The organism is Micromonospora sp. NPDC047557 (genome assembly GCF_043205095.1).
GTDB lineage: Bacteria > Actinomycetota > Actinomycetes > Mycobacteriales > Micromonosporaceae > Micromonospora.
In genome coordinates, this window is record NZ_JBIDDK010000009.1 from 1 (window position 1) to 55635 (window position 55635).

A 55635-nucleotide genomic window follows, 5' to 3' on the forward strand; every position below is an offset into this window, starting at 1 on the left:
CAGTCACCGGTCATCAGGTACGCGACCCGACGCCAACGGTCCATCGTGGTGCGGACGTACGCGGTGTATTCCTCGTCGGCCGCTGCCTTGTCGCTCTTTCGGAACAGCACCCGCAGGTCATCCCTTCAGTCGGTACGCGTTGACGATCGTCTGACGGACCGTATTGCCGGCCGAATCCACGGCGAACGCCCGAAGCGAGGCGAACCCGTGACCGGCCGGGTGGTCCACGGTCGCGGTCCAGGTGTTGCCGCTGCGGACCAGACGGGCCGGCTGCCACGTGTGACCACCGTCGTAGGAAACGTCGAGGGTCAGGCCCACCGTGGTTGCCCGCGGTGCCCCGGTTTGCCGCTGCACCGTCACCGGGAAGCGGAACTGCTGGCCGGCCGGAGCCGCGTTCTGCCCGTCCAGCGCCGCCGTGGACCGCACCGCCATGACCGGCACGGTCCGCTCGCCGGAAAGCGCACCCGTCGGCGGGCGGTCGCCCGACCGGTCGCCGCCCGGCTGGGGGGTGGCAGCGGCTGGTACGGCACCGCCCATCGCCAGGGACAGGGCCAGGACGGGAACCGATCCGCGCCGTACCGTCCGTCTCCATTTCGTCACTCGTCGCTCCCTATTTATCGAACGATGTTGTCCGAGAGGGAGTCGATGGCGGGACCGGGTCTCGTTGTCCGGTGCGCCGATGATTTTTCGACCGGACCGGTTCACCTGGTGGACGGCGGCCTCACCGGTCGGGACCTGACCGCCCACGTGCGGGTCCTGGTCGCGGGCACAACTCCCGCCGGCTCGGTGACCCGGGCACCGCAGGACGTCGATCACGCGACGGCTTCGACTCTGCCGCTGAACGGGCTGACCGCCCTGCTCGCTCTCGACCAGCTCGCTCTGGAGCCAGGCGCGGTCCTGGCCGTGACCGGGGCAGCCGGTGCCGTCGGCGGATATGTGGTGCAGATGGCCGCGGCGGCCGGCCTCGTCGTGATCGCCGACGCTGCCCCTGCCGACGAGGCCATGGTGCGCAAGTCGGGCGCAGCCAAGATCGTCGCCCGCGGCGATGACGTCGCCCGGCGGATCCGTGCCACCCAACCCGCCGGTGTGGACGCGCTCGTTGACGCCGCGCTGGTCGGCCCTCAGGTGGTGGACGCCGTCCGTGACGGCGGCAGCCTTGCCCTGCTGCGCGGCAATGGCGAACCCGGCGCGTACGCCGCCGGCGCCGGACGTGGCATCACAGTGCGGACCCCGTTCGTGCCCGGCTACGCCGGCCGCAAGGAGGCTGGCGACGAGCTGGCCTCGCGCCTGCCCCACGCGATCTTCGTGCCCACCGACGTCACGGTGGAGGCCGAGGTGGCCGCCGTCGTGCGGCGGGCGGTCGAGCGTTACGGCCGTCTCGACGGCGTTTTCAACAACGTCGGCGCAGCGACCGCCATGGGGCTGGTCACCGACCTCAGCGGTGAGGCATGGGACGGCGAGTTGGCCCTCAACCTCAGCAGCGTGTTCTACAGCCTCAAGCACGAGATTCCCTCGCTGGAGGCTTCTGGTGGAGGCGCCATCGTGAACAACGCGTCGGTCTCCGGCGTGGTGGGGCAGGCCGGCATGGCCGCCTACACGACCGCCAAGCACGGCGTCGTTGGCTTGACCCCGCTCGGTCGCGCTCGACACCGCCGCCCGCGGTATCCGGGTGAACGCCCTGGTCACCGGCGGGGTCGACACGCCACTGCTGCGCCGCAACATGGGCGACTCGGCCGAGGAGGCAATCGAGGCAGCCATGGCCATGCACCCGATCGGCCGGATCGGCGAGCCAGAGGAGATCGCCGCCTTCGCCGCGTTCCTGCTCAGTGACGACGCCTCGTTCATCACCGGGGCCGCCCTCGCAGTCGACGGCGGGTTCACCGCCGCCTGACAAATGGCTGCTTGAAAAGGTCCGTAAAGGTGCTTCGCGCTGTCCGTGACTGGCGGCACTACGCGAACAACCCGTCGAGGCTGAGACCGTCGATCGGACGGGCTCGGCGTTGCGATATTGTCATGGTGCCCACTCCGGCGTCGACTAATCCGCGTCCGTCGGCTGTCGATGGTCCGCAGGACGGTCCACCAACGCAGGGAGAACCCGATGCCGGAGTCTGAGCCCGTCCAGGACGACCACGCGGCGGATGCCGAATCCTCAACCACCGCCGAGGCCGACCAGCCTGCCGTTCACGAAAATCGGGCTGCCCGGCGCGCGAAGGGCAAGGTCGCCTCGCCTCAACCTTATGGAAAGGGTCAGCACCTCGGCGGCCGAGGCTCGGTCCAGAGCCCGCGCCAGTGGGGCAACCGTCGAAGCGGCTGATCCGTTGGCGGGGCCGTTGTCAGAACCCATCACTGGTCAACACAGCCGCAGAGCAACAACAGCACTGACCATGCGGTTGAGGTGCAACTCGCCCCACCGACCCGTACCCCCATGCCTGCGGTACACGGGTCGCGATGGAGGGGGCACGCCGTTCTCTTGGTGGCGGGAGGCGCCGATGTAGGGCGACGGGCGCGGTTGCACCCTGGCGACGTCCGGTCCGTCTGCCCCGTTACCCCCCCGAAACCGCCACCTGTCGTTGACAACCAGTGACAAGAAGCGGCCGCTGCTTGATCGTGTCTGTGCCGCCTACGCCAATTCTCGGCAATCAATGACAAGGCCGGGATGACTACGGTTGGTAACAAAGGGTCGTCGGTTCGAATCCGGCTGTCCCGACACAGGTCACGGGACTGGTCCGAGAATCGGGTCGGTCCGGCCGGCATCGGCCGGGCCGGCCAGCCACACCGCGGGGACACAAAGACCCTGAAGACCTCCGGTCTCCGCCCCGAACCCCGACCCTCCCCAGAGATACCACCGCGGGTCACCTCGCCGGCACCACAAGGGCTACCAGCCTCCCCGGACGGGCCCAAGGTCGTTCGTCCGGTACGGCGCTCCACCTTGTCCCCCGTCGGGGAGGCTGGGCGGTCTACGACTGGTCGACGACGAGATCCGTCTGAGTCCGCAGGGACTTGAGCCGCAGGCAATGGAGCCATGCTGCAGCTAACCGAAAGGAGCCCTTCTCGGCCCGTACGAGCATAATGCTGAGTTCGCTAGCCTTCGCACGTGATCTCCTACCGCGTTACCGGCCCCGCAGACCCCGACCGCGTGACCTCGTGGATCGTGACCGAGCCCGTTGGGTGGATCCCCGCCGACCGTTACCGGGCCGACCTGGCCGAGGGCATGTACCGACCGGATTGGACATGGATCGCCGAGCATGACGGCCGGGTCGTGGGACGGGCATTGTGGTGGGGGCCGAAGGGCAGCCCGCATCCGGTCGCGCTCGATTGCCTCGACGTGGATCCTGCCGTGGGCGACCGTGCCGCGGTCGCCGCCGAGCTGATCAGGGCCGCGCTGGCCGGGTTCCCGGAGCCGGTGCAGTACAGGATCAAGGTCACCGGTGGCTGGCGCGAGGATCCGGCCACCTTGGCGGCCGTGGAGTGGCGGCGGGCGGCGGCGCATGCGGCGGGCCTCACCCGGGAGGTGGAGCGGTTGCAGTTCGAGTGGGTTCCCGCCGACGGGGTGCCGCCCGCGGCTGGCAGGCTGCGGTTCACCGAGGCCTCCGACGAGGAGTTCCTCGCGGTGTTCAGGAGAATCGCCGAGGGCAGCCTGGATGCCCAGACCCGTGCGAACCTGGCCGCCAAGGGCGTGGACGCGACCGCGCGCGAGGAGATGGACTTTTATCTCAGGGCGCCGGGCAAGCGGGAGTGGTGGCGGATCGCCTACACGCGCGAGGGTGAGGTGGCGGGCATGGCGATTCCCTCCGCGACCTCGTACAACGTGAACGTCGGCTATCTCGGGGTGGTGCCGGAGTTCCGCGGGCGCGGCTACGTGGACGAGGTGCTCGCCGAGATCACCCGCCTTCACGCAGCCAATGGGGAGTCGCGCATCACCGCCACCACCGACATGGGCAACGCGCCTATGGCGGCCGCTTTCGGTCGCGCCGGATACCGCAACACGGGGATCCGGATCAACCTTTCCAACGACATCCAGCCCTAGACCAGGAAGGGCCGGCGCCGACATTGCAACACACGAGCTCGGACTGCCTGGCCGAAGCTCCGGATCGGAGGGCAGGCCGGGGCTATCCACGGGCCCGCAAGGTGGTGTCGGCACCCGAGGCGCTGAGCAGAGCGGCCACGTGGTTTCCGAGCGCCGCCGGGGTGAAGAGCGAGACCCGACCCAGACGCCGGCACCAGCACCACGACATCACCGCCATGGCGATGGGATTGGCTGGTCAGGAGGCAGCAGCGCGCGAAACGACGTTCTTACGCCTTCGTTACGGAAGACGAATCGGGCGCGCGTAAGCCATTGACGAGCGCGATGCTGAAGGCCATCCACCCATCGAGGGAGAGGGCGATCATGGGATCACTGGCACGGCGCGGGCTGTCGGCGGCGACGCTCGCCACAGTGGCAGCAGGCGCATCGCTCCTGCCGGCGATGGCGGTCGTGGCCGCCACCCCTTCGGCGTGGAGGGCGACGGTGCCTTCGCTGATCCTGGACAGCCGGTTGACCGACGTGGTCGCCACCGGCCCGGGCAATGCCTGGTCGGTCGGCTATCAGGCGTCGACCTACACGGGATTCTCGATCGACGAGCCATACGCGCTGCTGCAGTGGAACGGGCAGGCGTGGACGGAACGGCGACTTCCGCACGAGGCGTTCCTGCTGTACAAGGTGGATGCGTCGAGTGCCGGCGACGTCTGGACGGTGGGCATCGGGAAGCTCGGCCAGCCGTATGCCGGGCACTTCAACGGCCAGACCTGGACGGGACACACACCGTTGGGCACCTCGGCAGGGCCGTCGGCGCTGCTGGACGTGGCGGCCACCGGCGGCGGGCGGGCGGTGCTTGTCGGCCACGACGGCTCCGGGCCGCTCGTCGTCGAAGGCGACACCGGTCAGTTCAACCGGGTGGCGGTGCCGGGGACGGAGCAGTACAACGGCGTCCTGCGAACGGTCTCGAGCACTCAGGACGGCAGCGTGTTCGCCGCCGGAGACAGGTACGTCGCCGACGCCCCCTACCCTGAGCCGGCAATCGTGCAGCGGGTCGGTGGCGCGTGGCGGGTGGCGGCGTTGCCATCGATTCCCAGCACTCAGCTGACCGGTGTTTGGGCTCGCTCGTCGACCGACGCCTGGGCCGTCGGCACCCAGGACTACGACTCCGCTCCCAAGCCGGTCATCCTGCACTGGAATGGCAGGACGTGGCAGCGGTTGGCCGGACCGGCAGCCGATGGCCGGGCGTACGCCGTTGCCGGTGATGCGAACGGCAATGTGTGGATCAGCGGCACGAATCCGATCCCGCCGTACATCGAGTACCCGGGCACGCTGTTGCTGCGCTACACCGGCGGCCGGTGGAGTGTCGCGTACGGGCCGAAGGTCGACGGCAGTGACCCGAGCCTTGACGCCCTGGCCAACGTCCCGGGCGCCTCGTCCTTCTGGGGTAGCGGCGCAGTGTCGACCAACGGTCTCGGCACGGCCGGCGTCATCGAGCGAACCAGGTGAGGTTAGGGGCGTGCGCCGCGACCCGTTCGGACTGCTCGACCGGCCGGACGTGCGTGCCGGCGAGCACGCCGCCGGTTGCTGGCGCGACCCTGAGAGTTCACGGTGGTGGCGTTTCTGGTTGCGGAGGCCGGTAAGCGATGGCCGGAGGCTGCTTCACTGCATGGCGGTGGCCGGGGGATGATCGAATGATTCGGGGCAGCGGAAGGTGTACAGCGAGTAGCCGCGCCCGATCTGCACGCCGACGACGTCCGGGGACGCGGTCGGGTTCTCCTCGAGCGGGCGCCAGCTGCAGTGCATGCCGTTCCAGTCGCCCGTGTCCACGGCAAAAGTCAAGGTCATCGCGGTGCCGCAGGCAGCACAGTCCATCGGGTACGGATCGGTCAGCGACCAGTTCGCGTAGCCGCCGACCTTCCAGCCCGGCGCCAGCGACAAGTCGCTCTGATAGTGGGGACGGCTGTCGTCCTCGTCGTCATCCCACTCGTCGAGCCGCTCGCGTAGGTCATCGGGGAGCAGATCGGCGTACTGGTACTCGCGGACCTGCTCGGGGTGCACCACGCACGGAATCGGCAGGTACATGTCGCTGATCACCGGCGGTTCGGGAGGCGCTTCGAGCAGCGGGCCGACGGTGGAACTGTCGCGCCAGTAGAGGAAGACGCGAGGGCCGTAGTGCCGATCCGAATGGTCCACCGGGCACCACAGCACCTGGAGCAGGTCGGTGCCGTCCGGACCGACGTAGTCCGGGACATCTCGCTGGTACAGCTGCGCGACCGGGACCAACGGGATCGGATTCTCAATCAGGTCGTCCAGGTCCAGAGCGTCGGCCGCATCGAGCTCGGCCCGCTCCTCCGCGGTCAAGAAGTCCCCGCCCGCCAATCGCTCCCGGGCCTCTGCGGTCGCGAAGATCTCCCGCCTGCGGCGCAGAGCGGCAGGGGTGGTCAGGTTGTACGGCTCGTGCGCCCCGGCGTCGTCGCAGACCGGCCATTCCTCGTTGGCCGGCCACAGCAGCGGTCCGCCGACCGAGCTGTCCCTGACGGTCGGAGCGCCGGGCCGGGGATGCAGGCGGGTAGCGGTGCGGGAATGGTCCCGCAGTTCGGGGAAGAGGGCGGTGATGTCCAGGGGACGCGGAGGCGTGGTGCGGACCATAGCAGCGGATCTTAGGCCCGCGTACTGGTCGTGAGTTCCGTGCAGAGCCGGGCAGCTGAGGTCCCGGCTCAGCCGGATCCGTCAGGATTCCGCTGCATCCGCCACGCGCGAAATCGTGCACGTCGCGTGGAGCCGTTCCCGAACGGGCTCGGCTGGACGCCCGCGGTACGCCTCCGCGGGTGCCGCCGGACGTCGCCCGGTGGCGCCGGCGGAGGCGCCGATCAGCGGGACGCGGCGACGTCGATCAGGATCCTCGCCAGCTCGTCCGGGGCGTCGCGCATGAGGTTGTGGCCGGCGGCCAGCGCGTGCGTGGTCCAGCGGGGGTCCTCGCTCAGCCTGCGGTAGGTCGGGGTGAACGGCGACTGGTCGGCCCACCCGGCGGCGTACACGTAGTCCCGGCGGCGGATGTGCGCCAGGGCGCCGGCGAGCCGTAGCGGTTGGAGCACGGAGGCGATCGGGTGTGCCGTCGCCCGGGCGTCGAAGAACGGCAGCGGCCGGGACGCACATCCGGTCTCGTCCACGTCTGCATACCAGCTCCGTTCCTGGTCCGAGACGAGTGACCAGCAGGAGTCACCGTCGCCGGGCACCACCGCGTCCAGGTAGACCAGGGAGTCGACCCGGTGCGGCGCCCGGTCGGCGGCTCCGGTGATCACCATTCCGCCGTAGCTGTGCCCGACCAGTACCGTCTCCCGCAGGTTTTCGCCCTCAAGGACGGCGATGACGTCCTGGATGTGCGTGTCGAGGTTCACCGTGCCCTGCAGCAGGTGCCGGCGTTCACTCACGCCGGTCAGGGTCAGCGGGTGGACGGTGTGCCCGACGTCGCGCAATCGCCGGGTGAGGTGCTCGAAGCACCATCCACCGTGGCACATCCCGGGGACGAGGACGAAGTTCGTCATGATCCTGCTCTTTCGGTCGATTGTGAATGGTGGTCCGTCGCGGCGGATCCGCCGGCTCGTCGCTGCCCGCCGCGGGAGGACAGCCCTCCGACGAGGGTGATCGCTGCGGCGGCGGCGCACAGGACCGCGGTCCACTCGAGGGTGGCCGCGGAGGAGGTGTGGTCGGCGACCAAGCCGGCCAGCCACGGTCCGGCGGTCTGGCCGGCGGCGAATACCGTGGTGAAGACGGCGAGCGTGGCGGGCCAGTCGACGGCCGGGGTGTGGGCTCTGATGAGGGCGGTGATGGCGGCCGGCACGCCCATGAACGTCGCCCCGTACGCGAGCGCGGAGGCCAGGGCGACCGGGGTCGCGGACGACGTCAGCGCCAGTGCCGACCCGCCGGCCAGGACGGCGAGCAGGGTGGCCAGGGCCCGGGTGCCGGGCCATTCGGCGATCGGTCGGCTCCACACCGCGGGAGCCGCCGCCACGGCGGCGCCGAGCACCGTCCAGGTGAGCACGACATGCGCGATGGAGGCGTGCCGGTCGGCCAGGTAGGTGGACAGGAAGGTGATGTAGCTGATGTAGCCGGCGGCGAACAGCAGGTAGGCCAGGGCTGGTGTCAGGAGCGGTCGGAGTCGGGCCCGGCCGGCAGCGGCGCGCCGGTCGTCGTCGGTGCCGGCCGCTGTCCAGCTCCCGAGGGTTGCCAGCGCGGCGGCGGCGCCCAGGCCTACCCAGGCCATCCGCCAGTGCGCGCCGAGCAGCGGCACGGTCACGCCGCTGACCATGATGCCCAGCCCGGTTCCGGCGAAGTACACCGTGATGGGCATGGTCGAGGCGGCGGCGGTTGCGGCCCGGGACGCGAGCACCCCGCCGGCGATGAACACCACTGCTCCGGTCGCCCCCGACAGCGTCCGGACTGCCAAAAGCGCCAGGTAGTCGCCGCTGACGGCCGTCATGACCAGCGAAGCGGCGGTGAGGGCCATGCCAACCCGGAACGCGACGGCCACGCCGAGACGGCGTACCAGCGTGGTGGTCAGCAGCGCGCCGAGCAGATACCCGAGGCCGTTGGCGGCGCCTACCGCGCCGGCTTGGGCAAGGGTCCAGTTCAGGTCGTCGCGCATCGCCGGCAGCAGCAGCCCGTAGGCGAAGCGTGCGAAGCCGAGCGCGGAGGCGGTGCCCAGGGCCAGACGTACGGCCTGCCACAGTCCCGCGGGAGGCGCGGTGGATGCCATCAGCGTCTCCGTAGATAGAACTGATCGGTACGAACTCAGGGGGATGTTAGCAGTAGAACGAACCGACCGGTACCATCATTGTCATGCCAGTTCCCAAGGGTTCGACGATCGACCCGGAACGCACCCGTGCCGGGATCGTCGAGGCGGCCACCCCGCTGCTCTACGAGCGGGGCCTGGACGGCATCGGCGTCGCCGAGTTGTGCGCCCTCGTCGGCGCTTCCAAGGAAACCCTCTACCGCTACTTCGGCTCGAAGGAGGGCCTGATCCAGGCGGTGCTGGAGGCCCGCAGCGAGCGGGTGACCACGTGGATCGCCGGGGCCGTGGCCGCCGCCGGGGACGATCCGCGCGACCAACTCGCTGCCGTCTTCGACGAACTCCAGCGCTGGTACGACGAGCCGGGCTTCCGGGGCTGCGCGATGCAGAACGCCGCAGCCCAACACCATGCCGAGGCGGTACGGGCGATCACCTCCCGCCACCTGGACCGCCGCCTCGACCTCCTGACCGCGATCGCCCGACGGGCCGGCGCAGTCGACGCGGAGGCCCTCGGGCGACAGCTGCTCGTGCTGGTTGAGGGTGCCACTCTCCTCGCCGCGCACCACGACCGGACGAACGTCGGCAACCACGCCAAGCAGGCCGCCCTCGCCCTGCTGTCCACTGTCTGAACCGGCACCGGGGCGGTGCGCCCGCCCCACACCACGGGAACGGAACGCCGGCGAGGTTCCGACCCAGTAGTGGCTGCCGAACCCGCCTTTCGTGACAATGACGCACGCTTTCGCTGTCACGGTCATCGCGAGCTCGGCAACGGCGCCGGGCTGGCGCAGCATGATGGGCATCTGCCAGGTGCCCATGCGCAGGTGGCTCAGATCCGTCGAGCTGAACGCATCCTGGGCGTCCACCGGACCGACCGCCGGGCAGCCAGTTCGGCTATCTCAGTCACCTCCTCGCGCCCGAGGTCGGGCTTCTGTGGCACATGCCGTTTGCCTCGGGAGGGCGATTGGGGGGAAGGGTCGGTGGCGGGCGGCCCAGTTGACGACGAGGGTGGTGACAAGCCCGGTGGCGAGGAAAGTGAGCCCGAGCACCAGCCACCCGGGCCCGGACCAGACCATCACCACAGCGGTCAGAGCGGCCGGCCCCACGGCGCGGGCGAACGGTATGCCGCTCTGGTACACGCCCTGCCACTGCCCGGGTCGGGCGGGATCGGCCAGGGTGAATCCGACACTCCACGACCCGGCGGCCAGTCGCAACTCACCGGTCACCTGCAGGGCTACCGCGGCGAGGACGAGGCCGGCGGCGACAGCCGAGTCGGTGGTGGCGGCCACTGTCCACAAGAGTAGGCAGGCGGCGCAGAGCGCGAGGCCAGCGAAGCGGATTGCCCGGGTCGCCTCGCCCAGGGTCGTCACCCGCCGAGCCGTCCGGCGCTGCCAGCCCAGGACCCCAATGGTGTTGAGGAGGAAGGCTCCCGCCACGATCCACCGGGGCGCGGCTGTGCGACTGCTCAGGTACAGGGGCAGCAGCACGCTCAGCGTGGGCATGTACAGATACATCACCGCGTTGAGCGCGGCCACTGCGACGTAGCGGATGTCCCGTGGCGCATCCCCCCAGCCAGTCCTCATCCGGGTGCCCGAACCCGAGGGCAAGCCGATCAGCACCACCGCGCTGCCGATGAAGAGCATCGCGTTCCCGACCAGCGCGGCGCGGTAGACGGTGTGCGTACCGGCCAGGAGCGCCATGCCGCCGGCCGCAGCGCCGATGCCGATGCCGGCATTGACGGCGGTCTGGATGCCTGCCCGCACGGTGACCAGTTCGGTGGACGGTACGAGGGAAACCAGCAGGGCCTGCCGGGTGGCGCCAGCGCCACTCTGCGCAATCGCGTACAGCACGCAGCCGGAGCAGACGAACAAGAAGCCCGGTGCGCTTGCCAGCACCAGGAGGGCAACCGCTGTGGCCATGGACAGCAGGATCGTCACCCGCCGCAGTCCGATGCGGTCGCCCACTGCGCCGATGGGATGAGTAGCGAGAAAGCCGGCGCCCCACGCGAGGGACAGCAAGACGCCGACCTGCGCCGTCCTCAGGTGGCTGACCTGGGTCAGATACACGACGAAGGTCACGTAGAAGCAGCCCTCGCCCACGGCGGCGACGAACTGCGCGCGCATGAGGACAGCAGCCGGCCGCCGATGGGAAACCTGTCTGCGGGTAGCCCGGACGGGACTACGCGAAGCTGAGGCCATGGGCCCGGGCGCGTTTGAGCTCGGAGAAGGCCCCGCAGGCAGCGAGCAGGCGGGCACCTTCGAAGACGCGCACGGCCTCGTCACCCCGGGGGATCGAGGTCAGCACGGGGCCGAAGAAGGCCACGTCGTCGACCACCACCGTCGGAGTGCCGAGATCCTCGCCGACGAGTTGTTGAGCGCGGGAGGTGCTGGCGCGCATCTGCGGGTCGAGGTCGCTGCGGTGGGCGGCTTCGGCCAGGTCGGCGGGAAGGCCCGCCTCGGCCAGGGCCGCCGGGACCACGCGGTCGAAGTCCTTGTCGCCCTCGTCGTGGATCCGGCGCCCCAGCGCCGGGTACAGACGCTCCAGGGCCGCGGGGCCGTGGTGAGCGGCTGCCGCCACGCACACCCGCGCCGGCCCCCACGCCCGGTCGTTGAACTCGCGGTACCAGGGTTCCAGGTCGCGATGCTCGTTGATCACCGCGAGGCTCATCACCTCGAACCGCAACGTGATCGGACGCATCCGTGCCACCTCCATGAGCCACCGCGAGGTGATCCAGGCGAACGGGCAGGACGGGTCCACATAGGCAGTGACGGGGACTGCTGCGGCCAGGTCAGAGTATTTATCTTCCACGGAAGCAATATATCTTCCCTAGAAGGTAACCTGCAAGGATGGATGAAGACCGCAACGGGTGATTTCGACGTGCTCGCAGCGCTGCGCCGGGAGGGCGAGCCGTACACGCTCACGGCGGGCCAGTTGAGCGAGCGGATGCTCGTCACCACCGGCACTACAGGCAGCTGTACCTGACGTCCGGGGGCACGGGGTATCGGCCCAGACCGCCGCGGAACCTAGCGTCGGATGGCATGAGATCAACGAAGGGCCCGTCGGGACGGCGCGTCGCGCAGGCCGGGGCCACCTGGAGCGGTTCGCCGGACACGCCGGCAATACCGACCGTCCGGACATCGCCGTACGCGGTGCGCCTGGATTCGGTGACGAAGGAGTACGGGTCGGGGACGAACGCGGTACGCGCACTCGACGCGGTGACGGCCGGGTTCCCGCGCGCTACCTTCACCGCCGTCATGGGCCCCTCCGGTTCCGGCAAGAGCACGTTTCTGAACTGCGCGGCCGGTCTGGACCGGCCGACGTCGGGCCGGGTCGTGCTGGGTGATACGGACCTGTCCGAGCAGTCGGAGACCGAGTTGACCGAGCTGCGGCGGGTTCGGATCGGATTCGTCTTCCAGGCGTACAACCTGCTGGGCGCGCTGACCGTGCAGGAGAACGTCACGCTGCCACTGCGGCTGGCGGACGCGAAGGCCGACAAGACGTGGCTGAGCCAGGTGCTGACCGCGGTCGGCATCAGCGAGTACGGCGGGCGGCGCCCCAGCGAACTCTCCGGCGGTCAGCAGCAGCGGGTCGCGGTCGCCCGCGCGCTGATCACCCGTCCGGACGTGGTGGTCGCGGACGAGCCAACCGGCGCGCTGGACACCCGGTCCAGCAAACGGGTTCTGGAGTTGCTGCGACACGTCGTGGACGAGATGGGGCAGACGGTGCTGATGGTCACCCATGACCCGGTCGCCGCCTCCTACGCCGACTCGGTGATGTTTCTGGCCGACGGCAGGCTCGCGGGCGAGCTGACCCGACCCACTCCGGAGCAGATTGCGTCGCGCATGACGCACCTGGGCGAGTGGTGACCCGCAGCTTTCGGCGGCTGGTCCGTCTCGTGGTGCCGTTACCCGGGGACCTGTCGCTGGCCTGGAGCACGATCAAGGGGCGTACGGGCGGTTTCGTCGGCTCCTTCATCGCGGTCGCCGCTGGCTCGGCAGTGATCACCGCCTGCGGGATGCTGCTGGTGTCCGGGCTCGGCACCGGCGTGACCCCCGAGCGGTACGCGGGCGCGGCGGTGGTCCTCGGCGGTGAGCAGTCGTTCTGGCTGGACGAGTCCGCCGAGGTCCGCTACAGCGAGCGTGTCACGCTGCCCGCCGAGAAGGTCGCCGCCGTCGCCGCGGTGCCCGGTGTGCAGGCGGCTATCGGAGACGTCAACGTCGAGGTCAGCGTGCTGGCCCCGGACGGCGACGTGGTGGCCGGTCCGGACGGCTTCCCGGTGCTCGGGCACGGCTGGTCCGCTGCGGCGCTCGGGCCGTTCCGGGTGCGCGACGGCCGAGTGCCCTCCGCGCCCGACGAGGTTGTGCTCGACGCCGACCTCGCCGCGCGCGGCGACGTGTCGCTCGGCGCGAGGGTGCAGCTCGTGGTCGGCTCGCTCCCGTCGTCCTACCGGGTGGTGGGCATCGCCACCGCGCCGGGGGACGGGTTGGACCGGCAGTCCGCGGTGTTCGTCACCGACGACCAGGCGACCACGCTGTCCGGGCGTCCGGGCCGGGTGGACGCCATCGGCGTGCTCGCCGCGCCCGGCGTTGCCCCGGAGCAGCTGGCCGAGCGCATCACGGCCGCCGTGCCGGGCGTGGTGGCGCACACCGGCGCGGGACGCGGCGACGTGGAGTTCCTGGACGTGGGTGACGCCCGCAGCCTGGTGGTCGAGACGGCGGCGTCGTTCGGCGGCACCATGGTCCTGATCGTGGTGTTCGTGGTGGCGAGCACCCTCGCGCTGTCGGTGCGGCAGCGCAGGCGAGAACTGGCCCTGCTGCGAGCCATCGGCGCAACGCCCAGGCAGATCCACTGGATGATCGGCGCCGAGATGACAGTGGTCTCGTCGGTGGGCGCCGTGGTCGGCGCGATTCCCGGCGTGCTGCTCGCGTACGTGATGCGCGCTGTGTTCGTCCTCGCGGGCGTGATGCCCCCAGACTTCCAGATGCGGGTGGGGTTGTTGCCCGTCCTGGCTTCGCTGATCCTGTGCGTGCTCAGTGCCCGGCTCGCTGGTTGGCTTGTCGCACGCCGGCTGGCCAACGTCAGCCCGGTCGAGGCGCTCGGCGACGCCGCGGTCGAGCCCCGGAGGTTCGGCCGGATGCGGGTGGCCATCGGCGTCCTGCTCATCCCGCTCGGGCTGCTGTTGACCTGGGGCAATGTCGCGGCGCCGGGCGACTCGGCCGCCGACACCGCGGCAAGCGCGGTCCTGTTGTTCGTCGTGGCCCTCGGGTGTCTTGGACCCCTGCTGCTTCGGGGCGCCATCGTGCTGTTCGGCTCGCGCCTGAACCGGCAGTCCACTGCCAGCGGCTTCCTCGCTCAGGCCAACGCGCGGGCCAACTGGCGGCGGCTCAGTTCGGCCACCACACCGCTGGCCATGGGCGTGACCCTGGCGGCCGTGCAGGTGTTCGGCGCCTCCACGACGATCGCGGCGGCCCAGCACCAGATCGAGGACGGCCTGCGGGCCGACCACGTGTTGACCGCGCCGTCGGGTGCCGGGATATCCCCGGAGGTCGTGGACGCCGTACGCGGCGTGGCCGGTGTCTCCGTGGCCACGCCGGTGGCCCGGATGCGGGTGCTGTTGACCTTCCCATCCGAGGACAGCACCGCGACCAAGGTCTTCGCCGCCCAGGGGGTGGCGCCCGAACGGCTCTCCGAAACCATGGATCTCGCGGTGAACGAGGGCGACATCGCAGAACTGCGGGGCGATGCCGTGGCGCTGAGCCGGATCGTCGCGGAGACCGTCCGGGCGAACGTCGGCGCAACGATTGAGCTGCGGCTCGGCGACGGCACGGTGGTCGAGCCGCGGGTGGTGGCGATCTACGAGAACGGCCTCGGCTTCGGGGATGTCACCCTGCCCAACGACCTTGTCGTCGCCCACACCACCACGCGGGTGGCCACCGCCGTGCTGATCAGGTCGGTGGACGGGACCGACCCGGTAGCACTCGCCGGCACGCTGCGCGGCGCCCTTGAGCGCTACCCGACGGTCCAGGTCGGCGACCGAGAGGCGTTCCTGGCCACGTCGGGGTCCGGTGGCTCCGGTGACTGGGCGCTGAACCTGCTGTTCCAGACGGTGCTGCTGGGCTACATCGCGATCGCCGTGGTGAACACCCTGGTGATGGCGACCGCGGCGCGGGTTCGCGAGTTCGCGAGCCTGCGACTCATCGGCGCCAGCCGGAACCAGCTCCGCGCGATGATGAACGGCGAGGCCAGAATCGTGGTTCTCTCGGCACTGCTGTTCGGCTTGCTGGCGACGATCCCGCCGCTGATCGGCATCAGCCTGGGCCTGACGAAGTCGCCCGTTCCCAGCATCTCCCTCACCGGGCTCATCGCGATCGTGGCGGTCACCATCGCGCTCTCCTGGGGCGCGATCAGGATGGCCACCCGGTACGCGATGCGACCCGCGTTGATCGACGCGATCGGCGGGCGGGAGTGACGAGGCCGGGCCAGATCAGCCCACAGCGTTGAGGTAGGCGAGAACGGCGAGGACGCGGCGGTGGCCGCTGTCGGCCACGGCGAGGCCAAGCTTGGCGAAGATGTTGCCGATGTGCTTGTGGACGGCGTTGTCGCTGACGACAAGCCGTTCAGCGATGGCGGTGTTGTCGTGCCCCTGCGCCATCAACGCGAGTACCTCGCGCTCGCGGGGGGTGAGGGCAGCGACCGGGTCACCGGCGCGTTGGACGAGTTGCGCGATGACCTCGGGGTCCATCGCCGTACCACCGGCGGCGACGCGGCGCAGCGCGTCGACGAACTCGTCCACGCGGCTGACCCGATCCTTGAGCAGGTAGCCGACGCCACCGCCGGTGCTGGACAGCAATTCGGCGGCGTACTGCTGTTCGACGTATTGCGACAGCACCAGGACCGGAAGGCCGGGATGCTCCCGGCGGGCCTGCAGGGCGGCGCGGATTCCCTCGTCGCGGAAGGATGGCGGCAGCCGGACATCGACGACCGTAACGTCGGGCCGGTGCTCCCGCACGGCCGTCAGGAAACCCGCCGCATCGTCGGCGATGGCGGCGATCTGGAAGCCCGCGCGACCCAGCAGCAGCTCCAGTCCGGTGGACAGCAGCACGCTGTCTTCGGCGATCACCACCCGCACGGCAACTCCACGGTGAGGGTCGTCGGCCCGCCCGCCGGGCTGTCGACATCGACAGTGCCGTCGAGCGCGAGCACCCGGCGACGGATCCCGGCAATGCCGGTGCCCCGCCGATCGTCGGCGCCGCCGGTGCCGTTGTCAGTGATCGCCACCAACAAGCTGTCCGCCGCGCGGCTGACCCGTACGCCGGCCGTGGTCGCTTGGCTGTGTCTGGTGACATTGGTCAGCGCCTCGGCCACGGCGAAGTAGACGACGGCCTCCACAGCTGGCGGGACCCGTTCGAGGTCGCCGATGTCCAGCCGGGTCGGCACGGCGCAGCGGGTGGTCACGGCCGTCAGGGCACCGTCGAGCCCTCGGTCGGCGAGAATCGGCGGATAGACGGTGCGGATCACGTCGCGCAGTTCGGTCATCGCCTCTTCGGTTCCTTCGTGTGCGTCCCGCAGAAGATCTTCCAGGAACTGCTCGTCGCGCGGATTGTCGGAGAGAGCCTGTCGGGCCACGGCCAGCCGCATCGCGATGGCCACCAGCCGGGCCTGGGTGCCGTCGTGCAGGTCGCGTTCGATGCGGCGCAGCTCCGCGCCGTGTGCGTCGAGCACGTCCGCGCGGGTGCGGGTCAACACGGCTACCCGCTCGGCGAGCTGTTCGTTCGTCGAGTGCGACAGCACCACCAGGCAGATCCGGGCGTGCGCGCGAGCCATCGGCGGGAAGCCCACGTAGGCCAGCGCGGTGAGCAGGAGGATCTGAAGTGGGCCAAGCGTGAGGGCGGTCGTCCAGCCGGTGACCGGGACGTCGATGAACAGCCGTGGCCTGTCCTCCGGCGCGAACGCCCACCACAGGGGTGTGGCGATGGCGGCAACCACGATGTTGCCCACGCACAGGAGCGTGGGCAGCCCGAACGCCACACCGGTGATGACGTTCACCGGCAGCCAGAGCAGGGCGTGGGACGTGCCGCCCGCGGCCGCTCCGCGTCGCGCCGCGCCCTGTGCCGGACGCGAGGCCAATGGCCTACCGAGAAGCCGGCCGGCGCGGTCACGGTGCCAGTCCGCCCAGAGCCGGGCGAGCCGCGGCACGCACAGCAGTGGCAGTGCGAGCACTGTGGCGACCCCCAGGAGCAGCGAGCCAAGGAGGTATACGCCGCCGCGCCGCACCTGCACCCACCGTTCGCCCGGCATAACAGGATGTCCTTCCTCCGTACGCCGGGAAGCTCGCGTCGCCGGCACGGCGTCGTGGCGTGCCCTGATTGTCGCCGCCCACGCCACTGCAGCCGCTCCACCTGATGCCCGATGGTACGGGGCGGCGGTCCACCAGTGCCGGACGCGCGGGCGGTGGCACGGCGACGCCAGGAGGCTCGACACGGCCTGATGCGCGGGATCGACCGTGGCGGTGCCGCGATCGAATTCGCTGGCGGCGGTCGCGGCGGGCGTGCGAACCTCAAGACGCCGCACCGCTGCACCCCGGTGGAGCACGTCGGCCACAACGACCATCACGAGGAGTGACAATGCGAGCAGCTTCCACGTTCCGGACCCTTGACCGTCCTACCGTGGAGTTCTGCCTTGGCCTTGTTGAACCTTGGAATCGTCGCTCATGTTGACGCCGGAAAGACCAGCCTGACCGAGCGCCTGCTCTACGAGGCAGGCGCCGTGTCCCAGTTGGGCAGCGTCGACGCCGGCACGACACGGACCGACTCGATGGAGCTGGAGCGCCGGCGCGGCATCACCATCCGGGCGGCCGTCACGTCGATCACCATCGGTGATCTGAGCATCAACCTGCTGGACACCCCCGGCCATCCGGATTTCATCGCGGAGGTCGAGCGGTCGCTGGCAGTCCTCGACGCCGCCGTGCTCGTGGTGTCGAGCGTCGAGGGGGTCCAGCCGCAGACCGTCGCCATCTGGCGGGCGCTGCGCCGCATCGGCGTACCGACGGTCGTCTTCCTGAACAAGGTGGACCGCCGCGGCGCCGACGTCGACCGGGTGCTGACCCAGGTACGCCAGCGGCTCGGGGCGCGTCCGGTCCTGCTCACCACGGTCACCGGCCAGAGCGGGCGCGACGTCCGGGTGCGGGCCGTCGGCTTCGACGCCGAACCGGTGCTGGAGGCGGCGGCGGAGGTCGACGACGCGGTGGCGGCGCGGTGGCTGACAGACGAGCCGGTACGCATCCGCGACGTCCGCCGTGCGATCCGGAACGCGGTGCGCCGTGCCGAACTCACCCCGGTGGCGTGCGGTTCGGCGATCACCGGAGCAGGGGTACGGCAGCTGTGCCACCTCCTCGCCGACCTGTTGCCGCGTGGCGAGCAGCGGGACGGTCCGCTGGCGGGCACGGTCTTCGCCGTCGATCGGGACGGCCACGGCCGGCGGGCCTGGCTGCGATTGTGGTCCGGCCGTCTGCGCGTGCGAGATCGGGTGCAGCTGGCCGGAGCCCGCCCACAGACGGTGACCCAGATCGCCGTCATCGAGCCCGAAGGCGTCCTGGTGCGCCCCTCGGTGTCCGCCGGTCAGATCGCCGCGGTGCGTGGCGTCTCGGCCCGGATCGGCCAGCACATCGGGGACCCGCCTCGGCGGCACGGCTATCGGTTTCCGCCGCCCACCCGGCAGGCGGTCGTCGAGCCGGTGAATCCGGAGCAGCGCCTGGCGATGTTCGCCGGCCTGGCCGAGCTGGCCGACGAGGACCCACTGGTGGACCTGCGGCTCGACGAGCAGCAGGCGGAGGCGGTGATCCGTCTGCACGGGGAGGTCCAGAAGGAGGTGCTCGCCGCCCTCCTGGAGGACCGGTACGGCGTCCGGGTGCGCTTCTCCGGCACCCTGACGGCCTGCATCGAGCGGGTCGTCGGCACCGGAGTCTTCGAGGAGCGGGTGCGCGAGCGCGGTAACCCGTACCTGGCCGGGCTCGGATTACGGATCGAGGCTGCCCCGGTCGGGCACGGCATCGACTTCCGTCCTGGTGTCGAACCCGGCCGGTTGCCACCGGCATTCGTCGCCGCCACGGAGGAGGGCGTGCGGGCCGCGCTGCGGCAGGGTCCGCACGGCTGGCCGGTCACCGACTGTGTGGTCACCATGACGGCTTCCCGGTATCTCCCGCGACAGAGCAGGCCGCATCAGAAGTTCGACAAGTCCATCTCGACCGTGGCGGCGGACTTCCGCAACCTCGCCCCGGTGGTGGTCGCCGCGGCGTTGCGCCAAGCCGGTACCCGGGTGTGCCAGCCGATCGAGCGGTTCGACGTCAACCTTCCCCAGCACACGGTGGAGACGGTGCTGGCGCTGCTCGGCAGGCGGGGCGGCGTGGTCCACGAGACCGCCGTCGCCGGCGGTTACCTCGAGGTGAGCGGCACGCTGCCGTCCTCCCGGGTGCCGCAGGTCGTTGCCGCTCTTCCCGACCTCACCGGCGGGGAGGCTGTCCTGACCACCACCTTCGACCACTACGCGCCGGTCACCGCCGAGGACCCGCCGACCTTGCCCCGGCGCGGACCGGACCCGAGCGACCGGGAGGCGTGGTTCCGTGCCGTACCGCGGTAGGCCGGCCGTCCCGCCAGCGAGCGGGTTTCCACAGGCCAGAGCCTGTGGAAACCCTCCGCCGAACCAGTCGTCAGCGCTCCGCCTGGGATGCAAGCGCCGGCGATCGGACGGGGCGGTCGTTCACTGTCCGACAGGGCGGTAGCGGAGGTGCACGACGCCGTTTCGGAATCGGCGCTCATCGATCAGCTCAAGGTCGGTGCGTGTGCCGGTCGGCAGCCCTGGCTTGCCCCCGCCGACGACAACGGGCCAGATGAACAGCTGACACTCGTCGACCAGCCCGGCCGTGAAAGCCTGCGCCGCGAGGTTGGCACCTCCTACGGTGAGATCGCTGCTGGCCGTGGCCTTCAGCTCGTGTACCGCGGCGGGGTCGAAACGGCGTTCGAGTCGGGTGTCGGCAGTCGACACCGCGGCGAGGGTCGTCGAGTAGACAACTTTGGTCGCCGCCTTCCAGACGCTCGCGAAGTCGGCCGTGAGGTCAGACTGCGCGGCCAGAGCGGGGTTGGTCTCCCAGTGGGCCATCGATTCGTACAGGCGTCGGCCGTAGAGGAACGTGCCCACGGACCGCAGGAGGTCGGTGTAGAGCACGAATAGCTCATCGTCCATCGGCAACCAGTTGAACGCCCCGCGTTCGTCCTCGATGTAGCCGTCAAGCGATACGTTATTCACGTAGATCAGCTTCGCCATGCCTCTACCCCTCAATGGTCAGCTGCAAGGACCTGGAGATTCGCCAACGCGGCGTCCAGCTTGGTGAACGCCTGGCGCCACCCCTCCTCGCTGGGCTGTGTCAGGTGCTCGGGCAGCCACTGGCGGATCTCCAGTCGCGTCCGCCCGTCGGATTCGTCGTGGAACTCGATCCGCAACCTCGTCTCGAACGGCTCGATGCCCTCCTGCAGCCGACCACTGACGCGCATGACGCCTTCGAGCAGTTCGCCGTCGGCGACGTCGGTGAGATCGACGTGGACGTGCACGCGAAGGTCGGGTTTGGCCGCATTGACCTCCGTCCACCGTTGAAAGCCGCCGGGGCGTACGTCGAACTCGATCTCGTCGCGCGGTAGTGAGTTGCCGATCGGGCCCCACCACGCCGCCAGGTGGTCCGGGTCGATGAAGGCTCGGTAGACGAGCTCCCGTGGCGCGTCGAACACGCGAGAGATGACGAGCTGCGGAGTGTCGGCGTTCATTCGAGCTCCCGGGTGTCGTCGGCCATCTGATCCGTTGCCCGTCCGGCGGCCTGCACCGCGGCAAGGTGGGCATCGAGGCGGCTGAGGGACGAGTCCCAGAACCGCCGGTAGTGCTCGATCCAGTCGGCCGCCTCGCGCAGCGGGGCAGCCTCGAGGCGGCTCTCGCGCCACTTGCCCGACCGCGATCGCGAGATGAGCGCGGCGCGTTCGAGCACCTTCAGGTGTCGGGACACCGCTGGCATCGAGATGGAGAAAGAAGCGGTGAGATCGGTGACCGTGGCGTCGCGTTCGGCCAGCTCGGCGAGGATTGCCCGTCGAGTCGGGTCGGCGAGCGCCGAGAACACCGCGCTGAGCTGATCGGTGCCAGCCATCCGAAACCCCCTCCCTTCACTTAACGAACCTGTTAAGCGTATTGACGTGCCGATGATGGTGTCAACGGATTCGTTCGCCTGGGCCGGCTCGGCTCCGGCCCCACCGCTGACGTACGCCGGACGCGGACAGCCCCTGCAGTAGAGGTGGCGACTACTGCGTGAGGATCAGCTGTCCGAGTTCCTGGGTGCATCGGGTGAGCGCGACGTAGAGGCCGTTCCAACCGCGCGGCTCAGCGGCGATGCCTTGCGGGTCGATGAGGAGCGTCGCGTCCCATTCCAATCCCTTGGACTGGGTCGCGGTGAGCACTGGCACACCACTCAGCACGGTCAGGAGTTCGACGATGCGGTCGGCGGGGGCGATGACGCCGACAGTGCCGCCGTGCCACCGCTGCTGCAGCTGCCGCACTGCTTCGGCGGCAGCACCAGCGAGATCAGCGGGTGCGATCGTGAGCTGCCAGGGGGCGATGCCGGAGGAGCGAACCGCCCGTGGCGGCGTGTTGTGGCTGCCAGCCTTCTTCAAGACCGGTTCGGTGAGCTCCATGACCTCGCGCGGGGTCCGGTAGCAGATGGTGAGTTCCGCGGCGGTCCAGCGGTCTCCGAAAACGGACCGCACCGCTTGTGCCCAACTGGTGTGCCGGTGGGCTGCCTCCGCCTGGTCGATGTCACCGACGGCGGTGATGGAGCGACTGGGACAGCGCCGCAGAACCATCTGCCACTGCATCTCGGACAGCTCCTGCGCCTCGTCGATGACGACGTGGCCGTACACCCAGCCACGCTGCCGGCGAGCGCGGTCGGCGACGAATTCGCCCTGTGGTTGCGGGGCGTCGACCTCGCCGAGCAGGTCGGCAATGGTGTCGAGCAGGGGAATGTCGCTTGATGCCCATCCGGCGGGCTCGGCCGCGACGGCGGTGATCTCCTCGGGGGACAGCTGCGGGGCGAACCGGGCCAGCAGGGTGCGGTCGGTCAGGAGATCACCCAGCAGGGTTTCGGGGTCGAGGGTGGGCCACCATGCCTCGATGAACCGGGCGATGGTGGCGTTCTCGGCAATACGACATCGCAACTGTTCGATCTCCTCCTCGGAGAGCGTCCCGTCGATGTCGCTGCCGGTGGACGTCCGGGCGGGGTGGTCGTCATGCCCCATGTCCCTGTCGACGCGGGCGAGGATGTCCTCGAAGCCCTCCTCCATCTCGTCCATCAGCGCCTCGCGCTGCTCGGCGACGACGTCGGCGAGGAGGTGGTGCACCTGCTCGGCGAACGCCGCGCGGGCGCGGTGGTAGGGGCGTCCCTGCACCGCCGAGGCGAGCGCGTGCGCCACAGTTGTGGCGGCGATGACGTAGAACTCGCCCTCCCAGCGCAGCTTCAGCTCGCGGGGCCGGGGAAGTAGCGACGTGACGTAGTTTTCGAGCGCGGGCCGCCAGAGGGCGCGGCCCTTGATCTCGGCGAGAGGCCGGCTCTCGTCGCGGCCCACCTGAACGTCGGTCAGTAGGGTGTCGCAGGTCGCCGAGACGACGGCGGTCTCACCGAGCGCGGGTAGCACCTGGGCGATGTACTGGAGGAACCTCGGCGAGGGGCCCAGAACCAGGACCGCCTGGTCGGCCATCTTGCGGTGGGTGAACAGCAGGTACGCGACGCGGTGCAGGGCAACAACGGTCTTGCCGGTGCCGGGACCGCCCTGAACGATCAGTGGGCCGGTCGCCTCCGCCCGGATGATGTCGTCCTGTTCGCGTTGCAGCGTGGAGATCGCCGTCGACATGCGACCGGTGCGCCGCTGGTCGAGGGCGGCCAGGAGAGCGCCTTCGCCGACGAGTTCCGCCGTTGTGGTCCCGTCCAGAGGCTCGTCGTCCACGCCGACGACGGCCGATCCCGTGGTACGGATGTGTCGGCGCCGTGCCTGACCCTGTGGGTCGACAGCCGTCGCGGTGTAGAACGGCCGAGCTGCGGGAGCGCGCCAGTCCACCAGCAATGGCTCACTGCCCTCGCCGTCGTCGCGGAGGCCGACACGGCCGACGTGGCGTACGGTGCCATCAAGACCGTCGAGGCGGCCGAAGACCAGCCCTTCCTCTGCTCGCTGGAACTCGTCGTACTGCTGGCGGAGCATGCGCTGCCGGGCCAGCGCCAATGCGTCCAGCGCCTCCGACGAAAGCTCGACCTGTAGCTGGTCGACAAGCTTGTCGCGCCGGGCCGTGGCCACGTCGAGAAACGCCTGTTCCTCGGCGATCGCGGATCGGCGCGCGACGCCCTCCGCGGTAGAGGTCGGTGATTCGCTGACGCCAGCAGTGCCGTTGTGCAGAGCAGACTTCCGGCGCATTCGCAAGTCCTTGTATGGGTGTGCCTCGGCCCCGAATGAGCCGCAGTGCGGTCGGCGGCAAGCATAGGTTTGTGTTTCCCTCATCGGCCAGGAAATCCGCCGGCAGAGAGGGGAATCTCAATACCTTGCAGTTCCGGTTCGCGTGTGGCGGCAATCAATCTCGATCCGTTCATTGACAGTCCGAGGGTCGTCTGATCTCGCAGGAGTTTTACGGCACCTACGCCTTCGGCCGCAGCCTGGGCTGCCTCAGCCAGCGGCCTGCGTAGCCACCGCGACCCACTCGGTACCGGCCCGGCGGGTAGCCTGACACCGCAGCGCCCCTGTCTCTCGAAACGGGCCAAGCGCGTCGGCCGATCGTGGAAAGAACACTGGAGGTTCCGTGGCCAAGGGCTACTGGGTCAGTGCCTACCGCACCATTTCAGACCCTGAGAAGCTGGCTGCCTACAACAAGCTGGCCGCTGCAGCCGTCCAGGCCGGGGGCGGGCGGACCCTCGCCCGCGGCGGCCGAGTCGTCGCACACGACGCCGGAATCGCCGAGCGCACTGTCCTGGTCGAGTTCGACAGCTTCGAACAGGCCGTCGCGGCACACGAGAGCGAGGCCTACCAGGAGGCGCTGGTCGCCCTCTCCGACGGCGTCGAGCGAGATTTTCGCATCATCGAAGGCATCGACTGACCGGGGCGACCCCGCCAACGCCAGCGATTTCACCTTTCCGAACGACTCCTGCGCGCGCCAGGCATCGTTGCGGCGCGATGAGGGCGGACGCAACTCCTCTGGCGACCGGCTCGTTGGTGACACGGGGCGGACGGAGGCGGACGATGGCGGCGGGTCGGGGTGCCGAGCTGCTGCGCCCTCCCACCAGTTCGGGCCGTGCCACCTTCCTGGAGCTGTTCTTCGATCTGGCCTTCGTCGTGGCCCTCACCAGGGTCTCGCAACGATTCGCCAGCTTGAGCGATGACACTGGCTGGGCGCTCGTCACCGGGTTCGGACGTACCCTCCTGCTCTTTCTGGCGCTCTGGCTGATCTGGTCGCACACCGCCTGGATCACCAGTCGCTACGAGCCAGAGCAACCGATCATTCAAGCCGTCGTGGTCGGCACCATGTTCGCCGGCCTGATCATGGCGGTGACGTTGCCACGCGCCATGGAGGAGCGAGCGCTGCCGTTCACGGCCGCGTACCTGATGGTGATGGTGGTGCGGCCACTGGTGATCGCCGCCGCGCTGCGTGGCCACCCGCGACGACTGGTGCCGATCCGACTTGCCGTGTGGGCCTCGGCAAGCGCGCCGCTGTGGCTGGTCGGCGCGCTGGGCCCGGACCGACTCCGCCTGCCGCTGTGGGCTGTCGCACTCGCCGTCGACTACCTCGCCTGGGCCCTGGGCTGGCCGCTGCCGTGGCTCGGCGCATCGAGGGTGGGCCGCTGGCGGATCGCGGGTACGCATCTTGCCGACCGTTACCAGCAGATGTTTCTCATCGCACTCGGTGAGTCGATTCTGGTCATCGGCGTCGTCTTTGACGGGACGGACTATTCCACCGGGCGGGCAGCCGCCTTCGCGGTCGCGTTCGCCACCAGCGCGCTGCTCTGGCGGATCTACTTCCACTGCGCCGGTCTGCTGCTGACCGATGCGCTGGACCGGGCGGCCATGCCCGGCCGGCTGGGCGCGGTGTCGGAACGGACGCATCTGCTGATCGTGCTCAGCGTGCTCGTCACGGGGGTCGGCTACGAGCTGGTGATTGATCATCCGTTCGGGCAGCCGCGGCCCAGTTGGCTGCTGTTCGTGGTGGGCGGTCCGATGCTCTTCCTCGTCGCCCGTATGCGGCTGGAGTACGAGATCTTCGGCCGGGTTTCCCGACCCCCCATGATCGGATTGGTGGCCCTGCTGCTGTTCACGCCGGCGTTGGCCCGTTGGACGCCGATGGCCGGGCTGAGCGTGGTGGCGGGAGTGCTGGCCCTGGTCGCGCTACTCGACGCGCTGCGGAGCCGGGGGCAGCCGCTGGAGGTTCCCACCTCGCCGATCGGACGGGAGACGTCCGGAGATCGCGACTCCGAGGCGTGACGCGGCGGTCCTGCGCACCTGCTGCGCGGGCGGAACCACGTGGCGAGGACGGCGGCTGACGCGATCTCCGTGTCCAACACCGCCACGGCCGAAGCGGAGGCAAGGCGGTCGATCGCCGCGATGACCCGTGTCGCCGGGTAATCGCCCGGCGAGGCACGCACCGGGCGCGGATGTCGCACCGGCGCTGCTGTGACGGGTAGTGGCGAGCCCCGCTCGATCAATGTGCCCAGATAGAACGGTCGGTCTTGACGGCAGAAGTGTCGGTCGGTACGGTTCTCAGGGACAGAACGTTCGTTCCACCCGGCGCAGTCGGGTGCGCGGCTGTCCTGAAGGAGAGCGCCATGCCTACCAAGATCACCCTCGTTATCGGTAATCCCGCCGACCCTGCCGAGTTCGAGAAGGTCTACGCCGACGTGCGCCGGGCCGCGGAGACATTCCCGAAGGTTCAGCGGGTCGAGTCGGCCAAGGTGTGGCCGAAGGAAGACGGCACGCCTACTCCCGCGTACCGGACGCTCGACCTGTACTTCGCCAGCTACGAGGACGCCTCCGCCGCGGTCGCGACGCCCGCTGCCGGCGCCGTCTTCGGTGGGCTCCAGGGCGCTCAGGTGGAGATCACGGGGCTGTTCTCCAACATCGAGTAGCACCGCCGTCCCGTCCCGGCGGTGGCCCGCACCCGCTGGGCGTCCCTCCGCTCCGGAATCACCGAGAGGATGACCATGACCACCCTTGCCGATCCCGGCATCTCGACGACGGCCGCTGCCTTGCGGCGGTTGTATTTCGGTCGCTTCGCCTTCGCAATCGTCTGGGCTGCCGTGACGTTTCCACTCGCCCAGCACCTCAACCCCCTCACCGTCGCGCTGCTCGTGCTCTACCCGCTGTTCGACGTGGCCGCCGCCATCGTCGATGTCCGCGCATCGCGGGCCACCGGATCGCCCACCCTGCTGTACGTGAACGTCGCGATCAGCCTGCTCGCCGCGGTGGGCCTGGGCATCGCCGGCGCGTCCGGCATCCCGGCGGTCCTGCGCGTCTGGGGCGCCTGGGCGGTCGTGGCCGGGCTGGTTCAGCTGATCGTGGGCGTCACCCGCCGCAAGATGGGTGGCCAGTGGCCGATGATCATTAGCGGTGGCATCTCCGTCATTGCCGGTGGATCGTTCTTCGCGGCTGCCTCCGCGGACAACCCGGCGCTGACCAACGCGATCGGCTACGCCATCCCCGGCGCTATCTTCTTCCTCATCGCAGCCATCCGCCTCGGCCGCGCCGCGAAGGGGAGCTGACGTGCAGAACGCCACGTACGACGTCATTGTCATCGGCGCGGGGCCGGTGGGGGAGAACGTCGCCGACCGCGTCGTGCGGGGCGGCCTGACCGCCGCGATCGTCGAGCGGGAACTGGTGGGTGGTGAGTGCTCGTACTGGGCCTGCATGCCGACCAAGGCGTTGCTGCGCAGCCAGACGGCGCTCCGGGCGGCTCGTCAGCTGCCCGGAGCGCGCGAGGCGGTGACCGGCGATCTGGACGCGGCGGCCGTGCTGCGCCGCCGGGACTCCTTCGCCTCGCACTGGAAGGACGACGGCCAGGTGTCCTGGCTGAACTCGGCGGGGATCGCGCTGTATCGGGGCCAGGGGCGGATCAGCTCCGACCGGAGCGTCGAGGTGACCAGCGCGGACGGCGCCCCGACCTCGCTCACCGCCCGACACGCGGTCGTCATCGCGACCGGAAGTAGCGCGCTGGTGCCGGACATCGCCGGTCTGCATGAGGCGGCGCCGTGGACCAGCCGTGAGGCCGCCGCCGCGAGCGAGGTTCCCGGCCGGCTGGCCATCATCGGTGGTGGCGTGGTGGCCGCGGAGATGGCGACGGCGTACGCCGGCCTCGGATCGTCGGTGACGGTCCTCGCGCGGGACGGAGTGCTCACGCTGGCGGAGCCGTTCGTCGGCGAGCGGGTCACGCAGTCCCTGCGAGAAGCCGGCGTGTCCGTCCAACTCGGTGCCGAGGCCACCTCGGTGAGCCGCGACGCCGACGGCACGGTGCACATCACCCTCACCGACGGCGACCAGGTCGAGGCCGACGAAATCCTCGTTGCGATCGGCCGTACGCCGAACACGCACGACGTCGGCCTCGACCGGATCGGCCTGAAGCCGGGCGCCTGGCTCACGGTCGACGACACCCTGCGAGTGGTCGACGGTGCCGGCGCGTTGATCGGCGACGGATGGCTGTACGCGGCCGGGGACGTCAACCGGCGGGTGCTCCTGACCCACCAGGGCAAGTACCAGGCTCGAGCGGTGGGCGACGTGATCGTGGCGCGGGCCAGGGGCGAAGCGCCAGACGAACGCCCGTGGGGTCGGCACGTCGCCACCGCCGACGCGCGCGCCGTGCCGCAGGTCGTCTTTACCGACCCGGAGGTCGCGTCGGTGGGGCTGACCGCAGCCGCCGCCGAGGCCGCCGGGCTGCGGACCCGGGTCGTCGACTACGACCTGGCCGCCGTCGCCGGGTCCGCGCTGCATGCCGACGGCTACCAGGGGCATGCCCGGATGGTCGTGGACGAGGACCGGCGGGTCATCGTCGGCTTCACCCTCGTCGGCCCGGACGTCGCGGAACTGCTTCATGCCGCGACGATCGCCGTCGTCGGTGAGGTCCCCCTGGAGCGGCTGTGGCACGCCGTTCCCGCGTACCCGACCGTCAGCGAGGTCTGGCTACGTCTGCTCGAGGCGTACGGCCGCTGACCCGAGCCGTTCGGCCGTGCTCGCCAAGCTGGGTCATCCCCTCACCCGGGGGTGGCCCAGCTCGACGTCGTGCGGCAACGGTCGCGCGAGGACTAACGGGCCGACTCTGCCGACTGACGCTCCGAGTTGATCCTGAGGAGTCCTTCGACACCGCGCAGGAAGGTCTCGGACACCAACGTGGGGTCGGAAAGGCATCCGGCTGCCATGGCGCCGTCCCGGAGCATGACGAAGTGGCGTGCCGCGGGATCCGCCGTTTCTTCGTGGACCTGTGCCATGAGCATGGTGATGGTGTCCAGGAACCATTGCCGGTGGGCCGTGAGTTCTTGGTGCACGGGATGGTTCGTGTCGGGGTACTCCGCTGCGGCGTTCAGGAACGCGCACCCGCGGAACCCGGGGGACTGGATGTTCTGAGCGATGGAACCCGCGATGGCCAGGAGTGGATCGACCGGCGATCGGTTGGCGGCGACGGCCTCGTCGACCATGCCGCGCTCCAGCTGATGCACCTCACGTAGGTAGGCCAGGATGAGGTCGTCCTTGCTGGGGAAGTGCCGGTAGAACGTGGCCCTGGTCACCTTCGCCTCGGCGATGATCCGGTCGACGCCGACGGAGTGAATGCCTTCCGCGTAGAAGATTCTGATCGCCGTGCGGAGGAGCCTGAGTCGTGCCTCAGAGGGCCGGGCATCGGGTTCGTCGCGCGTCATCCCACCATCTTAGCGATAGAACGTTCGGTCTGATCTGTGCCTGCGATATTGGACGAGGCGCTCCGTTCGTCGATCCCACTGACGGCGGCCTTGTCGATGCGGGATTCTGGGTGCGGCAAGCCGGAGCCGGGATCGCGGGCTGATGCGTATTGCCGGGGAAATGCTCCGTTGACCGTCCTTGTCGACCCGGTCTGCGTATCGCAGGCGGTGGGCGGTGAGGCCTCTCGAAGGACTCCAGATGAGCGATGCTTCTGACAGGTCGGCCCAGGAAACAGAAATGCCGACAGTGGTGCTGGTCCACGGGGCATTCGCCGGCTGTTCGAGTTGGAATGGAGTGATCGCCAATCTCAAACGTCGGGGTTACCCGGTCATCGCCGTCGCCAACCCGCTGCGCGGTGTGCAGAAGGACGCCGCTTACGTACGGGCTCTGCTGGACAGCCTGCCCGGACCTGTCGTGATGGCCGCGCATTCCTACGGCGGGCTGGTCATGACCGAGGCCGCGGCCGGCGCCCCCAACGTCAAGGCCCTGGTGTACGTCGCCAGCGTGAGCCCGGACGTGGGCGAGAGTGTGATTGGTCTGCTCAGCAAATTCCCCGGAAGTCAGCTCGCCACCAGCATCAACATGGTGCCGATCCCCTCCGACGACGGCGGCATGACCATGGATCAGTACATCGTGCAGGAAAAGTTCCCCGAGGTGTTCGCCGCCGACGTTGACCTCAGCGTCGCCGAGATCATGGCGGCAGCGCAGCGGCCCCCCTCGGCGGGCGCGCAGGAGGAGGGCGTGACCAAGGCCGCCTGGAAGTCGATCCCCTCCTGGGCGCTGATCACCACTCAGGACCGGGGCATTCCGGCAGACCTGCAACGCTTCCTGGCCGACCGAGCGGGGTCCACGACGGTGGAGATCGCCGCGTCCCACGCGGTGGCCGTCTCGCAACCCGACGCGGTCGCAGACCTCATCGACACCGCGGCCCGCGCCACCGCACGCTCGATGCAGTTGTCCAAGAGTCGTCAACGTTGATGAGGGCTTGCGGAAGCGGCGGCCCGGAACGAGACGGTGCCGAACCTGAGCGTCCGCGGCTGCGATGATGTTTCGGTGAATCAGGCAGCAGGATGGGACCGCATGGTCGAGGGCGCTCGTGTTCGTTTCCTGGCCGGCCAGGACGACGAGCCTGAGACTGTCGACAATATCGATGCGCAGCTCCAGCTTGCTGACGGCACCCTTCGTTACGCCACATTCATGACGACTGATGAGATCGGCCGTACCCTGCAACGGTGGGCTAGGACCGGCGAGGTTGGTGGCGGCCGTTACTTCTGGTGCTCCGACGTGGTCATCGTGCCAAGGCCCGGTGTCGAGGCGATGGTGGCGGCCCTGGAAGAGATGCTCCGATCTGGTGACCTCGATGTGATGCTCAACAAGATGGACGACGGCGTGACCTAGCTGAGTGACCAACAGCTACCGAGGCTGCGGGCCGATAGACGGCGCGAGATCCGCGGCGACGAAGATCGCGCCCAGCAGAAACCAGCCGGGTGTGCCCCAGGTGACGATCAGAGTGGTGCGGAGGAGTGGGCCCAGCACGCGTGCAACCGCAGTGCCGGCACCGAAGAAGCCCTGGTACTGGCCCTGACGCCCGGCGGGTGCCAGTCCAAAGCTGATCTCCCAGGAGCCCGATGCCTGCATCATCTCGCCGACGACCTGCAGACCGGCGGCCAGGAGCAGGACAGCGGCGGCCTGCCAGGGCGCCGTGTCGACGCCGGAGAGGGCGAACACGGCGCACGAGGCGAACATCGTCAGGGCCAATGACTGCTCAGGGTCCCGTCGCCCGGTCATTCGACGGACGCCGGAAGTCGGACGGCAAGGGCGCTGGGGCATGCGGATGTCAAGGCCCCTCCGCTGCTCAATCGGTGTCAGATTTTGGTCGACTGTCAGGAAATGAACGACCTTGCCAGCCTTTGCGGCATCACCGTAATGTCACTGACAGGCATCGATTTATTCACCGCCGGTGGTCGATCCGCCAGAAAGTCCCGGCACCGCCCCGGCCGGTCTCCGCGTCGGAAGGACAAGCATGGCAACGACACGTCCGCGTGCCCGTCGTACGACAATCGGAGTGGCGCTGGCGGCGGGCCTGTCAGCCCTGCTGACCGCCCTCACGGCGAGTCCGGCCGCGGCCGCCTTCGTCTTCGCCGACGGTTTTGAGAATCCGGAGATCGCTGGCGACTTCACGGAGTATGCCGCCGGCCAGCAGTTCGGCCCGTGGACCGTCACCACCGGCACCGTCGGTCTGACCCGCGACTGGCAGGCCGCGGAAGGTGACCAGTCACTCGACCTCAACGGGTTCAGCCCGGGCGCGGTCGCTCATACGCTGCCCACGAAGCTGCTCACCACCTATCGAGTGAGCTACGCCCTCGCCGGCAACCCCGACAACGGTCCCCTCATCGCGACGGGCAAGGTCACGGCCAACGGCCAGGTCATCGACAGTTTCTCCTTCGACACCACCGGCCACACGCCATCGGCCATGGGGTACGTGCGCAGAACTGTCTATTTCACCAACGTCCTGTCCGCCACCACGGTCCTGCAGTTCGCCAGCACCACGCCGGATGCCTTCGGCCCGGTCATCGACGACGTACGGGTCGAGAGCTGCCTGCTTGTCATCTGCCCCGCCGGCGCGGCCACGGCCGTCCGAGTCGCCTAGCTTGAGGTTGGGGTCGGCCACTGCACGCTCGAACGCGCAGGCCGGACAGGTGGCTGGCGGTCTGGCACTCTGTGCGGATGCGACGGGTCACCGTGCTGGGCTCCTCTGGCGCCTTCCCCGAGCCGGGCCGTGCCTGTAGCGGTTTCGCGGTGGACTGGGACGGCTACCGCCTGGTGCTCGACCTGGGCTACGCCACGCTGCCGCGGCTGCTCGGGCACTGGCCAGACGGTGCGGTCGACGCTGTCGTCATCACCCATGAGCATCCCGATCACTGCGTCGACCTGCACGGGCTGTTTCGGATGCGGTTCTACGGATCCTCTGCTGAACCACGGCTGGCGTTGTACTGCCCGCCGGGTGTGCTCGACCGAATCAGTGCCCTGGAGCCGGACGTCGACCTGCACGCGGTCTTCGACCTGCATCCGCTGCCCGGCACCTACCGGGTGGGACCCTTCGACCTGACCGGACTGTCCCTCCCGCACCACGTGCCCAACACGGGCATTCGGATCGAGGCCGACGGGACAGCGGTGGCCTACTCCGGGGATACCGGCCCGACCCCCGTGCTGGCCGAGCTCGGCCGCGACGCCGATCTGTTCATCGTCGAGGCCACCGACCGCGACGGCGAGACCGACCGACCCACCCGCCATCTGATGACCTCCACCGAGGCCGGTCAGTGGGCTCGCCGGGCGGGGGCCCGCCGACTGCTGCTCACCCACTTCTGGCCGGGCAACGACCGGGCAGCCGCAGTGGCCGCCGCACAGCTGGAGTTCGACGGGCCTGTGCTGGCGGCCGAGGAAGGCCTCACCGTCATGCTCGGCACACCAGATCGGACGACGACGGGAAGCAGGGAGCCGGGATGAGTGCTCGTACGGCGGGATTCATCGGGCTCGGCATCATGGGCGTGCCCATGGCGACGAACCTCGTCAACGCGGGCGTCGACGTGGTCGTCTGGGCACGTACGCCCGGGCCCGTCGCGGAACTCGTCGCCGCCGGAGCGCGCGCGGCCGACGACCTCCCGGGAGTGTTCGACGCGGCTGAGACGGTCATCCTGATGCTGCGCGACGAGGCGGCCGTCGACGCCGTGCTCGGGCGGGGGACTGACGAGTTCATCCGCCGCGTACGCGGACACACGGTCGTCCAGATGGGCACCTTCACGACCGCGTACTCAGAGGCGCTCGCCGTGGAGGTCAGCGAATCCGGCGGACGGTACGTCGAGGCTCCGGTGTCGGGGTCTCGCGGACCCGCCACGGAGGGAACGCTCGTGGCCATGCTCGCCGGCAACGACGAAGCGATCGAGCATGTCGAGCCGCTCATCGACGCGATGTGCGCGCAGCGCTTCCGTTGTGGCGCGGTGCCGGCGGCACTGTCGATGAAGCTCGCCGTCAACACGTTCCTGATCACCATGGTGACGGGCCTGGCCGAGACGTTCCATTTCGCGGCGCAGACCGGCGCGGACACGGGGGTGCTGCGGGCCGTACTCGAATCCGGGCCGATGTCCTCCGTCGTCTCCCGGGGTAAGGCTCTGAAGCTCACCGAAGGTGATCTCGCCCCCCAGGCGGCGATCGCCGACGTCCTCAAGAACGCCCGCCTCATCGAAGACGCCGCGGTCGCCACGGGCACGGCGCATCCCCTCATCCGGGCGAGCCGGGAGCTGTATCAGGAGGCGGTCGACAACGGCCAGGGCGCGATCGACATGATCGGCGTTATCACCGCTCTCGAGGCACGAACGAAGTCGACGCGCGACGGCGCGTAGGTCGTCGCACCGTGAAAGGTGTCCGGCGCGCTGCGGGCTCGCCGAATAGGCTTCGGCCATGAGTGGCGTGCTGAACCCTCCGCGCGACGCGGTGAATCCCCTTTGTCAGCTCACGATCGACCAGCTCCGGCAACGGACGAGCCTCAAGTGGCGGGAGTACCCCGACGACGTGCTGCCGCTCTGGGTGGCCGAGATGGACGTGCCGCTGGCCGAGCCGGTGGCCACCGCGATCACCGACGCCGTCGCGCGCGGCGACACCGGTTACACCGCCGGCACGGCGTACCCGCAGGCGCTGGCGGAGTTTGTCCGGCGGCGGTGGGGTTGGGACGGGCTGGCGGTGGAACGCACGGCGCTGGTGCCCGACGTGATGCACGGCGTCGTCGAGGCGTTGCGGCTGGTCACCGAGCCGGGGGACGCGGTGGTCGTCAACTGCCCGGTCTACCCACCGTTCTACGAGTTCGTGGCGCACGCCGGCCGCCGGATCGTGGAGGCGCCGCTCGGCGGGGACCTGCGGATCGATCTCGGCACGCTTGAGGACGCGTTCCGGCAGGCGCGTTCCGGTGGGCGGCCGGCGGCGTACCTGCTGTGCAGCCCGCACAACCCGACGGGTGTCCTGCACACCGCGGACGAGTTGGCCGCCGTCGCCCAGCTGGCCCAGCGGCACGGGGTGCGGGTGATCGCCGACGAGATCCACGCTCCGGTGGTGCTCGGTGGAGCGCGCTTCGTGCCGTACCTCTCGGTGCCGGGCGCCGAGACCGGCCTGTCGCTGATGTCCGCCTCCAAGGGGTGGAACCTGGCCGGCCTGCGCGCTGCGCTGCTGATCGCCGGCCCGGCCGCGGCGGGAGACCTCGCCCGCGTGCCGTTCGAGGCCAGCGTCAGCACCAGCCACCTCGGCGTGATCGCCCACACCGCCGCCTTCCGCGACGGCGGCGAGTGGCTCGACGCCCTGCTGACCGGCCTGGACGACAACCGGCGGCTCCTCGCGGCGCTGCTCGCCGAGCATCTGCCCGCCATCCGCTACGACCCCGGTCAGGCCACCTATCTCGCCTGGCTCGACTGCCGCGCCCTGGGCCTCGGTGACGACCCCGCGGCCGTGTTCCTCGACCGCGGCCGGGTGGCGCTCAACTCCGGTACGGCCTTCGGCACCGGGGGCGGCGGTCACGTCCGGCTGAATCTGGCCACCGCGCCGGAGCTGATAACCGAGGCGGTACGCCGAATGGCCCTCGCCGTCGGGGGGTAGGCCACGCCCGACGCGGCCGACCGGAGGGTGCCCGTGCTACCGGCGGTTGCGGGCCTCGGCCTCGGTGTCGAGCAGGTCGTTGAGTGTCAGCGCGGAGTTGATCAGCGACAGGTGGCTGAACGCCTGGGGATAGTTGCCGATCTGCTCCCCGGTCACGGCGATCTCCTCGGCGTAGAGGCCGAGGTGGTTGCTGAAGGTGAACATCTTCTCGAACGTGAGTCGGGCGTCGTCGAGGCGACCGGACCGGGCCAGCGCCTCGACGTACCAGAAGGTGCACATGTTGAAGGTGCCCTCATGGCCGGGGAGACCGTCGGGGGAGTGGACCGGGTCGTACCGGTGGACCAGGCTGTCGGAGACCAGGTCGCGTTCGATCGCCTCCAGGGTGGACTGCCACATTGGGTCGCTCGGCGTGACGAAACCGACCGACGGCATGGCGAGCAGCGCCGCGTCCAGCACGCTCTCGTCGTACGCCTGCACGAAGGTGCCGTGCTCCCGGTTGTATCCGCGGGCCATGACCTGGTCGTAGATCCGGTTGCGCTGCTCGGTCCAGCAGGTCATGTCCCCGGGCCGGCCGGTGCGGGTGGCCAGCCGGATGGCCCGGTCCAGCGCCACCCAGGACATCACCCGCCCGAAGGTGTAGTTGCGGGGGTGGTGGCGGCTCTCCCAGATGCCGGCGTCGCGCTGGTCCCAGTTGTGGCAGAGCCAGTCGACGAGCCGGACGGTGCTCTTCCACACCTGGTGCGAGACGCGGATGCCCTGTTCGTCGGCGAGGTGCATGGCGTAGAGCGCCTCGCCGTGGATGTCGAGCTGAAGCTGGTCGGCGGCGCCGTTGCCGATCCGCACCGGCCGCGAGCCGCGGTAGCCCTCCAGGTGATCGAGAACCTCCTCGTGCAGGTCGGAGGAGCCGTCCACCCGGTACATGATCTTCAGCGGATCCTGGTGGTCGCCGGCTTCACGGATCCGTTCGTCCAGCCAGGTCATGTACCGGCTGACCTCCTCGGTGAAGCCGAGCCCGAGCAGCGCGTGCACCGAGAACGACGTGTCGCGCACCCAGGTGTAGCGGTAGTCCCAGTTGCGGGTTCCGCCGACCAGCTCGGGCAGCGCCGCCGTGGGCGCGGCGATCATCGCGCCGGTCGGGGCGTACGTCATGAGTTTCAACGTGATGGCGGAGCGCTCGACCATCTCCCGCCACCGGCCGGTGTAGCGGGAGCGTTCGACCCAGCGCCGCCAGTAGTCCCGGGTCCACTCGAACATGCCCTGGATCTCTTCCGCCGGGATGACGCGCGGCTCGGTGCCGGCGGTCTCCAGGACCACCCCGCCGGTGTCGCCCTCGTTCAGGGTGCCGAACCCGACGAGGTCGCCGCCCTCGAGGCGAATCTCGCCGCGTTCGGAGATCAACCGGCCCGTGGGGTCCACCGGGTTGAACGTCAGCGTCGCCGACCGGCTGCGAAAGACGTAGCCGTTGCGGTGGCGCTCCAGCTGATGCGCTTCCCGGGCGTAGTCGAACCGCGGCCGGCACTCCACGCGGAAGCGCATGCTGCCGCGGACCATGGTGACGATGCGGACTAGGCGATGCGCGTCGGTGACCCGCTCGCCGGTCACCGGCATGAAGTCCATCACCTCGGCCACGCCGTCCGCGCTGATGAACCGGGTGATCAGGATGGGCGTGCCGGGGAGGTAGAGCTGTTTGGTGACGTACCGGACGTCGTGTGGCGCGATGCGGAAGTAGCCGCCCTTGTCCTTGTCCAGCAGGCCCGCGAAGATGCTCGGCGAGTCGAAGCGCGGCGCGCAGAACCAGTCGACCGTGCCGTCACACGTCACCAGCGCGGCGGTTTGCAGGTCGCCGATGAGTCCGTGATCCTCGATCGCCGGATAGCTGTCCACGTCTCTCCCCGGTTCGGCTGCGTCCTGCGCATCGAACCTAGGGCGAGAACTGTGGGCTCAGGCGAGATTCACGTTCAGCCACCCTGTCGAAAACCTGCGGGCGGTCCGCGCCTACTCCCGCAGCAGGGGCAGCAGCTGGTCGCCCTGGCGCCGGATCTCCGGAAGGTAGGGCGTGTCGGACAGCACGAAGTGGGTGACGCCCAGCGCCTGGTACCTCCGCAGCGACCTCGCCACGTCCTCGGCGGAGCCGACCAGCCAGGTCGTGCCGGCTCCGCCGCCGCCGTACCTGCCGGGGGCGGTGTAGAGGTTGTCGTCGAGCACGTCACCGCGGGCGGCGAGGTCGAGCAGCCGCCGCTGACCGACCGCCGTCTGCCAGCGCCGGTCCCGCCCACCGAAGCCGTTGCCCGCCGCCATCCGCGCCATCTTGGCTTCGGCGTCGGCCCAGGCCTGCTCGGTGGTGTCCCGCACCACAGTGGTGATCCGCAGCCCGAACTCCAGGGGGGCGTGCTCGCGTCCCAACTTGTCACCGAGCAGTCGGAGGCGCTCGATTCGCTCGGCCACGCCGTCGAGTGGCTCGCCCCAGAAGAGTTGGACGTCGGCCTCGGTGGCGGCCACCTCCTCGGCAGCGGGGGAGGCGCCGCCGAAGTAGAGCCGGGGGTGCCGGCGATCGCCGCGGACGACCGGCCGGAGCGCCACGGTCGAGTCGGTGACGCTGAAATGCTCGCCCCGGTAGGTGACGTTCTCCTCGGTCCAGAGCTTGCGCACGATCTGGAGGAACTCCCGGGTGCGGGCGTAGCGGTGGGCCTGGTCGCCCTCGCCGTCGCCGTACGCGGCCAGGTCGTCGGTGCCCGACACGATGTTGATCAGCACGCGGCCGCCGCTGAGGTGATCGAGCGTCGCGGCGGCGGAAGCGAAGTTGGCGGGCCGCCAGTAGCCGGGCCGGATGGCGATCAGCGGCTGGAACGTCGTCGTCCGGGCGGCCAGCGCGGTGGCGACGGTGAAGGTGTCGGGCCGTCCCCAGCCGGTCCCGAGGAGGGCGCCGCCCCACCCGTGTTCCTCCAGGGTCCGGGCGTGGCTGGTGAGGGTCTGCAAACTGTTGTGGTGCTCGACGACGTCGTCGCCGCGATGACCGGGCTCGACCTGGTTGGGGATGTACCAGAGGAATTGCGGGCTCATCTGCGACGCCTTCCCTGAGAAAGATGGAACCGGGCGAGGCCGGCGGGACGGCGACGTGCCGCCCCGCCGGTGAGCAGGGTCAGGCGAACAGCCGGGCCGCGTTGCGGACGGTGTGCGCGGCGACGTCACGGCCGAGCCGGACGCCCGCCTCATCGGCCGTACGGGTGTGGATGCCGGACCACACCCGGGCGTCGACGTTCTCCTCAGTGGGCCGCCGCCAGTCGGTGTAGGTGCGGGTGACGCCGGGTTGGCTGGGGCTGGTGATGGTGTACGCCTCCCGTGCCCGCGCCCCGATCAGGGCGGTGAGCACCCCTTCGGCGGCCCCGGAGTAGGTGTTGTGCCCGCTGGGATAGTCCGGATGTGCCGGAGTGTCGTGCAGCGGCGTCCAGCCGGGGTCGCCGTCGGCCCGGATCGCGGTGACCGGCCGCCAGCGCAGGTAGGCGTACTTGGTGTCGGAGGTCGCGATCTGGGTGTCGACGAGTGCGACGTGGAAGAGGGCCACGAGGGTCGCCCGCCAGGCGGTCGATCGGGTGGACTGGGCGAGCGCGGCACGCAGGATGCCGGTGTAGAGGGTCAGCGAGGAGCCGAGCCAGAACGTCGCCGTGTCGGTCTGCTGCGGTGTCCGTACGGTGCTGCCGGCCGCACCGTACGCCCGGACCTCGGCGAGGTCGGCCCGGTAGCGCGCCGATCCCACCGCCGGCGGCGGCCCGGGCCGGTACCGGTCCGCGCGGTCGAGCAGGAACGGCGTGGCGAACCGGGTTCCGGCCTGTTGGGCGGCGGTGAAGCTCGGCGGGGTCGGCTGCCAGATTCCCGCCCCGGCCGCGGGAGTGGGGTACGGCGGGTTGACGGAGGCGGGATCGAGCCCGTCGTCGGCACGCTCGGCGATCAACGAGCGGGCTTCCCGTTGGCCGGCGGCGCGACCGCGGTCCTTGGCGCGGCCGTCGGGGACCCGGTCGAGCGTGGTGCGCAGCGCGGCGTCGAGCGTGGGCGCGCCGTCCGGGATCAGGGCGCTCAGTGCGGTGTGCACGGCGGACGCGAGCGCGGCGTCCTGGTAGGCGGGCGAGGCGGGCGCGGTCCGGACCGCGCGGGCCGCGGCGAGCCAGCTGATCGCCCACGCCCGGTTGTTGGTCACCTGCGGTCGGGTGCCGGTCGCGATGGCGGTCGCGGTGACGTCGTACCACTCGAGGGCGGTGTCGATCGTGGCGGTGGCGGCGGTCGCCGGCGCGGCGAGGGAGAGGCCTGCGGTCAGCGCGGCGGCGGCGATCGCGGCCGCGCCGCGGCGCCAGCCTCGACGGGTGAGCAGGGTCATGGTGAGGGTTCTCCGTTCGGGGGTTCGGGGCGGGGTCCGCAGGGGCGGCCGCATGGTCGGCGTCGGTCCGCCGCTCACGGGGTGAGCCCGGCCGGCGGCGTGGCCGACCCGCCGCGACGGCGGTACGCCGGATCGGTCAGTGCGGGCGGCTGGTAGCCGGCGTCGGCCGGGTTGAGCGTGGTGCCGGGTGCGACGATGGCGTCGATGCGGTCCAGCACGTCCTGGGACAGCGTCACCTTCGTGGCGCCGAGCTGCGACTCCAGGTGCGCCAGGGTGCGGGGCCCGATGATCGCCGAGGTGACCGCCGGGTGCTCCAGGACGAACGCGATCGCCAGGTGGATCAGGGACAGGCCGGCCTCGTCGGCGAGGGCGGACAGCTTCTCGACGGCGACCAGCTTGGCGGCGTTGGCCGGCAGTCGCGGATCGAACCGGGCCGGGAGCCGGTCGGCCCGGCGAGAGATCGGGGCGTCGAGCCCGGCGTGGTAGCGACCGGAGAGCCAGCCACCGGCCAGTGGGCTCCACGGGATCACCGCCAAGCCGTAGCGCTGGGCGACGGGCAGGACCTCGCGTTCCACGCCGCGGGCCAGGATGGAGTACGGGGGCTGTTCGCTGACCACCCGCTCCCGGTTGCGCCGCTGCGCGATCCACTGGCCCTCGACGATGGCCGACGGCTCGAACGTGGAGGTACCGAGGTAGCGGACCTTGCCCTGGCGCACGAGATCGGTGAGGGCGCCCAGGGTCTCGTCGAAGTCCGTGCCCGGCTCCGGCCGGTGCACCTGGTACAGGTCGATCCAGTCGGTGCGGAGCCGACGCAGGCTGTTCTCCACGGCGCGGACGATCCAGCGCCGGGAGTTGCCCCGATGCTGCGGGTTGTCGCCGACCTGGCCGTGGAACTTGGTGGCGAGGAAGACGTCGTCGCGCCGCCCGCCGGCGAGCGCCTTGCCCACGATCTCCTCCGACTCGCCGTCGGAGTAGACGTCCGCTGTGTCGATCGAGGTGATGCCCTCGTCGAGTGCCCGGTGGATGATCCGGATGCTGTCCTCGTGGTCCGGGTTGCCCCGTTGACCGAAGTTCATCGCGCCCAGCGTGAGCGCGCTGACCCGTACGCCGGTGCGTCCGAAGGGTCGGTGGTCCACCATCGTTCGTCCTCTCCAGGGATTCAGCGGGCGGTGGCGGCGAGCTGCCGCGCGAACTGGTTCGCCGGGCGGGGCAGGCCGTAGTGGTCCCGCAGGGTCGTGCCGGTGTACTCGGTACGGAACAGCCCTCGGCGCTGCAGGATGGGCACGACGTGGTCGACGAAGGCCTCCAGGCCGGACGGCAGCACCGGCGGCATGATGTTGAAGCCGTCGGCCGCGCCGGCGCGGTACCACTCCTCGATGGCGTCGGCGACCTGCTCGGGGGTGCCGGCGAAGGTGCGGTGACCGCGCCCTCCGCCGAGCCGGCCGATCAACTGGCGCACGGTCAGCCGTTCCCGCCGGGCCAGGGTGACGATCAGCGTGTACCGGCTCTTGGCGCCCTCGATCTCGTCCTCGCTGGGCAGGTCGGCGGGGAGCTCCTTATCCAGGTCGAGGTCCTCCGGCGCAACCCGCAGGGTGGTGGCGAGCTGCTGCCGGGCGTACTCGGGTTTGATCAGCTGGTCCAACTCCTCCTCCAGCGCGCGGGCCTGCGCCTCGGTGGCCCCGATCGCTGGCACGATGCCGGGCAGGATCTTGATGGTCTGCGGATCGCGGCCCGCCTGGGCGGCGCGCTGCTTGAGGTCGCGGTAGAAGGTCTGCGCCTCGGCGAGGGTCTGCTGGGCGGTGAAGACGGCCTCGGCGTACCGGGCGGCCAGCTCCTTGCCGTCCTCGGACGACCCGGCCTGCACCAGCAGCGGATAGCCCTGCGGGGAGCGGGGGACGTTGAGCGCGCCGGCGACCCGGAAGTGCCGCCCCACGTGTTCCGGCGGGTAGAGCAGGTCGTCGTCGCCCCACCGCCCGGCCTCCTTGTCGCCGAGCGGCGCCCGGTCGTCCCAGCTGTCCCAGAGCTTGCGCGACACCTCGATGAACTCGGCGGCCCGCTCGTACCGGTCGCGGTGGGAGGGCAGCCGGTCCAGGTTGAAGTTGCGGGCCGCCTGCTCGCCGGCGGTGGTGACGATGTTCCAGCCGGCCCGGCCGCCGCTGATGTGGTCCAGTGACGCGAACCGGCGGGCCAGGTTGAACGGCTCGTTGTACGTCGTCGAGGCGGTCGCGATCAGCCCGATGTGGCTGGTCGCGCCGGCCAGGGCGGTGAGCAGCACCGTCGGTTCGAGGGTGCCGCCCGGCCGCCGGCCGATGCTGTTCCACAGCACCGGGCTGTCGGCGAGAAAGAGCGAGTCGAGTTTGCCGCGTTCGGCGATGCGGGCCAGGTTCGTGAAGTGCGCGACGTCGGTCTGCGCGAACGGGTCGCTCTGCGGCAGCCGCCAGGCCGCCTCGTGGTGGCCGACACCCATCAGGAACGCGTTGAGGTGCAGCATTGTCATCCTTCCGTCGGGTCGACGCCGAGTGCCCGCAGCAGGGACTCCCGGTAGGCGAGGAACTGGGGCTGCCGGTGCGAGCGCGGCGCCGGCAGGTCGATGGCGAGGTCGATCGCGATGCGGCCCGCGTCGAGCAGCAGCACCCGGTCGGCGAGCGTGACGGCCTCGTCGACGTCGTGCGTGACGAGCAGCACCGCGGGCCGGTGCCGGGCGCACAGCTCACGCAGCAGGCCGTGCATGCGCAGCCGGGTCAGCGCGTCCAGCGCGCCGAACGGTTCGTCGGCCAGCAGCAGTTCCGGCTCGGACACCAGAGCCCGGGCCAGCGCCACCCGCTGCTGCTCGCCACCGGAGAGCTCGCCGGGCCAGGCCCGTTCACGGCCGGCGAGCCCGACCTCGGCGAGGGCCGCGCGGCCCCGTGCGGCCGCGTCCGGCCCGCGCAGGCCGAGGACGACGTTGTCCAGGACGCGCTGCCACGGCAGCAGCCGGGCGTCCTGGAAGACGACCGAGGAGTTCTCCGGTACGTCGACGACGCCCGCTGCGGGCCGATCATCGTCGAGGCCGGCGAGCGCCCGCAGCAGGGTGCTCTTGCCCGAGCCGCTACGCCCCAGCAGCGCGACGAACTCCCCAGCGCCGATCTCCACGTCGAGGTCGTCCAGGACGGTGCGGTCGCCGAAGCCACGCACCAGTCCCTGAACCCGTACCGGTCGAGTCCCGGTCAGTCCGCCAGCGTGCGTCGCCACGACAGCGCCCTCCTCTGCACGAGTCGGACGAGGCCGTCGGACAGCAGCCCGAGCAGCCCGTACAGGACGAGGCCGACGATGATCACGTCGGTCTGGCCGTACTGGCGGGCCAGGTCCATCATGTAGCCGATGCCGCTTGTCGAGTTGATCTGCTCGACGACCACGAGGGCCAGCCAGGCGCCCACGACAGCGAACCGCATGCCGAGCAGGAAGCCGGGCAGCGCACCGGGCAGCACGATGCGGCGCAGGAAGACGGCCCGCGACAGCCGCAGCGAGTCGCCCAGTTCGACGTACCGGCTGTCGATGCTGCGCAGCCCGTTGTGGGTGTGGATGTAGACGGGCACCAGCACGCCCAGCGTGATGGTGGTGACCTTCATCTGCTCACCGATGCCGAGCCAGAGGATGAGCAGCGGCACCAGCGCGAGGGCAGGGATGGCCCGCTTGATCTGGATCGGGCCGTCGAGGATCGCCTCACCCCACCGGCTCAGCCCCGCGACCACGGCCAGCAGCGTGCCGATCACGGTGCCGAAGGCCAGGCCCAGGACGGCCCGCTGGGCCGAGACGGCGAGGTTGTCCTGCAGTCGGCCGTCCGCGATGAGGTCACCGGCCGTCGTCACCACGGTCCAGGGGGCCGAGACGGTACGCGGGTCGAGCCACCCGGTCGCCGAGCCGGCAGCCCACGCCGCCAGCAGCAGCAGCGGGCCGAGCGTCGCCCCGAACGGAATGGGGCGACCCGGCTTGAGCCGGCGCCTCGGCCGGTTCGCGCGCGCGGGCACCGTGGCGTGGGGCCGGGTGAGGAGGGAGGCGGTCATCGGGCGCCTCCGGGAGCGAGCGCGTCCGCGGCGACGGACTCGTACCGCCTGTCGTACAGGTCCTCGGCCCGCAGTGGCTTGTTGCCGGTCTCCTTCGCCAGCAGGTCGATGGTCTCCTGGTGCCGGGCGACGGCCTCGGTCCAGGTCGCCGGGATGTCGGCGACGCCGGCGTTCTCCACCAGCCACCTCCCGTCGTCGGCGGTCAGGCCCTGGTCCTTGACGTAGTACCGCTCGATCCACTCGTCCGGGTTGGCCTCCCGCCACCGCCAGGCCCGCGCCCACGCCCCCACGTACTCCCGGATCGCGGCCGCCTTCGCCGGGTCGGCGAGCACGGTGACCGGTGCGTACAGGTGGCCGGGGTCGTCGCGCAGACCGTGCGGGATCGTGGTGGCGCCGTCGCGGGCGTACTTCGCCGCGTACCGCCGGATCTGCACACCCCCGAGCGGTGCGACCTCGACCTGGCGGCTGGCGAGCGCTGTCGCGTACACGTCGCCGGTGCTCGGCAGCTCGACGAGCTTGACGTCCCGCTTGCTCAGCCCGGCCTGGTGCAGGACCCGCAGCACCAGTGCGCCCTGCGCCTGCCCCGGGCTGTACGCGATCTTCTTGCCACGGATGTCGGCGAGCGTGGCGACGGCGACCCCGGGGGCGACGCCCAGCCGGTAGATGGCGTGGTTCAGCGGATCCTGGCGGAACTTGGACGCGACGATCTTCGTGGGTATGCCGGTCCAGTGGGAATGGATCGGGGGGATGTCCGCGACGGCCCCGACGTCCAGGGCCTTCGCCCGGAACGCCTCCAGGGTCTGCGGACCACCGCTGATGTTGGCGAACTCCACCTGGAACGTGAACTTGTCCACCTCGCCGGAGAACTCGAGCGCCTTCTGATGCTCCTTGTCGCCCACGACGAGCTTCGTGCCCTTCGGCACGGCCTCCGGCAGCGGCGCGCCAGCGGCCAGCGCGGCCGTCGGCGTCTCGTCGCCGGCGCAGGCGGTCAGGCCCAGCGCGACCGCGCCGAGGGCGGCCGACAGGAACACGCGGCGATCGACATGGGGTGACGACTTCACTTACAGCTCCTTAGTGGACGGTTTTAGGGCGGCGTACCGCCCCATGTGGTAAAGCAGCGGGGCGCCGTCGCCGTGGCGACTGGTCAGGGGCTCGGCCAGCACGATCGCGTGGTCCCCGGCGACCACCCGCTCGGTCACCCGGCACAGCAGCCAGGCGACCGGCTCGTCCAGCAGTGGCACCCCGTACGGGCCGGGCCGCCAGCCGGAGTGCGTGGCGAATCGGTCGATGCCGCTGGTGGCGAACGTCCGCGCGACCTCCCGCTGGTCGGCGCCGAGCAGGTGTACCGCGACGTGCTCCGCGCCCGCGATGGTCGGCCAACTCGACGACGACCGGGCCAGGCAGAACGACACCAGTGGCGGACGCAGAGACACGGACGTGAACGAGGTGGCGGTGAACCCGACCGGCGGGTCTCCGGCGGCGGTGATCACCGTGACCGATGCGGCCTGCCGGCGCAGCAGGGCACGGAAGGTGTCCGGATCGATGGGGGCGACCGGTTCGGCGGTGACGGTCATGACAGTCCTCCTGGGCGGGAACGACCAGGGCGCGCGCCGTCCCGGGCAGGCGGGGACACGGCGCGGCGTCGAGCGGCCGTTGATGGGGTCGCGGACACGCTGCGGCTCGTCGTCGAGTCGACGGCGTGGCGACAGGGAGAAGTCAGGAACGCGTGGTCAGCGGCAGCAGCCGCGCGCGGTGGTCCAGCCACGGCAACATCCCCGGGACACCGCGACCGCGGTGCCGTCGAGAGGATTCAGCTGGCTGATCATGGCTCCCACGCTAACCAACTATTCCTACTGGGTAAATAGGATTTCAGACCCTGGGACGAACTCGGGTCATCCGAGACTGTCGATGACCCGTGGCCCCGGCCGCCAGGAGACGGCTCCGGTCAGTCGACCGGGCCGGACGCGTTCTGGCCCTGGGAGGGGACGTCACACCTCCAGGTGACGGTGCGCAGCCGGGCACCGAGCAGCCGCCGCGCCCGGGCGGCCTGCCGCGCGTTCGCGTTGACCAGCACGGCCTGCTCCGCGCCGCCGAGGAGGGGCAGATCCGACAGTGAGTCGCTGTAGGCGACCCGCCAGGGCGGCGTGACCCCCTGGGCGGCGAGCTGCACCATCTTCGTCGCCCCGTGGTTGTGCACGATCAGCTTCGGGCCGCGGATGTGTGAGGCCACGAGCTCGACCTCGGCGAGGCCGATCGCGTCGAGCAGGGCACGCGCCAGGGTGTGCTCGCAGGCGGTCACCACGATGACCCGGTCGCCCGCGGCAAGGTGGGCACGGATCATCCGGACACCGGGCGCGATGATGCGCCCTGGCTCCGCACCGAGGTCCGCGCCGAAACGGCCGAGCTCCGCCTCCAGGTGGCCCGCGCTTCGGCCCACCAGACCGATCCGGCTCATCCACCGCGCCGCCCGTGGCCGGAAGGCGGGGACGGCGATGACGGGCGCGAGGAGAAGGAGCAGGACGACGGCGAGCGGCAGTCGAGCGCCCGCGAAGCCGACGCGCCGCATGAAGAGCCCGAAGGCGTCCCCGCGCAGCAGTACGCCGTCGAGATCGAAGATGACGGTGTCGGCGGAAGGCGACCCCATCGGCTCCACCTGCCCCTGCTACTCGGGGGTGGGGTCATGGTGCGGGCCGAGTTGGCTGATCTCGTACCCGTCGGGGTAGCTCCTGGCTCTCATGCCCTCGGCGAACAGCGGGGTCGTCCGTGGCGATCCGCACCACCGCTGCAGCCGCGAGCGCGTCTTCAACGCCGCGTGCAGGCCGGCCCGGACTGGCCACGGCGGCGCGTCGACCCGCGTCGCACGTCGCAGCGGCGCGTCGTACATGGCGCTGACCAGCGCGTTTCCCAGCGGTGCGAGCAGCCGGGGGAGCCGCGTGAGCATCAACATCCGCGTGGCCCGCTCGATGGCCGCCGCCTCGTCGTTGGGCTGCAGGTGAGCCGCGTCGTGCGCGTCGAACCAGGTCTCGAACTCGGCGTACGACCCGGGGATGTCCGTGATGCCCATCCGCCGGCCCAGCTCCCGGTAGAACAGGTACGTCGCCTGCCGTTCGTGACAGCAGGGCGGGCGCCAGCCGTACTCCTGCAACCACCGCGTCGGGATCACGACCAGGCAGCCCAGGACGTAGCGGAAGTCGTCGTTGCCGATGTCGTACGGGCGGTGGATCTGGTTGACGCGCCGTAGCGCGTCGCGGCCACGGGGTTGGTCGAAGCCGTTGAGCACCATCTCGTACATCAGCAGGCCGGTGTCGTCGATGCGCTTCTGGGTGCGGTCGGTCAGCTCGCCGGTGGCGGTGTGCACGGCGGCGATGGCGGGGATGGAGAAGGACCGGTTGAAGGCGAGGTTGAGCCCGAGCTTCATGTCCCAGGGGAACTCGCGGCGCAGCATGGTCTGGTAGATGTCCAGGTAGTCACGCCGCGGGTCCAGCGTGCGGGTCCGCTTCAGGTTGTCGTAGCGGCCTCTCATCGGCGGGCGTCTCCAGACCTCGGCACGGAACGTGAGTGTAAGCTCGCTCCAGTCTGGAACACAGATGGGCGGGACAGGCATGGCGCACGGCGCCCGTGACGAGGTGCTCGGCCGGCTGGCCGAAGCGGTCGGGTCCGTCGCCGTCGCACGCCCGATGCGGGTCGCCATCGACGGACCGCCCGCCGCCGGCAAGACCACCCTCGCCGACGAACTGGCCGTCGTCCTGCGCGCACAGGGCCGCGACGTCATCCGCGCGACTATCGACGATTTCCTCTTCCCCAGGGCGCAGCGCTATCCGCGCGGCGAGTACTCGGCCGAAGGTTGCTACTTCGACACCCACGACCACGAGGCGCTGAAGCGGGTTCTGCTGGATCCGCTCGGCCCGGACGGAGACCGTCGCTTCCAACACGCGGTCTACGACCCCACCACCGACACGGTTGTGTCTCCGCCGGTCGCGACCGCCCCGACCGACGCGGTGCTGCTCTTCGACGGCGTCTTTCTCATGCGGCCGGAACTGATCGACCGGTGGGACCTGCGTGTCTTCGTGTCGGTCGCGCTCGAGGCGACGGTGGATCGTGCCGTGGTCAGAGAGAGCCGGGTGTCATCCCGGGCCGACGTCGAACGGCGCTGGCGGGAGCGTTACATCCCCTCCCAGCAGCTCTACAACGCGACGGTCCGCCCGACCGACCACGTCGACATCATCGTGCACAACGACGATCCCCGGTGGCCGGTCTGGGAGGCCGGCCCGGCCACCGCGTCGCCTGTCAGTACGGATAGCCCGGGACGTTGAGCCGCACGCTGTAGAGGCCGGAGTCGCCCCACGGCCCTGAGGTGATGTAGAGGGTCTGCCGATCGGGCCCACCGAAGGCCACGTTTGTCGTCCCGGAGAAGCCGGGCCGGATCGTGCCGAGCTGGGTGCCCGTGGGGGAGTAGACGTGGACCAGGGAGTCCCCGCCCGAGGCCCAGTACACGTTGCCGGCGCAGTCGATCGTGACGCCGTCCGGACCGCCGATGTAGTTCACGAAGACGCTGCGCGCGCCGGTGGTGCCATCGGGCTGGACGGCGTACTTGTAGATCTTGTTTTCGGAGTAGGCGCCCACGTACAGCGTGGATCCGTCCGGCGAGAGCGCGATGCCGTTGGGCTGGCGCAACTGGTCGTCCACCAGCGACACCTGGCCGCCGGAGACGCGGAAGACGCTGGTACGGCCGTTCATCTGGTCCGGGCGGTTGCCGCGCTGAAAGTTGGGGTCGGTGAAGTAGGTGACGCCATCGGACCGGACCGCGACGTCGTTGGGCGAGTTGAACGCCCGGCCCTGGTAGTTCGCCGCGACGGTGCTGCGACTCCGGTCGCTCAACCGGTACGCGGACACGCTGCGCTGGTCGTGGGTGGCCGCGATGACCTGCTGGCCGTCGGCACTGAGCGCCAGACCGTTGCTGCCGGCGTTGGCGATGAACGTGTCGAAGGTCGACGGCGGGGTGAACCGGCGGATCGTCGACGGCTGGACGTTGTACGGCCCGGTGCCGGGGGCCATGTCGGAGAAGAGCAGGTAGCCGCCGTCGGCGACCCAGACGGGCCCTTCAAGGAAGTTGAAGCCACTACGGATCTTCGTCGCCGTCACGGAGCTGGACGGCAGCGGTGACCCGGACCCGGCCCCCGTCAGGCACGCTCCGGGCGGTGTGCCGGGCGGACCGGCGAGCGCGACGGCGGCCGTGGTGTGAGCGCTCACAGGTGCGGCGGCGGGCAGCGGGGCGGCGCTGGCCGCGAGGCAGAGTCCGGCCAGGACGGCGATGGTGGGACGCCGGATCATCGGATGCTCCAATCGGCGTCGGCGGGTCGCGAGGACCGGCCGACGATCTCGGGGTCGCGGGGCGGGCACGGTGCTGGTGGGGCAGCCGACCCGGTCCCGCTATTCCAGGTGGAAGGTGGCGGAGGCGCGTTCGGCGCTCGAACTGACCGCCTCCAGGTAGAGCAGGCCGTCGCGGTGGCGGACGTAGCGGCCCGGGTAGTTCTGCGACTCCAACGAGAGCCCGGCGCTGTCCGCCAAGCCCGACCGGCGCTGGAAGCTCGCGTCGCTGGAGAAGACCGACGAGCCGTCGTTCCGCGCGATGGACAGGGCGAAGCCGTAGTGACGCAGGTAGTAGCCCGGGAAGTTGGTGGATTCCAGTGACACCGTTCCGCCGCCGGCCAGGCCGTTGACGATGCGGAACTGGCTGTCGGCGAGGTTGGTGACGTTCGGCTCGACCCGGGCCCGGTAGTCGTAGTGCCGGATGTAGCTGGTGGTCAGGTCGTGCGACCGCAGCCGGACCGGGGTGGCCCCGTCGGGCACCGGAATGCCGAAGTTGGGGGTGCCGTCGGCGTTCCAGTACACCTTCTGCACCCTGGTCCGTCGGTTCGGGTCGTTGAGCGGATCGCCGCTGATGTCCCGGTAGTTGCGGTCGTGATAGACCAGGATGTCGCTCTGCCCGTCCTCGGAGACGGTGAACGAATTGTGGCCGGGGCCGTACTGGCCGGTGGCCGCGTTGCTGGTGAACACCGGGTTGGGGCTCTTGCTCCAGGCGGCGGGGTCGAGCAGGTTCGCGGTGGCGGAGGCGCTCAGCATCCCGAGGCAGTAGTTGGCGTCGGTGGCGCTGGCGGAGTAGGTCAGGAAGAGGCGGCCGTTGCGCTGGATCACCGCAGGCCCCTCGGCGACCCGGTAGCCGCGGGTCTCCCAGTCGTACGTCGGCACGACGAGCCGGGTCACGGTGCCGGTGATCTGCCACGGGTTGGCGCCCATCCGGGCGAGGTAGACGTTCGAGTTGGTGGAGATGCCCGGCTCCTGCTGCGCCCAGGTCAGGTAGCGCACGCCGTTGGCCACGAAGGTCGAGGCGTCCAGGCTGAAGGTGTCCCAGGGTGTCGTGATCCGGCCGCGTTCGGTCCACGAACCGGTCAGCGGGTTCGCGTTGGCGTTCTCCAGCACGTACATCCGGATGCGCCACACGTCGTCGGTGCGGCCCGCGGCGAAGTAGACGTACCACCGGTTGTTGATGAAGTGGATCTCCGGCGCCCAGATGTGGGCGCCCATCTCTCCGCTGGTGTGCCGGTTCCAGATCGTCGTCTCCGCGGCCGTCGCCAACCCTTGCAGGGTGGTCGCACGCCGCAGCACGATCCGGTCGTACTGCGGCACTGTCGCGGTCAGGTAGTAGTAGCCGTCGGTGTGCCGGAAGATGTGTGGATCGGCCCGCTGGTTGGCCAACGGGTTGGTGTAGCTCACGGCGGGTGCGGCGTACGCCGGCCCGGCGCCCATCGGCAGGCCGGCCGACACGGCGAGCACCACCAGCACCGCGACCAGGAGCGATCGGGGGCCTCGGGCGCCACCGCGACCGGTACGCCCCGGGCCGGTGCCTCGGCGGGCGGCGGCATCGGTTCGGTGGAGTCGCAGCGGCATCTGTCCTCCGTGACGTCTGTGCGCGAGAGCCGATCGGCCGCGAAAGCGGCGATCAACCCGCGGCACCCGCTGGGAAGGAACGCCCGCGGGCCGGGATCATGTCGAGCGCGTTGCGCCCACGTAACGGCCCTAAGTGTTGGCGCTAACATCGACAGGTGTCAAGATGTTCCGGACGCCGACGGTTCCCGGTCCGGCAGGTGCGTCGACAGCGCCGGAGGAGGCCTGGGGCTACCGCGGCAGAGTAGGTCGCGAAGGCGCGTCGAGGGGGACCTCGTACCTGTGGAGGTCGCCGTTGGTGCCGACGCGGCGGAACCCGGCGCGTTCGAGGGTCCGCTGGGAAGCGACGTTGTCCGCGGTGGTGTCGGCGACGACGCGGGACAGCCCGTGACCGGCCGCGACGTCCAGCAGGGCCGCGAGTGCCTCCGTCGCGTAGCCGTGACCGCGCGCGGACGGGGAGAGGCCGTAACCGACCTCGGCGCATCCGTCGTCCGGCTGGCCCTTGAAGCCGATGCCACCGATGGCCTTCCCGTCGGCGGTACGGGTGATGCGGTAGTGCCCGAAGGGGCGCTGGTCACCGTGGGCGGCCGTGGCGTTGAGGAAGGCCCGGACTCCGTGGACGTCGCCGTCGAACGGAAAATCGTCGGCCCAGGTGTCGCCGGCTGCGGGGCGTCGGCCGACGATGCGGTCACCCTCTGCCGTGTCGATGGGGTGTAGGCGCAGGCGCGGCGTTCGAAGGTCGGTCATCGGCAACAGGGAAACAGCCCCGCCCGCCGGGCACAAGCGGATTACGACGCGTTTCGCGGTCGCCGAACGGGTAATCAGGCCTGCCGGCGTGCCGGCGGATGAACACTGTCACGGAGCAAGGGAGCGCGTGTCATGGCCGATCCGGAGCCCACCATCGTCCTCGTGCACGGCGCGTTCGCCGAGTCGGCGAGCTGGAACGGCGTGATCGAGCGGCTGGGCGCCGCGTACAACGTGGTGGCCGCCGCGAACCCGCTGCGCAGCGTCGCGGGCGACGCCGCGTACGTGCGGGATGTGGTACGCGGGATCGGTGGCCCGGTCGTTCTCGTCGGTCATTCGTACGGCGGCATGGTGATCACGCAGGCCGCGGCGGGCGACACAACGGTGCGTGCCCTCGTGTACGTCAACGCCTTCGCCCCGGACACTGGCGAATCGGCGCTGTCGCTGTCCGGGAAGTTCCCCGGCAGCACGCTCGCCGACACCCTGGTGCAGTACCCGGTGTCGACCGGCGGCAACGAGGTGGCGATCGGCCAGGACGCCTATCACGCGCAGTTCGCCGCGGACGTGTCGAGCGACCTCGCCGCGCTGATGGCCCGTACCCAGCGGCCGATCACCGAGCAGGCTCTGAGCGACGGGCTCTCCGGCGAGCCCGCCTGGCGATCCCTGCCCAGCTGGTTCGTGTTCGGCGACGCCGACATGAACATCCCGGCCGCCGCCCACCGGTTCATGGCCGAGCGGGCCGCCCCGCGGGGCCAGCGCGAGATCGTCGGTGGCTCGCACGCGATGGCGGTGGCCCGGCCGGGCGAGGTCGCCGAGTCGATCATCGAGGCGGTCCGGGCCACCTGAGTGGCCGAGGCGACGCGACGGGTCACGTCGTAGCCTGGCGGTCATGGGGGACTCGGCGATGCGGCCGGCGTCGGCGGCGGACGTCGAGGCCGTGGCCGTCGGCGTGCGAACGGCGCCCCGTGGGCGTGGCGAACGTCGTTGGCCGAGGTCGGCATCGTGTACGGGACGCTGCCGTGGGTCTGGATGATCATGTTGCCGGGCTCCCGGGCGGGTGCTGTTCCCGGGCGGCTGAGCCTGGTGCCGCTCCGTGACCTGTTCACCATCTTCTCCGACGGTGGGCTGCTGACGCTGACGGGTCAGGTCGTCGGCAACCTCCTGGTGTTCGCGGCGTTGGGATTCTTCGCTCCGCTGCGGTTCGCGGCACTGGCGTCCGTACCACGGATCGTGGCGCTCGCCGCGGGCTGCTCGGTCCTGGTCGAGGCCGCGCAGTACGTCCTGCGGCTGGACCGGGTGACGTCCGTGGACGATGTACTGCTCAACGCCGCCGGCGCCGGGCTGGCGGCGCTGGCGTCGCGCCACTGGTGGCATCGCAGGGCCGACACGGTGTTGGATCGGCCGCGACCGGTCACGGCGTCGCGACGCTGACGTCCGGGATCCGCCCCAGCGAGCCTTCGCGCGCGATGGTTCCGGCGACGTCCAGGCCCCGTGCGCTCACCGGGACCACTTCGCCGGAGCCCGCCGCCACTAACAAGCGGATTCCGCGGCTTCACGCACCGCTGCCGCCGGTCGTCTCCCGGTAGGCCGCGGCGATCCCGGCCAGCCCACGGCCCAACTCGGGGCCGCGTACCCCGGCGTAGCCGACGACCAGCGCCGGCGGCCGGTCGTCCGCACGCAGGGCGTAGAAGCGGCCGCCGCGGACCAGCACCGACCGACGGCGGGCCGCCTGCACCAACGCCTCCTCGGCGCACCGCGCCGGCAGCACCAGGTACGCCTGGAGCCCGCCGTTCTGACCGAGGACGGTGACGTCGGGCAGGTGGCGGGAGACGAACTGCTGGACCGCCTGACGGCGTTTCTGGACGTCGGCGCCGAGTCGGCGCAGGTGCCGGTCGAACGCCCCGGTGTCGACCAGCCGGGCGAAGGCGAGTTGCTCCAGCCCGGAGCAGCCGATGTCCCAGCCGGCGCGGATCCGCTCGACGGGTGCGGTCAGGTCGGCCGGGGTGGCCAGCCAGCCGAGGCGCAGCGCCGGGGCGAGGACCTTGCTGGCGCTGCCGGCGTAGATCACCCGGTCCGGTGCGAGGCTCTGCAGCGCCGGCATCCGCTGCGCCGGGGCGACGAGGGCGGCGTCGAAGTCGTCCTCGACGAGGTAGCCGTCCACCTCCTGCGCCCAGGCGACCAGGTGCGCCCGGCGTTGCGCGCTGAGCGTGACCCCGGTCGGGAACTGGCTGGCCGGGGTGACGAGCGCGGCCCGGACCCCGCTCGCGGCCAGCGCGTCGACCCGGATGCCGTCGCTGTCCACCGGGATGCCCACCGGACGCAGTCCGGCCTCGGCGATGAACTCCCACTCGCCCGGGTGCCCCGGGTCCTCCACCCCGATGGCGTCGTGGCCCCGGTCGCGCAACTCGCGGCAGAGCAGCGCGAGGCCCTGCGCGAAGCCTGACGTGATCATGAGGTGTTCGGGTCGGGTGCGGACGCCGCGTACCCGGCCGAGGTAGCCGGCGAGGGTGTGCCGGACGACGGGCAGGCCGGACGGTGGGGCGTACCCTAGCTCCCGGCGCCCGGCCGAGGTGACCACCGCGCTGACCGCCCGGATCCAGTCCTGGCGGGGGAAGGTGGAGTCGTGCAGGCCGCCGGTACGCAGGTCGTGGACCGCCGCGGCGGGCGCGCGGTCGTCCGGGGTGAGCGCCGAGCCGACGTCGGTACGTGTCGTCGCCACGGACGTGCCCGAGCCGTGCTGGGAGACGAGGTACCCCTCGGCGCAGAGCTGTTCGTACGCCTCGACGACCACACTGCGGGACACCCCGAGGTCGGCGGCGAGTTGCCGGCTCGACGGGACGCGGGTGCCGGGACGCAGCGTGCCCTCCTCGATCTGCGTACGAAATGCGTTACGGAGCTGCACCGCCAGCGTTTCACGTGATTGAGCATCTATTGACAGGCTTAGATTCAGGGACAAGTGGTCCGCTCCGAGATCGTCGAAGTGGTATGGACAGCGTGATCCGTGCCTGTGGAAAGTGTTGGCCGGGCGCGCAACCGCTCACTGACCGGCGAATCAGGGCGTACGTTCCGAGAATGTCCAATGCGGACGCATCCACCGCCGGTGTCAGAGTGGTCGTGCGAGTCCTTTCGTCTGGGGGGAAGGGTCCGACCTGCCGCGTCGCCGGTGGGGTCAGCGCCAACGGTGGCGCGGAATCGGGCTGTTCAGAGGGGGTTCCGCAAGTGTCCCTATTGTCAACAGAGTTCGCCACGTGGCCCATCCCGTCGCATTCGGTGGCGGCGGCACATACACCATTGACCAACTCAATTCCCATAGAGGTGACATCTGTCACACTGCCGTCGATCGATCCATTGTCGCTCTATACGGCACTCGCGGAAAGTTGCGCTGACAACGATCTGTATCTCTTCGAAAGCCTGGACGGCCCGGCGCAGGACCGGTGTGCGGCAGCCGTCGGCTGGGGTCTTCTCGCCGAGGTGCGGTTCATCGCCGACCGGCTGGAGGTGACCGCCGAGGGTGCGCTCGGCGACGCCGTGGCCGCCGTGCTGACCGCCGTCCTGGGTGAGCCGGTCCGGCGCCGCGGCGCCCAGCGGGTCTGGCCGGTCGCCGGACCGAGCGAGGTGTGGGCCGCCGTCCGGGCCGTGCAGCGGGCGTTCGCGGTCCGCACCACAGTCCCCGCCGACACCTTCGCCTTCGGTTTCCTCACCACCCTGGCGTACGAGGCCGCGCGGGACATGGACGAGCTCTGGATCGACCGGGTGGTCGACGACATCCCGCGCTGCACACTCGCGCTGTTCCGGCACACCGTCTGGTGGGACCTGCGCGCCGGCACGGTGCGGCAACTCTCCGCCTCCGGCCCGCACCTGCCGCCGGACGACGCCGCCGCCCGGCTGCCGGACCTTCCCGGGCCGGCCGACGGCCACCCGGACGTGCCGGCCGCCCCGCCGCCCACCCTGGTTAGGGACACCGTCGACGAGGAGACGTTCGCCGCGCGGGTGAAGCAGTGCCTGCGGCACATCGAGGTGGGGGACAGCTACCAGATCCAGATCGGCCACCGGATCGACGTGGAGACCACGCTCACGCCGCTGGAGGTCTACCGACGGCTGCGCCACCGCAACCCGTCGCCGTACATGTACCTGACCCCGTGGGCCGGCCAGACCGTCATCGGGGCGAGCCCGGAACTGTTCCTGCGCATCGAACAGGGCCGGCTGTCGATGCGGCCGATCGCGGGCACCGCGCCCCGGGCCACCGACCCGGAGACCGACCGCCGGCGGGTGGCCGAGCTGGCGGCCAGCGAGAAGGAACGGGCCGAGCACGTCATGCTTGTCGACCTGTGCCGCAACGACATCGGCCGGGTCTGCGTGCCCGGCACGCTCAGCGTCGACGCCATGTTCGACGTCGAGCCGTTCGCGTACGTGCACCACCTGGTCTCCACCGTCTCCGGCCAGCTCGCCGACGACGCCGACGTGTGGGCGGCGATCTGCGCCACCTTCCCGGCCGGCACCATGACCGGCGCGCCGAAGCTGCGGGCGATGGAGATCATCGACGGCTTGGAGGACGAGCCTCGGGGCGTCTACGCGGGCGCCGTCGGGCTCGTGGACGTCCGCGGGTACGCCGTGCTCGCGCTCTGCATCCGCACCGCCGTGCACGACGGCCGGCGCTACCGCACCCAGGCGTCCGCCGGGGTGGTGGCCGACTCCACACCCGGCGACGAGTGGCGGGAGACGCTGGCCAAGATGAACGCCACGTTCTGGGCCCTGACCGGTGCGGAGCTGCTGTCGTGAAGGTCCTGCTCGTCGACGCGTACGACAGTTTCACCCACATCATCGACCAGTACCTGCGGACGCTCGGCGCGCGGACCGTTGTGGTCCGCTCCCGGACGCGGACCAGCGACCAGCTCGCGGCCCTGCGACCGGACGCGGTGGTGCTCGGCCCCGGACCGGGTCATCCCGCCGAGTCCGGGCACGTGGAGCTGGTGCACGCCTTCGCCGGCCAGGTCCCGCTGCTCGGCGTCTGCCTCGGTCATCAGGCGATCGGCCTCGCGTACGGGGGGACGGTCGCGGTCGCCCGGCACCTGATGCACGGCAAGACCAGC

General features: G+C 70.4%; 54 protein-coding genes and 1 pseudogene (1 of these 55 only partly in view). 26 read left to right on the forward strand and 29 right to left on the reverse strand.

The window, feature by feature from the left end; all coding sequences use genetic code 11:
* Positions 1 to 117: 117 nt before the first annotated feature.
* A complete protein-coding gene (locus tag ACGGAQ_RS20845; protein ID WP_393051630.1) occupies positions 118 to 600 on the reverse strand; it encodes a hypothetical protein in 483 nt (160 codons plus the stop codon).
* 402 nt (positions 601 to 1002) lie between these two features.
* On the opposite strand from ACGGAQ_RS20845, the pseudogene ACGGAQ_RS20850 reads away from it, so the two are divergent.
* The 4 genes and pseudogenes from ACGGAQ_RS20850 to ACGGAQ_RS20865 all read left to right on the forward strand — a co-directional run.
* Positions 1003 to 1569 (forward strand): annotated as a pseudogene (locus ACGGAQ_RS20850) (SDR family oxidoreductase); the annotation flags it as partial.
* Between the two features lie 100 nt (positions 1570 to 1669).
* Positions 1670 to 1891, forward strand: a complete 222-nt coding sequence (locus ACGGAQ_RS20855; RefSeq protein WP_393051632.1) for an SDR family oxidoreductase — start codon at positions 1670 to 1672, stop codon at positions 1889 to 1891.
* Positions 1892 to 3094: 1203 nt separating this feature from the next.
* Positions 3095 to 4027 carry a GNAT family N-acetyltransferase gene (locus ACGGAQ_RS20860; protein ID WP_393051634.1) on the forward strand — a complete coding sequence of 311 codons (933 nt, stop codon included), beginning with the start codon at positions 3095 to 3097 and terminating at the stop codon, positions 4025 to 4027.
* A 360-nt stretch (positions 4028 to 4387) separates the two neighbouring features.
* Positions 4388 to 5524, forward strand: coding sequence for a hypothetical protein (locus ACGGAQ_RS20865; protein WP_393051636.1), 1137 nt, complete (start codon positions 4388 to 4390; stop codon positions 5522 to 5524).
* Positions 5525 to 5677: 153 nt separating this feature from the next.
* Here ACGGAQ_RS20865 and ACGGAQ_RS20870 read toward each other — a convergent pair whose 3' ends face one another.
* From ACGGAQ_RS20870 to ACGGAQ_RS20880, 3 genes are all read right to left on the reverse strand, one after another.
* A complete protein-coding gene (locus ACGGAQ_RS20870) occupies positions 5678 to 6667 on the reverse strand; it encodes a hypothetical protein (RefSeq protein WP_393051638.1) in 990 nt (329 codons plus the stop codon).
* A gap of 221 nt (positions 6668 to 6888) precedes the next feature.
* Positions 6889 to 7563, reverse strand: coding sequence for an alpha/beta fold hydrolase (locus tag ACGGAQ_RS20875; RefSeq protein ID WP_393051640.1), 675 nt, complete (start codon positions 7561 to 7563; stop codon positions 6889 to 6891).
* Positions 7560 to 8774, reverse strand: a complete 1215-nt coding sequence (locus tag ACGGAQ_RS20880) for a YbfB/YjiJ family MFS transporter (protein WP_393051642.1) — start codon at positions 8772 to 8774, stop codon at positions 7560 to 7562. The genes ACGGAQ_RS20875 and ACGGAQ_RS20880 overlap by 4 nt, the downstream gene beginning before the upstream one ends.
* Before the next feature lie 83 nt (positions 8775 to 8857).
* On the opposite strand from ACGGAQ_RS20880, the gene ACGGAQ_RS20885 reads away from it, so the two are divergent.
* Positions 8858 to 9436, forward strand: a complete 579-nt coding sequence (locus ACGGAQ_RS20885) for a TetR/AcrR family transcriptional regulator (protein ID WP_393051644.1) — start codon at positions 8858 to 8860, stop codon at positions 9434 to 9436.
* 267 nt (positions 9437 to 9703) lie between these two features.
* Here ACGGAQ_RS20885 and ACGGAQ_RS20890 read toward each other — a convergent pair whose 3' ends face one another.
* Together ACGGAQ_RS20890 and ACGGAQ_RS20895 are read right to left on the reverse strand one after the other, a co-directional pair.
* Positions 9704 to 10927 (reverse strand): MFS transporter, encoded by a 1224-nt coding sequence (locus tag ACGGAQ_RS20890; protein WP_393051645.1) that lies wholly within the window; start codon positions 10925 to 10927, stop codon positions 9704 to 9706.
* A gap of 55 nt (positions 10928 to 10982) precedes the next feature.
* Positions 10983 to 11612, reverse strand: a complete 630-nt coding sequence (locus ACGGAQ_RS20895; RefSeq protein WP_393051646.1) for a disulfide bond formation protein DsbA — start codon at positions 11610 to 11612, stop codon at positions 10983 to 10985.
* 42 nt (positions 11613 to 11654) lie between these two features.
* Here ACGGAQ_RS20895 and ACGGAQ_RS20900 point away from each other — a divergent pair, with 42 nt between their 5' ends.
* Genes ACGGAQ_RS20900 through ACGGAQ_RS20910 form a run of 3 tightly spaced genes read left to right on the forward strand, consistent with a single transcriptional unit; the run spans position 11655 to position 15273 of the window.
* The gene (locus tag ACGGAQ_RS20900) at positions 11655 to 11786 is read left to right on the forward strand and encodes a hypothetical protein (RefSeq protein WP_393051648.1); all 132 of its coding nucleotides are present in this window, start codon (positions 11655 to 11657) and stop codon (positions 11784 to 11786) included.
* A gap of 56 nt (positions 11787 to 11842) precedes the next feature.
* Entirely contained in the window at positions 11843 to 12670 is an 828-nt protein-coding gene (locus ACGGAQ_RS20905) for an ABC transporter ATP-binding protein (RefSeq protein WP_393051650.1), read from the forward strand.
* Positions 12667 to 15273: an ABC transporter permease gene (locus ACGGAQ_RS20910; RefSeq protein ID WP_393051651.1), complete on the forward strand. Its 2607-nt coding sequence runs from the start codon at positions 12667 to 12669 to the stop codon at positions 15271 to 15273. Before ACGGAQ_RS20905 ends, ACGGAQ_RS20910 begins: the two co-directional genes overlap by 4 nt.
* 15 nt (positions 15274 to 15288) lie before the next feature.
* Here ACGGAQ_RS20910 and ACGGAQ_RS20915 read toward each other — a convergent pair whose 3' ends face one another.
* Complete coding sequence (locus ACGGAQ_RS20915) at positions 15289 to 15933, reverse strand: LuxR C-terminal-related transcriptional regulator (RefSeq protein ID WP_393051653.1); 645 nt, start codon at positions 15931 to 15933, stop codon at positions 15289 to 15291.
* Positions 15921 to 17102, reverse strand: coding sequence for a histidine kinase (locus tag ACGGAQ_RS20920; RefSeq protein ID WP_393051654.1), 1182 nt, complete (start codon positions 17100 to 17102; stop codon positions 15921 to 15923). Before ACGGAQ_RS20920 ends, ACGGAQ_RS20915 begins: the two co-directional genes overlap by 13 nt.
* A gap of 189 nt (positions 17103 to 17291) precedes the next feature.
* Here ACGGAQ_RS20920 and ACGGAQ_RS20925 point away from each other — a divergent pair, with 189 nt between their 5' ends.
* Entirely contained in the window at positions 17292 to 17426 is a 135-nt protein-coding gene (locus tag ACGGAQ_RS20925) for a hypothetical protein (protein ID WP_393051656.1), read from the forward strand.
* A 57-nt stretch (positions 17427 to 17483) separates the two neighbouring features.
* Positions 17484 to 19439 carry a GTP-binding protein gene (locus ACGGAQ_RS20930; RefSeq protein ID WP_393051657.1) on the forward strand — a complete coding sequence of 652 codons (1956 nt, stop codon included), beginning with the start codon at positions 17484 to 17486 and terminating at the stop codon, positions 19437 to 19439.
* A gap of 120 nt (positions 19440 to 19559) precedes the next feature.
* On the opposite strand, the gene ACGGAQ_RS20935 is transcribed toward ACGGAQ_RS20930, so the two are convergent.
* The 4 genes from ACGGAQ_RS20935 to ACGGAQ_RS20950 form a co-directional block, all read right to left on the reverse strand.
* A complete protein-coding gene (locus tag ACGGAQ_RS20935; RefSeq protein ID WP_393051659.1) occupies positions 19560 to 20123 on the reverse strand; it encodes a dihydrofolate reductase family protein in 564 nt (187 codons plus the stop codon).
* A gap of 11 nt (positions 20124 to 20134) precedes the next feature.
* Positions 20135 to 20617 carry an SRPBCC domain-containing protein gene (locus ACGGAQ_RS20940; RefSeq protein WP_393051661.1) on the reverse strand — a complete coding sequence of 161 codons (483 nt, stop codon included), beginning with the start codon at positions 20615 to 20617 and terminating at the stop codon, positions 20135 to 20137.
* Positions 20614 to 20988 carry an ArsR/SmtB family transcription factor gene (locus ACGGAQ_RS20945; RefSeq protein ID WP_393051662.1) on the reverse strand — a complete coding sequence of 125 codons (375 nt, stop codon included), beginning with the start codon at positions 20986 to 20988 and terminating at the stop codon, positions 20614 to 20616. Before ACGGAQ_RS20945 ends, ACGGAQ_RS20940 begins: the two co-directional genes overlap by 4 nt.
* A gap of 151 nt (positions 20989 to 21139) precedes the next feature.
* Entirely contained in the window at positions 21140 to 23380 is a 2241-nt protein-coding gene (locus tag ACGGAQ_RS20950) for a HelD family protein (protein WP_393051663.1), read from the reverse strand.
* A 295-nt stretch (positions 23381 to 23675) separates the two neighbouring features.
* Between ACGGAQ_RS20950 and ACGGAQ_RS20955 the strand changes: the two genes are divergently transcribed.
* The 5 genes from ACGGAQ_RS20955 to ACGGAQ_RS20975 all read left to right on the forward strand — a co-directional run bounded on the left by ACGGAQ_RS20955 (position 23676) and on the right by ACGGAQ_RS20975 (position 28063).
* The gene (locus tag ACGGAQ_RS20955; protein ID WP_393051665.1) at positions 23676 to 23969 is read left to right on the forward strand and encodes a DUF1330 domain-containing protein; all 294 of its coding nucleotides are present in this window, start codon (positions 23676 to 23678) and stop codon (positions 23967 to 23969) included.
* Between the two features lie 143 nt (positions 23970 to 24112).
* Positions 24113 to 25348, forward strand: coding sequence for a low temperature requirement protein A (locus ACGGAQ_RS20960; protein WP_393051667.1), 1236 nt, complete (start codon positions 24113 to 24115; stop codon positions 25346 to 25348).
* Positions 25349 to 25689: 341 nt separating this feature from the next.
* Positions 25690 to 25989 (forward strand): hypothetical protein, encoded by a 300-nt coding sequence (locus tag ACGGAQ_RS20965; protein WP_387183032.1) that lies wholly within the window; start codon positions 25690 to 25692, stop codon positions 25987 to 25989.
* A gap of 75 nt (positions 25990 to 26064) precedes the next feature.
* A complete protein-coding gene (locus ACGGAQ_RS20970) occupies positions 26065 to 26622 on the forward strand; it encodes a hypothetical protein (protein ID WP_393051669.1) in 558 nt (185 codons plus the stop codon).
* A 1-nt stretch (position 26623) separates the two neighbouring features.
* The gene (locus ACGGAQ_RS20975) at positions 26624 to 28063 is read left to right on the forward strand and encodes a dihydrolipoyl dehydrogenase family protein (protein ID WP_393051671.1); all 1440 of its coding nucleotides are present in this window, start codon (positions 26624 to 26626) and stop codon (positions 28061 to 28063) included.
* Between the two features lie 92 nt (positions 28064 to 28155).
* On the opposite strand, the gene ACGGAQ_RS20980 is transcribed toward ACGGAQ_RS20975, so the two are convergent.
* On the reverse strand, positions 28156 to 28764 hold the full coding sequence (locus ACGGAQ_RS20980; protein ID WP_393051673.1) for a TetR/AcrR family transcriptional regulator: 609 nt from the start codon (positions 28762 to 28764) through the stop codon (positions 28156 to 28158).
* A gap of 277 nt (positions 28765 to 29041) precedes the next feature.
* Between ACGGAQ_RS20980 and ACGGAQ_RS20985 the strand changes: the two genes are divergently transcribed.
* Together ACGGAQ_RS20985 and ACGGAQ_RS20990 are read left to right on the forward strand one after the other, a co-directional pair.
* The gene (locus tag ACGGAQ_RS20985; protein ID WP_393052044.1) at positions 29042 to 29782 is read left to right on the forward strand and encodes an alpha/beta fold hydrolase; all 741 of its coding nucleotides are present in this window, start codon (positions 29042 to 29044) and stop codon (positions 29780 to 29782) included.
* Between the two features lie 36 nt (positions 29783 to 29818).
* Positions 29819 to 30202, forward strand: coding sequence for a hypothetical protein (locus tag ACGGAQ_RS20990; RefSeq protein ID WP_393051674.1), 384 nt, complete (start codon positions 29819 to 29821; stop codon positions 30200 to 30202).
* Between the two features lie 15 nt (positions 30203 to 30217).
* Here the strand turns inward: ACGGAQ_RS20990 and ACGGAQ_RS20995 are convergent, their stop codons facing one another.
* Positions 30218 to 30532 (reverse strand): hypothetical protein, encoded by a 315-nt coding sequence (locus tag ACGGAQ_RS20995; RefSeq protein WP_393051676.1) that lies wholly within the window; start codon positions 30530 to 30532, stop codon positions 30218 to 30220.
* A gap of 295 nt (positions 30533 to 30827) precedes the next feature.
* On the opposite strand from ACGGAQ_RS20995, the gene ACGGAQ_RS21000 reads away from it, so the two are divergent.
* The 4 genes from ACGGAQ_RS21000 (at position 30828) to ACGGAQ_RS21015 (ending at position 34444) form a co-directional block, all read left to right on the forward strand.
* On the forward strand, positions 30828 to 31454 hold the full coding sequence (locus ACGGAQ_RS21000) for a DUF642 domain-containing protein (RefSeq protein WP_393051677.1): 627 nt from the start codon (positions 30828 to 30830) through the stop codon (positions 31452 to 31454).
* A gap of 77 nt (positions 31455 to 31531) precedes the next feature.
* Positions 31532 to 32311 carry an MBL fold metallo-hydrolase gene (locus tag ACGGAQ_RS21005; protein WP_393051679.1) on the forward strand — a complete coding sequence of 260 codons (780 nt, stop codon included), beginning with the start codon at positions 31532 to 31534 and terminating at the stop codon, positions 32309 to 32311.
* On the forward strand, positions 32308 to 33204 hold the full coding sequence (locus ACGGAQ_RS21010; RefSeq protein WP_393051681.1) for an NAD(P)-dependent oxidoreductase: 897 nt from the start codon (positions 32308 to 32310) through the stop codon (positions 33202 to 33204). The genes ACGGAQ_RS21005 and ACGGAQ_RS21010 overlap by 4 nt, the downstream gene beginning before the upstream one ends.
* A 58-nt stretch (positions 33205 to 33262) precedes the next feature.
* Positions 33263 to 34444, forward strand: coding sequence for a MalY/PatB family protein (locus ACGGAQ_RS21015; protein ID WP_393051682.1), 1182 nt, complete (start codon positions 33263 to 33265; stop codon positions 34442 to 34444).
* A gap of 36 nt (positions 34445 to 34480) precedes the next feature.
* Here ACGGAQ_RS21015 and ACGGAQ_RS21020 read toward each other — a convergent pair whose 3' ends face one another.
* The 11 genes from ACGGAQ_RS21020 to ACGGAQ_RS21070 all read right to left on the reverse strand — a co-directional run bounded on the left by ACGGAQ_RS21020 (position 34481) and on the right by ACGGAQ_RS21070 (position 46379).
* Positions 34481 to 36328 carry a glycoside hydrolase family 15 protein gene (locus ACGGAQ_RS21020; RefSeq protein ID WP_393051684.1) on the reverse strand — a complete coding sequence of 616 codons (1848 nt, stop codon included), beginning with the start codon at positions 36326 to 36328 and terminating at the stop codon, positions 34481 to 34483.
* Positions 36329 to 36439: 111 nt separating this feature from the next.
* Positions 36440 to 37504 carry an LLM class flavin-dependent oxidoreductase gene (locus ACGGAQ_RS21025; protein WP_393051686.1) on the reverse strand — a complete coding sequence of 355 codons (1065 nt, stop codon included), beginning with the start codon at positions 37502 to 37504 and terminating at the stop codon, positions 36440 to 36442.
* A gap of 79 nt (positions 37505 to 37583) precedes the next feature.
* Positions 37584 to 38813 (reverse strand): vanadium-dependent haloperoxidase, encoded by a 1230-nt coding sequence (locus tag ACGGAQ_RS21030; protein ID WP_393051688.1) that lies wholly within the window; start codon positions 38811 to 38813, stop codon positions 37584 to 37586.
* 74 nt (positions 38814 to 38887) lie between these two features.
* Positions 38888 to 39952, reverse strand: a complete 1065-nt coding sequence (locus ACGGAQ_RS21035) for an aldo/keto reductase (RefSeq protein ID WP_393051690.1) — start codon at positions 39950 to 39952, stop codon at positions 38888 to 38890.
* 20 nt (positions 39953 to 39972) lie between these two features.
* On the reverse strand, positions 39973 to 41304 hold the full coding sequence (locus ACGGAQ_RS21040; RefSeq protein ID WP_393051692.1) for an LLM class flavin-dependent oxidoreductase: 1332 nt from the start codon (positions 41302 to 41304) through the stop codon (positions 39973 to 39975).
* Positions 41305 to 41306: 2 nt separating this feature from the next.
* On the reverse strand, positions 41307 to 42044 hold the full coding sequence (locus ACGGAQ_RS21045) for an ABC transporter ATP-binding protein (protein WP_393051694.1): 738 nt from the start codon (positions 42042 to 42044) through the stop codon (positions 41307 to 41309).
* Entirely contained in the window at positions 42020 to 42856 is an 837-nt protein-coding gene (locus ACGGAQ_RS21050) for an ABC transporter permease (protein ID WP_393051696.1), read from the reverse strand. The genes ACGGAQ_RS21045 and ACGGAQ_RS21050 overlap by 25 nt, the downstream gene beginning before the upstream one ends.
* Positions 42853 to 43917 carry an ABC transporter substrate-binding protein gene (locus tag ACGGAQ_RS21055; RefSeq protein ID WP_393051698.1) on the reverse strand — a complete coding sequence of 355 codons (1065 nt, stop codon included), beginning with the start codon at positions 43915 to 43917 and terminating at the stop codon, positions 42853 to 42855. Before ACGGAQ_RS21055 ends, ACGGAQ_RS21050 begins: the two co-directional genes overlap by 4 nt.
* Positions 43918 to 44430, reverse strand: coding sequence for a flavin reductase family protein (locus ACGGAQ_RS21060; protein ID WP_393051700.1), 513 nt, complete (start codon positions 44428 to 44430; stop codon positions 43918 to 43920).
* Between the two features lie 371 nt (positions 44431 to 44801).
* Entirely contained in the window at positions 44802 to 45500 is a 699-nt protein-coding gene (locus ACGGAQ_RS21065) for a haloacid dehalogenase-like hydrolase (RefSeq protein ID WP_393051701.1), read from the reverse strand.
* An 18-nt stretch (positions 45501 to 45518) separates the two neighbouring features.
* On the reverse strand, positions 45519 to 46379 hold the full coding sequence (locus ACGGAQ_RS21070) for an oxygenase MpaB family protein (protein ID WP_393051703.1): 861 nt from the start codon (positions 46377 to 46379) through the stop codon (positions 45519 to 45521).
* Positions 46380 to 46458: 79 nt separating this feature from the next.
* Here ACGGAQ_RS21070 and ACGGAQ_RS21075 point away from each other — a divergent pair, with 79 nt between their 5' ends.
* The gene (locus ACGGAQ_RS21075; RefSeq protein ID WP_393052046.1) at positions 46459 to 47169 is read left to right on the forward strand and encodes a cytidylate kinase family protein; all 711 of its coding nucleotides are present in this window, start codon (positions 46459 to 46461) and stop codon (positions 47167 to 47169) included.
* On the opposite strand, the gene ACGGAQ_RS21080 is transcribed toward ACGGAQ_RS21075, so the two are convergent.
* The 3 genes from ACGGAQ_RS21080 to ACGGAQ_RS21090 all read right to left on the reverse strand — a co-directional run bounded on the left by ACGGAQ_RS21080 (position 47144) and on the right by ACGGAQ_RS21090 (position 50548).
* Positions 47144 to 48187: an SMP-30/gluconolactonase/LRE family protein gene (locus ACGGAQ_RS21080; protein WP_393051704.1), complete on the reverse strand. Its 1044-nt coding sequence runs from the start codon at positions 48185 to 48187 to the stop codon at positions 47144 to 47146. The genes ACGGAQ_RS21075 and ACGGAQ_RS21080 overlap by 26 nt on opposite strands.
* 99 nt (positions 48188 to 48286) lie before the next feature.
* Positions 48287 to 49804 carry a family 43 glycosylhydrolase gene (locus tag ACGGAQ_RS21085; protein WP_393051706.1) on the reverse strand — a complete coding sequence of 506 codons (1518 nt, stop codon included), beginning with the start codon at positions 49802 to 49804 and terminating at the stop codon, positions 48287 to 48289.
* A gap of 228 nt (positions 49805 to 50032) precedes the next feature.
* Entirely contained in the window at positions 50033 to 50548 is a 516-nt protein-coding gene (locus tag ACGGAQ_RS21090) for a GNAT family N-acetyltransferase (RefSeq protein WP_393051708.1), read from the reverse strand.
* A 132-nt stretch (positions 50549 to 50680) separates the two neighbouring features.
* Between ACGGAQ_RS21090 and ACGGAQ_RS21095 the strand changes: the two genes are divergently transcribed.
* Complete coding sequence (locus ACGGAQ_RS21095) at positions 50681 to 51391, forward strand: alpha/beta fold hydrolase (protein WP_393051710.1); 711 nt, start codon at positions 50681 to 50683, stop codon at positions 51389 to 51391.
* A gap of 156 nt (positions 51392 to 51547) precedes the next feature.
* Positions 51548 to 51976, forward strand: a complete 429-nt coding sequence (locus ACGGAQ_RS21100; protein ID WP_393051712.1) for a VanZ family protein — start codon at positions 51548 to 51550, stop codon at positions 51974 to 51976.
* 121 nt (positions 51977 to 52097) lie between these two features.
* On the opposite strand, the gene ACGGAQ_RS21105 is transcribed toward ACGGAQ_RS21100, so the two are convergent.
* Positions 52098 to 53447, reverse strand: a complete 1350-nt coding sequence (locus ACGGAQ_RS21105) for a PLP-dependent aminotransferase family protein (RefSeq protein WP_393051714.1) — start codon at positions 53445 to 53447, stop codon at positions 52098 to 52100.
* A 413-nt stretch (positions 53448 to 53860) separates the two neighbouring features.
* Here ACGGAQ_RS21105 and ACGGAQ_RS21110 point away from each other — a divergent pair, with 413 nt between their 5' ends.
* A complete protein-coding gene (locus tag ACGGAQ_RS21110) occupies positions 53861 to 55324 on the forward strand; it encodes an anthranilate synthase component I family protein (RefSeq protein ID WP_393051716.1) in 1464 nt (487 codons plus the stop codon).
* Positions 55321 to 55635 carry the 5' portion of an aminodeoxychorismate/anthranilate synthase component II gene (locus ACGGAQ_RS21115; protein ID WP_354855627.1) on the forward strand. Its footprint extends 279 nt past the window's final position, so the window shows 315 of its 594 coding nt (coding positions 1–315); its start codon is at positions 55321 to 55323; its stop codon lies beyond the right edge, outside the window. The genes ACGGAQ_RS21110 and ACGGAQ_RS21115 overlap by 4 nt, the downstream gene beginning before the upstream one ends.

Bases quoted from the DNA above. Each gene is read 5' to 3' on its own strand.
- ACGGAQ_RS21035 (WP_393051690.1), bottom strand. From the start codon at position 39,952: ATGGTGGACCACCGACCCTTCGGACGCACCGGCGTACGGGTCAGCGCG.
- ACGGAQ_RS21030 (WP_393051688.1), bottom strand. From the start codon at position 38,813: ATGACCCTGCTCACCCGTCGAGGCTGGCGCCGCGGCGCGGCCGCGATC.
- ACGGAQ_RS21095 (WP_393051710.1), top strand. From the start codon at position 50,681: ATGGCCGATCCGGAGCCCACCATCGTCCTCGTGCACGGCGCGTTCGCC.
- ACGGAQ_RS21090 (WP_393051708.1), bottom strand. From the start codon at position 50,548: ATGACCGACCTTCGAACGCCGCGCCTGCGCCTACACCCCATCGACACG.
- ACGGAQ_RS20900 (WP_393051648.1), top strand. From the start codon at position 11,655: ATGAAGACCGCAACGGGTGATTTCGACGTGCTCGCAGCGCTGCGCCGG.
- ACGGAQ_RS20985 (WP_393052044.1), top strand. From the start codon at position 29,042: ATGCCGACAGTGGTGCTGGTCCACGGGGCATTCGCCGGCTGTTCGAGT.
- ACGGAQ_RS20880 (WP_393051642.1), bottom strand. From the start codon at position 8,774: ATGGCATCCACCGCGCCTCCCGCGGGACTGTGGCAGGCCGTACGTCTG.
- ACGGAQ_RS21065 (WP_393051701.1), bottom strand. From the start codon at position 45,500: ATGGGGTCGCCTTCCGCCGACACCGTCATCTTCGATCTCGACGGCGTA.
- ACGGAQ_RS20885 (WP_393051644.1), top strand. From the start codon at position 8,858: ATGCCAGTTCCCAAGGGTTCGACGATCGACCCGGAACGCACCCGTGCC.
- ACGGAQ_RS21010 (WP_393051681.1), top strand. From the start codon at position 32,308: ATGAGTGCTCGTACGGCGGGATTCATCGGGCTCGGCATCATGGGCGTG.
- ACGGAQ_RS20920 (WP_393051654.1), bottom strand. From the start codon at position 17,102: ATGCCGGGCGAACGGTGGGTGCAGGTGCGGCGCGGCGGCGTATACCTC.
- ACGGAQ_RS21060 (WP_393051700.1), bottom strand. From the start codon at position 44,430: ATGACCGTCACCGCCGAACCGGTCGCCCCCATCGATCCGGACACCTTC.
- ACGGAQ_RS20865 (WP_393051636.1), top strand. From the start codon at position 4,388: ATGGGATCACTGGCACGGCGCGGGCTGTCGGCGGCGACGCTCGCCACA.
- ACGGAQ_RS21040 (WP_393051692.1), bottom strand. From the start codon at position 41,304: ATGCTGCACCTCAACGCGTTCCTGATGGGTGTCGGCCACCACGAGGCG.
- ACGGAQ_RS20890 (WP_393051645.1), bottom strand. From the start codon at position 10,927: ATGCGCGCGCAGTTCGTCGCCGCCGTGGGCGAGGGCTGCTTCTACGTG.
- ACGGAQ_RS20935 (WP_393051659.1), bottom strand. From the start codon at position 20,123: ATGGCGAAGCTGATCTACGTGAATAACGTATCGCTTGACGGCTACATC.
- ACGGAQ_RS21015 (WP_393051682.1), top strand. From the start codon at position 33,263: ATGAGTGGCGTGCTGAACCCTCCGCGCGACGCGGTGAATCCCCTTTGT.
- ACGGAQ_RS20980 (WP_393051673.1), bottom strand. From the start codon at position 28,764: ATGACGCGCGACGAACCCGATGCCCGGCCCTCTGAGGCACGACTCAGG.
- ACGGAQ_RS21085 (WP_393051706.1), bottom strand. From the start codon at position 49,804: ATGCCGCTGCGACTCCACCGAACCGATGCCGCCGCCCGCCGAGGCACC.
- ACGGAQ_RS20870 (WP_393051638.1), bottom strand. From the start codon at position 6,667: ATGGTCCGCACCACGCCTCCGCGTCCCCTGGACATCACCGCCCTCTTC.
- ACGGAQ_RS20960 (WP_393051667.1), top strand. From the start codon at position 24,113: ATGGCGGCGGGTCGGGGTGCCGAGCTGCTGCGCCCTCCCACCAGTTCG.
- ACGGAQ_RS20925 (WP_393051656.1), top strand. From the start codon at position 17,292: ATGCGCGGGATCGACCGTGGCGGTGCCGCGATCGAATTCGCTGGCGGC.
- ACGGAQ_RS20965 (WP_387183032.1), top strand. From the start codon at position 25,690: ATGCCTACCAAGATCACCCTCGTTATCGGTAATCCCGCCGACCCTGCC.
- ACGGAQ_RS20940 (WP_393051661.1), bottom strand. From the start codon at position 20,617: ATGAACGCCGACACTCCGCAGCTCGTCATCTCTCGCGTGTTCGACGCG.
- ACGGAQ_RS21070 (WP_393051703.1), bottom strand. From the start codon at position 46,379: ATGAGAGGCCGCTACGACAACCTGAAGCGGACCCGCACGCTGGACCCG.
- ACGGAQ_RS21025 (WP_393051686.1), bottom strand. From the start codon at position 37,504: ATGAGCCCGCAATTCCTCTGGTACATCCCCAACCAGGTCGAGCCCGGT.
- ACGGAQ_RS21080 (WP_393051704.1), bottom strand. From the start codon at position 48,187: ATGATCCGGCGTCCCACCATCGCCGTCCTGGCCGGACTCTGCCTCGCG.
- ACGGAQ_RS21050 (WP_393051696.1), bottom strand. From the start codon at position 42,856: ATGACCGCCTCCCTCCTCACCCGGCCCCACGCCACGGTGCCCGCGCGC.
- ACGGAQ_RS20970 (WP_393051669.1), top strand. From the start codon at position 26,065: ATGACCACCCTTGCCGATCCCGGCATCTCGACGACGGCCGCTGCCTTG.
- ACGGAQ_RS21000 (WP_393051677.1), top strand. From the start codon at position 30,828: ATGGCAACGACACGTCCGCGTGCCCGTCGTACGACAATCGGAGTGGCG.
- ACGGAQ_RS20950 (WP_393051663.1), bottom strand. From the start codon at position 23,380: ATGAGGGAAACACAAACCTATGCTTGCCGCCGACCGCACTGCGGCTCA.
- ACGGAQ_RS20875 (WP_393051640.1), bottom strand. From the start codon at position 7,563: ATGACGAACTTCGTCCTCGTCCCCGGGATGTGCCACGGTGGATGGTGC.
- ACGGAQ_RS20945 (WP_393051662.1), bottom strand. From the start codon at position 20,988: ATGGCTGGCACCGATCAGCTCAGCGCGGTGTTCTCGGCGCTCGCCGAC.
- ACGGAQ_RS21005 (WP_393051679.1), top strand. From the start codon at position 31,532: ATGCGACGGGTCACCGTGCTGGGCTCCTCTGGCGCCTTCCCCGAGCCG.
- ACGGAQ_RS20905 (WP_393051650.1), top strand. From the start codon at position 11,843: ATGAGATCAACGAAGGGCCCGTCGGGACGGCGCGTCGCGCAGGCCGGG.
- ACGGAQ_RS21075 (WP_393052046.1), top strand. From the start codon at position 46,459: ATGGCGCACGGCGCCCGTGACGAGGTGCTCGGCCGGCTGGCCGAAGCG.